Genomic DNA, 50,364 nt, shown 5'->3' with positions numbered 1-50,364 from the left:
GTGGCTTATACCGCGCTCTATCTGCTGGCGTTTTGTCTGTGCCCGTTTATTCGCGTTGAGCAGCCCGGTTTTGCTACCAGCGAAGCGGCTGAACCGCTGAACGTCAGCGCAGTAAAATCATAAAAAAACCCCGGAGACCGGGGTAAGTAAAATAGTCAATCCGGGCCTCGCGCCCGGATTTTTGCCTTACGCGATGGTGACTTTGCCGTCCAGATAGACATCCTGCACCGCATTGATCAGCTTCACGCCTTCGCTCATCGATTTCTTAAAGGCTTTACGACCGAGGATCAACCCCATGCCGCCGGCGCGTTTATTGATCACCGCCGTGCGCACCGCATCGGCGAGATCGGTTTCGCCGCCCGCCGCGCCGCCGGAGTTAATCAACCCGGCGCGGCCCATATAGCAGTTCGCCAGCTGATAGCGCACCAGATCGATCGGGTTATCGCTGGTCAACTTGCTGTAGACGCGATCGTCGGTATAACCGAAGTTCACCGCCTTATAGCCGCCATTATTCTCGGCCATTTTCTGCTTCACGATATCAGCGCCAATGGTGGCGGCCAGATGGTTTGCCTGGCCGGTCAGGTCAGCGGAAACGTGGTAATCGACGCCATCTTTTTTGAATGCCGGGTTGCGCAGATAGGCCCACAGCACGGTGACCAGGCCGAGCTCGTGCGCGCGTTCAAAGGCGGCGGAGATCTCTTCAATCTGCCGACGCGACTGTTCGGAGCCAAAATAGATCGTCGCGCCAACCGCAACCGCGCCCATGTTGAACGCCTGTTCGACGCTGGCGTACAGGGTTTGGTCATACTCGGTCGGGTAGCTCAGCGTTTCGTTATGGTTGAGCTTGACGAGGAATGGAATGCGGTGCGCGTAGCGGCGCGATACCGAGGCCAGTACGCCATAGGTAGAAGCCACGCAGTTACAGCCGGCTTCGATGGCGAGTTCCACGATATTCTTCGGATCGAAGTAGAGCGGGTTGGCGGCGAACGACGCGCCCGCCGAGTGCTCTACGCCCTGGTCGACCGGCAGAATGGAAAGGTACCCCGTTCCCGCCAGGCGCCCGGTATTGTAGAGGGTCTGCATATTACGCAGCACCGCAGGCGGGCGGTTGTTATCCACCATCACCCGGTCGACGTAATCCGCTCCCGGTAAATAGAGTTGGTCGGCTGGAATAGTCATACAACGGTGCTGTAAAAGGCTGTCGGCATCTTTGCCAAGCAACTGCGTAATATCAGTCATAGCTATCTCCCGTAAGTGCTGGCCGCAGCCAGCATGTTTTATCCCAACCCAAAAATTATGGGCAGGTTAAGCCTGGTACCGAGTTAGCATATTTTCCAGCCGGGAGCGCGTTTTTTCAGTAGATTCTGCTGTCTCGTTTCACTGCCATTTACCACCAGGCGTGGAAATGATGCACCGGGCCGATACCGTGCCCCACTTCCAGCGAATCGGCCTGCGCCAGCGCCGCCGACAGCCAGCCCTTCGCTTCGGCGACCGTTTGTCCCCAATCGGCATAGCGCGGACGCAGCGCCGCCAGCGCGGCAGATAACGTACAGCCGGTACCGTGGGTGTTTTTGGTCAGCACGCGCGGCGCGGTAAAGCGCTGTTCCCCTTCACGGGTGAACAACCAGTCCGGGCTTTCGGCGTCGTCCAGATGTCCGCCTTTCATTAATACCGCCCCGCAGCCTAACGCCAATAGCGCCCTGCCTTGCTCCAACATCTCGCGCTCGCTTTGCGCATGCGGCGCATCGAGCAGCGCCGCGGCCTCCGGCAAATTCGGGGTGATCAGTGAAACGTGGGGCAGCAGGCGCTGACGCAGCGTCGCAATGGCTGAATGGGATAACAGCGGATCGCCGCTTTTCGCCAGCATCACGGTATCCAGCACCACGTTGGCAATCTGGTAGCGAGCAAGACGCTCCGCCACCGCTTCAACGATATCGGTTTCCGCCAGCATGCCGATTTTCGTGGTATCGATTCGCACATCGCTAAACACCGAATCCAGCTGCGCCGCCACGAAGTCAGGTTCGATACGATACACCGACTGCACGCCGCGAGTATTCTGCGCCACCAGCGCGGTGATGACCGAGCAGCCGTAAGCGCCGAGCGCGGAAAATGTTTTGAGGTCGGCCTGGATCCCGGCGCCGCCGCTGGGGTCGGTGCCGGCGATGGTTAAGGCGTTAATCCGCTTCATGCCGACACCCCCGCGTATAACGCGTCGAGGAATGCCGGGATAAAACTGCCGGGGCCGCCGTGTCGCGCCGCTTCACCTCCCGCCATTTTCAGCAGGCCGCAGGCGGCAGCCACGTTTTGCAGCCGATCGCCGGGCATCGCGGCGCTTGCCGCCACAACTGCGGATAACGCGCAGCCGGTCCCGACCACCCGCGTCATCAAGACATCACCGCCGCTCACGGTAAGCGTGCGCTCGCCGTCGCTGATGTAATCCACCTCGCCCGTCACCGCGACCACGGTATTAAGCTTACGAGCCAGCGCCTGGGCGGCGGGTAACGCGGCGGCCGCGCTGTCGGTGGTATCGACGCCGCGCCCGCCGCCGCTGCTCCCCGCCACCGCCATGATTTCCGAGGCGTTGCCGCGAATCGCCGCAGGCCGCAGTTCCAGTAGCTCATGGCAAAAATCGGTACGCAACGTCAGCGCGCCGACGGCAACCGGATCCAGCGTCCAGGGTTTTCCAGCCTGCCGGGCGCTCTGCGCCGCCGCGCGCATCGCGTTGGCGCGCTCAACGGTTAAGGTCCCGACGTTAATCAATAGCGCATCGGCGATGGCGGCAAACTGCGCGGCTTCCGTAGGGTCAATCACCATCGCCGGCGAGGCGCCGATAGCCAGCAGCACGTTGGCAGTGAAAGTCTGGACCACATCATTGGTCATACAGTGAACAAGCGGCGAAGAGGTGCGGAAAAGCTGTTGTAGGTGCGCGATATGCGCCGGGTTTAGCGGTTGATGCATGGTTTGCTCCCGCCAGATGAGGAAGCAGCGCAGACCATGCGGTCTCTGACTTCCCTACGCTGGCATTATCCAGATCAGGTGGTACGGGTATTTCTCAGCCTTCACAAAGAAGGGCACCCCGAGTCATTTGGTACAAAAATGGCGACTAACGTTCCGTTAATCTCTAATCAGGATAGTAATGCCAGCGGTAAGGCTTGTAAACGGTAAAAGCGGTATGTCTCCCGGCGATATGTCCCTTAATCGTACAGCCATCTCCCGGCTTTGGCTGACTGGATAAACATATCAATGGTGAACTCTGGAACATCTACTGGTTCAGGCTTTTTAAATGGATTCCATGAAAAATTGACTTCGGGATAGTACGTTTCAAGATGGAAATTCGACATGTCGACGTTGAACTCTTTTGCATAGTCTTCAACTAACTCTTCAACGTCATCTTGATCTAACTGGACATCAAAATGAATGCTCGAGTCTGCCGTGTATGTAGCGTATTTCTTGTTCCTGAGGATATAGGTCCCACTACGAATAGTGAACAACTTGATGACGCGTTTTTCGATATCTTCTACCATAGCTTATCGTTGCCCCGCGCGATGGTATTGTATTCAATGATCGTGTTGTAAATGATCTGCGATACATCAGCCACAATGATCACTTCACCAATGAGGGGAATAGTCCGTCCCACCCACGTTCCAATTTTCCTCACCATCCTCCTTTTTACAGTCCATGGAGTATAACCGCCAATCCATGTAGGCATTTTTAACCCAAATGGGAACATTCTATTGCCAAATACTCGTCTGGCACCTTTCGATAGTCTGGATGTTCCAGGAATTGCCGATCCGGGTTTAGCCCGTGTCGCCTGATCATTTATACCCGCATACAGTGCATATACAGAGGCAACATCTTTGATACCAAATTGATCAGCAGTATTGAAGACAAAGATCATGAAAAATAGTTCTGAGGCGGTAAGGTTTGAACGCCCCGCAAAAAAGTATGTTCCATTTATTTCCTCAACAGTATCCACTTCATAATCCCTTATGATCCTTGCAGAAAGCGCCATCATAATGGCTGATTTGCATACCGTCATTACGCGTCGTTGTATCATCCTTGTACTTTTGCCACAGAGACGCCCCTTTTTCCTGCGCCATGTAAGCGATTACACAAAATTTTAGCTATCCGTGCGGAGGTTGATTTAGATCACAATTCACTTAATAACCATACGACATAGTTACTACGCGTCACGAACTAAGCGAACACAGTAACCGCAGTAGTCGCCGCTGCAGTTAGTTTGTTGCATAACATGTTAAAAATAATTTCGACACTAAGGTCGTTAATGATGAAAGTGAAACACGTTTCTATGCTGCTGCTGGTACTCAGCGCAGCCATCGCGACCGGTTGCAGTTCACCGGCGCAGCGTATGGCCGAGTGCGAAGCACAGGGGATCAGTAAAGATGCCTGTTATATTGCGGAACAAAACAAACAGGCTGCGGTGAACGCCGCAGCGGAGAAACAGGCGCTGGAAAATGCGCAGGCTTTATATCCCGTGCAGAAAGCGCAGTCCAGCAAAAAAGTTAAAGTCTTCAATGGCATGAAGCTGGTCACAAACTCAACCGGGCTGACAGTTGATGGCAAACCCGCGGCCTTAGACGAAAGCAATGCTGACGCGAAAACCTATTCGCAGGGTTTATACGTTTTTATTGTCTACCAATCCGGAAAAATTGCCGTCATGCAGGACGGTAAATTTTTAGGCTACGCCAAATAGCGTCTCTTCCTTGTTAATTTAAAAGCGGCCTAAGGGCTGCTTTTTCCCCCTTCCCCGCAGTAGCAGACACGTCAAACGCCGCGCTAAATAAGCGGCATTAATCCCATTGGATAAATCTCATTTTACCTACGAGAGAGTAGTTTTTTAACTAATGTATTTTTTTGTAATCATTAACTTGCTCAATGTAAACAATTGGTTATAGTTCAAAGAAGCGTTACAAGTTGTAACACCATGTCAGATCGGAATTAACGAGTGAATCGCCATTAAGGTAAGAGGATTCCAATGAAATTGACCCCTATAGTGAAAGGATTAGCCATTGCCGGCTTGCTATCATCGATTAGCTTGTCAGCATGGGCGGAAGTCGCGGCAAAAGAAGCGACCGCCGCCACCAAACAAGCCAACGACGCCCTCTACAACCAACTCCCCTTCTCCGACAACACCGATTTTACCAATGCTCATAAAGGTTTTATTGCCGCACTACCGACCGAAGTGATTAAAGGCGAACAGGGTAATGTCGTGTGGGACCCGCAGCAGTACTCTTTCATTAAAGAAGGTGAAAAAGCCCCGGATACCGTCAACCCGAGCCTGTGGCGCCAGTCGCAGCTGATTAACATCAGCGGTCTGTTTGAGGTGACCGACGGCGTCTACCAGATCCGAAATCTGGACCTTTCCAACATGACCATCATCGAAGGTAAAGAAGGCATTACCGTCGTTGACCCGCTGGTATCAGCGGAAACCGCAAAAGTGGGCATGGATCTGTATTACAAAAACCGCGGTAAGAAACCCGTTGTCGCCGTTATCTACACCCACAGCCACGTTGACCACTACGGCGGCGTGCGCGGCGTGGTTGATGAAGCGGATGTGAAATCCGGCAAAGTAAAAATTTACGCACCGTCCGGCTTTATGGAAGCGGCCGTGGCAGAAAACATCATGGCTGGTAATGTCATGAGCCGCCGCGCCAGCTACATGTACGGCAACCTGCTGAAACCATCGGCCACCGGACAGGTGGGCGCCGGCCTTGGCACCACCACCTCGGCGGGTACCGTGACCCTGATTGCCCCAACCAATATCATTGAAAAAGACGGGCAGAAAGAAGTCATTGACGGTCTGACCTATGACTTCATGCTGGCGCCAGGTTCGGAAGCGCCGTCGGAAATGCTGTGGTTCATCGAAGAGAAAAAACTGATTGAATCCGCGGAAGACGTGACACACACCCTGCACAATACCTATTCACTGCGCGGCGCGAAAATCCGCGAACCGCTACCGTGGTCGAAGTACATCAACGAAGCGATTGTACGCTGGGGCGACAAGGCCGAGATTATTATGGCTCAGCACCACTGGCCGACCTGGGGCAACGAAAACGTAGTCAACCTGCTGAAGAGCCAGCGTGACCTGTATCGTTACATTAACGACCAGACTCTGCGTATGGCTAACGAAGGGCTGACTCGCGATGAAATCGCCGCTAAATTCAAACTACCGGATAGCCTTGCCAACACTTGGGCTAACCGCGGTTATTACGGCTCTGTTAGCCACGACGTGAAAGCCACCTACGTGCTGTATCTCGGCTGGTTCGACGGCAACCCGGCCACCCTCGACGAACTGCCGCCGGAAGAAGCGGCGAAGAAATTCGTCGATTACATGGGCGGCGCCGATGCCATCATGAAGAAAGCGAAAGAGGATTACGACCAGGGTAACTACCGCTGGGTAGCCCAGGTCGTCAGCAAAATCGTCTTCGCCGATCCGAAAAACCAGGATGCACGTAATCTGGAAGCTGATGCCCTTGAACAGTTAGGCTACCAGGCGGAATCCGGCCCGTGGCGTAACTTCTACCTCACCGGCGCGCAGGAACTGCGTAACGGCGTGGTGAAAGGGCCAACCCCGAACACCGCCAGCCCGGATACCGTGCGCGCGATGACCCCGGAAATGTTCTTCGACTATCTGGCGGTACATATCAATGGCGAGAAAGCGGGTAACGCGAAATCGGTCTTTAATATCGATCTCGGCAGCGACGGCGGCAAGTATAAGCTGGAGCTGGAAAACGGCGTACTGAACCATACCGCCAACGCGGAAGCGAAAGATGCCGATACCACTGTTGCCCTCAACCGCGCCACCCTGAATAAGATCATCCTCAAAGAGGAGACGCTGAAGCAGGCCGTCGATAACGGCGACGCGAAAATCACCGGTAACGCCGATAAGCTCAATGAAATGCTGGGCTATATGGACAAGTTCGAATTCTGGTTCGACATCGTTACGCCATAATACCCTGCTCCCGCGGCGCTCGGTCGCGGGAGTTTTCCCTCTTTGCTAGTAAGCTTCCGGCAATGGTCGGTCGATGGAAACCAGTTTGCCGCGCTTCATCGTGATATAGCCCCCGGCTTTCAGATCCGCCAGCACCCGAAAAACATGCGTGCGCGACAGATTAGTGCGCTTAATAATAAACAGCGCCAGGCCTTCGTTTTCCCCCTGATGGGTACTCTGGCGATAGAGATAGCGAAACAGCATCGGTCTGATAGTCTGGTAGCTGGTCATCTGCCGGCGTTCGTTATGAAGATCGATAGTAAAAATCGACATATAGGTAAGAATGGTCGCCAGCTCCTGCACGCGTTCAGGACCGCCGTGTAAAAAGATTTGGTCAAAGATCTCATAAGTGACTTTAACCAGCTTCACCGCCGCGCTGCCGATATATTCAAACTTCGCCAGCGGGCAATATCTTTCCATAAGCCCAATCGGCATATACTCAATGGAATTACCAATATGAAGGCCGTTCTCCGGCATTAATATTGATAGCGAACCTTCAGCGCAAAAATAAATATATCCAGGCTGAATTGCTAATTTTTTATTTGCCGCAACCGTCAGGGTCTCCCCTTGTGCCATTATTTGCGGAAAAAAGGCATCAATGTTGAGTTGTTGATAATAGCTATGGATATCCTGAAAATTCACGCTATGCCCCTTGCTGCGCCGTCTGCCGTGGTATCGAGTATAGCAGCGAAGTGATGGCGGATTCGAGATGATTATTTTCTCACTAATGACCAGTCCCATATGGGACTATCAACGCAAAGTATTCGCTTTAAAATGGCCAGTAATTAGTCCGCATTTGAATTATCCGCTGATATTAAACATTGATAGCGGAACAAATAATCTAAGAGGCCATGCAATGAAATTAAATCAGATCGCTAAACATCTGGCTCTGGCCGGTGTTTTAACTTCGCTGTCGCTTTCCGCCTTCGCAGCTGCTCAGCAGCAGGACGCCACTCCGGCAACTCAGCAGGCAAATAACGCGCTGTACAATAAACTGCCGTTTGCCGATAAAACTGATTTCGATAACGCGCATAAAGGCTTTATCGCCGCGCTACCGCAGACCATGATTAAAGGCGAGCAAGGCAACGTTATCTGGGACCCGGCAAAATATGACTTCGTCAAAGAAGGTGAAAAAGCCCCGGATACCGTTAACCCAAGCCTGTGGCGCCAGTCGCAGCTGATTAATATCGGCGGCCTGTTCAAAGTCACCGACGGGGTTTATCAGATCCGTAATCTCGATCTCTCCAACATGACCATCATCGAAGGTGAAAAAGGGATCACCGTTATCGACCCGCTGCTGAGCGCCGAGCCGGCGAAAGAAGCGATGGATCTCTACTACGCCAACCGTGGTAAAAAGCCGGTCGTCGCCGTCCTGTTCACCCACAGCCATGTTGACCACTACGGCGGCATTCGTGGCGTGGTTGATGAAGCCGACGTGAAGGCCGGCAAAGTAAAAATCTACGCCCCGGCAGGATTCATGGAAGAAGCGGTTTCCGAGAACATTATGGCCGGTACCGCGATGAGCCGTCGCGCCAGCTATATGTACGGCAACCTGCTGAAGCCTGACGCCAAAGGCCAGGTCGGCGCTGGTCTTGGCACCACCACCTCGGCGGGTACCGTGACGCTGCTCCAGCCGACCAACTACATCACTAAAACCGGCCAGCAGGAAGTGATTGATGGCCTGACCTACGACTTCATGATGGCGCCGGGTTCCGAAGCGCCGTCGGAAATGCTGTGGTATGTCAAAGAGAAGAAAATGATTGAAGCGGCAGAGGATGTTACCCATACCCTGCACAACACTTACTCGCTGCGCGGCGCGAAGATCCGCGATCCGCTGGCGTGGTCAAAATATATTAACGCCGCGATCGACCGCTGGGGCAACGATGCTGAAGTCATTATCGCCCAGCACCACTGGCCGACCTGGGGTAACGACAACATTATCAAGCTGATGAAAGGCCAGCGCGACATGTACCGTTACATCAACGACCAGACCCTGCGTATGGCCAACGAAGGGCTGACCCGCGATGAAATCGCCGCTAACTTCAAGCTGCCGGAATCGCTGGAGAAACAGTGGTCGAGCCGCGGTTATTACGGCTCCGTCAGCCACGACGTGAAAGCGACCTACGTTTACTACCTCGGCTGGTTCGATGGCAACCCGGCAACCCTCGACGAGCTGCCGCCGCAACAGGCTGCGAAGAAGTTCGTTGAATACATGGGCGGCGCCGATGCCATCATGCAGAAAGCCAAAGCCGACTATCAGCAGGGGAACTACCGCTGGGTCGCACAGGTGACCAGTAAAATCGTCTTCGCCGACCCGCAGAATGCCGATGCGCGTAACCTCGAAGCGGATGCCCTGGAGCAGTTAGGTTACCAGGCGGAAGCCGGTACCTGGCGCAACTTCTACCTGACCGGCGCGCAGGAACTGCGTAACGGCGTACAGAAACTCCCGACGCCTAACACCGCCAGCCCGGATACCGTGCGCGCGATGACCCCAGAAATGTTCTTCGACTACCTGGGCGTACATATCAACGGCCATAAAGCCGGCGCGGCAAAAGCGGTCTTCAACATCGATCTCGGTAAAGACGGCGGTAAGTACAAGCTGGAACTGGAAAATGGCGTACTTAACCACACCGCGAATGCGGTAGCGGACGATGCCGACGCCAGCATTACCCTGAATCGCGATACCCTGAACAAGATCATTTTGAAACAGGAAACGCTGAAGCAGGCTGAAGACAAGGGCGACGTCAAGATTAGCGGCAATAGCGCTAAGCTCGATGAAATGCTGAGCTACATGGACAAATTTGAATTCTGGTTCAACATTGTCACCCCGTAAGCGATAATCGCTGAATCTCCCTCGCGCCCTGGTAGGCCGCGGGGGATTTTTTTATCCATTCGCCTCGCATGTTCTGATTTGCGTTCCCCTCGCCGCAGGCCCAAAATGAGTTCAGGACTGTTTTATTGCGCGGAGGTATATATGACCGTTTATCACCATGCGCTGGTACTGATTAATAGCAGCCTTGATGGTGTTCCGTTGCTACAACACGCCGTCAGGATGGCGCAGGAAAACGGGATGCGGATTACCATCGCCCACATCAGCACCGACTACCGGGCGCTTAATTACGTATCCGACAGCCTGCAGAATGATGAAGTATCGCAAGAGGTCATTCAGGCCAAAGCCCTGCTCAACGAGCTGGCGACGACCGTCGCCCTGCCGGTACAGACGCTATCGCTGGTGACAACCCGCCGTTTTGCTGATGTCGAAGAGTGCGTACGACAACGCCATATCGATTTAATTATCGCCGGACACCATAACCGGCTGCTGGGGATGCTGTCCTCGCACTCGCTGGAGTACATCAACCATTTGACAGTGGACGTACTCATAAAACACCTACCCTAGCGCAATGCGGACTGTAACAGAGAAAAACACTCTTCGATTGATGGCGGTAGCGCCTGCGGCCCACGCATCAGAGCCACCGTCCGCGTCAGCGCCGGCTGCTGCAGTTGCGCCACCTTTAACGCCGGATCGTGCAGATAAGTCGTATAGAGCGCCGGGAGAATAGCCACCGCCAGCCGCGAACGCACCAGTCCATAAAGGGTTTCGATATAGTCTACCTGGTAACGCGTCGTTAAGGTCAAACGCTGGCTTTCCACCAGCGCCGACACCAGCCGCTGGATATTCCCCTTTGAAAAAACGGCAATATCACGACCCACCAACTGTTTCCACGGTAAATTTGGCTGCGCAGCCAGCGGATCGTCGCGGTGCAGCACCGCCACGAAAGGATCCTCGCGCAGCGGATAAACCACTAGCTCAACTGGTAGCGAACTGTCGATCGCGCCGATACCAAAATCAATCTCACCGCTTTGCAGCGCCCGCATTAACGCATCGTTGGTCTGGTCATGAAATTCGATGCGCAGACGCGGAAAGGCCTGCGCCAGAGTCTGCGGTAGCAGCGGAAACAGCAGCGAACTCACCGACGGTACCAGCCCGATACGCACCGTGCCATCGCCGCCTGCTTCCACGATCTGTTGCATATCAAAAAAGGATGCCTGGGCCACGCTCAGTATCCGCTGGGCATGGGGTAAAATCGCCGCCCCCAGTTCCGTCAGAGTGACCGCCGAGGCGGTACGATTGACCAGCTTGCCGCCGATCACGGTTTCAATCTGCCGCAGCGCGCTGCTGAGCGCCGGTTGGCTAATCGCCAGCCGATTGGCGGTATCGGTAAAATGGCGCAACTGAGCCAGGGTCACAAAATACTGCAGTTGCTTCAGCGAGAGCGCGGGCAGACGTTGCCAGGGTTCGTTCATTGTCAGGTTCGCTACCGGTGGTCATACAGAATAACCCGAGCTTATCGGGCGATAAATTTATTCATCTGGGCAAACGTTTGCTGTGCCCCTAGAGTATCCGCATTATCCTTGTGGTGGAGTTGTTATGTCCAGCAATGCTGAAGCACGTCGTCGCGCCGTACAGGCCGCGCGCGGCGAATCCCCGTTTGATCTGTTGCTTATCGATACGCAGATCGTCGATATGGCCACTGGCGAAATCCGCGACGCTGACGTCGGTATCGTTGGTGAAATGATTGCCAGCGTACATCCGCGCGGCAGCCGCGCCGACGCCCATGAAGTGCGCTCGCTGCAAGGCGGCTATCTGTCGCCCGGCTTGATGGACACCCATGTACATCTTGAAAGTTCGCATCTGCCGCCCGAGCGTTATGCCGAAATCGTCCTGACGCAGGGTACCACCGCGGTGTTCTGGGATCCGCATGAGCTGGCCAACGTGCTCGGCGTCGATGGCGTGCGCTACGCGGTTGATGCCAGTCGCCACCTGCCGTTACAGGTGATGGTGGCCGCGCCATCCAGCGTCCCCTCTACGCCAGGTCTCGAAATGTCCGGCGCTGATTTCGCCGGCGCTGAAATGGAAACCATGCTCGGCTGGCCGGAAGTTCGCGGCGTGGCGGAAGTGATGGATATGCATGGCGTGCTGAACGGTAGCGAACGGATGCAGGAGATTGTCCAGGCCGGGCTTAACAGCGGCAAACTGATTGAGGGCCATGCCCGTGGGCTCAGCGGCGCCGATTTACAGGCATATCTCGCCGCCGGCGTCACCTCCGATCATGAACTGACTTCAGCGGCCGATGCGCTGGAAAAACTGCGCGCCGGGTTGACTATCGAAATTCGCGGCTCGCACCCCTATCTATTGCCCGAGATCGTTACGGCGTTAAAAACGCTGCCGCATCTCTCCTCGCAAATCACCGTCTGCACCGATGACGTACCGCCGGATATGCTGCTGGAGAAAGGCGGCATTATCGCCCTGCTCAACCTGTTGATTGAACACGGTTTGCCAACGGTCGATGTGCTACGTTTCGCCACCCTTAATGCCGCTATTCGCCTGCAGCGCAACGATCTTGGGCTAATTGCCGCGGGACGACGCGCGGATCTGGTGGTGTTTGATTCGCTGGAGAAACTCGAGGCTCAGGAGGTCTATGTCGGCGGCAAACTTATCGCTCATAACGGTCACCTGCTAACACCGCTTGCCGCCGCGCCCGGCGTGACGCCGCCGCGTGATACTTTGCAGTTAGCGCCCCTCGCCGCTGAAGACTTTATTCTGCGAATTAAGGGCATTCGCCATGGCGTCGCCCGCCTGCGCCACATCAGCGGCGCGCGCTTCACGAAATGGGGAGAAGTGGAAGTACAGATCCGCGACGGAGAAGTACAACTGCCCGCGGGCTTTAGCCTGATTTGGGTTAAGCACCGCCACGGCCGCCATCAGGCAACGCCGCAAATCGCCCTGCTTGAAGGCTGGGGGGAGCTGCGCGGCGCCATTGCCACCAGCTACTCGCATGACTCACATAACCTGGTCGTGCTCGGGCGCGATGCTCATGATATGGCCTTAGCGGCAAATCAGCTGATCGCTTCCGGCGGCGGAATGGCGCTGGCGCAACAGGGCGAGATCCTGGCCCATGTGGCGATGCCGATTGCCGGTATGCTCTCCGATCTTCCCGCCGCCGAGCTGGCGCGGCAGTTCCGCGAGCTGCGAGATTTAAGCAGTAAAGTCGCCGACTGGGAGCCGCCATACCGGGTATTTAAGGCGATTGAAGGCACCTGCCTCGCCTGTAATGCCGGGCCGCATCTAACCGATTTGGGTCTCACCGACGGCGGCAGTCGCCAGATAGTTGACCCGTTGATAGCCTGCCGGGAGACTCCGGCGCCAACTCATCACAACAATAATCCTCAGGGAGCCTGAGCATGGCCGATAACACACTTCATACTTCTGCCCGTAGCCACTGGCTGGAGCGCCGTTTTGCGCTGCGCGCACGGGGCGGTTCGCTACGCACCGAATGCCTGGCCGGGATCACCGGCTTTCTCGCCGCCGCCTATTTACTGGTGGTCATTCCAGGACTGCTGGCGATTGGCGGAATGGATAAAGGCGCCGCCACCACGGGCACCATCCTGGTCTTTGTCGCCGGTTCGTTATTAATGGCGTTTTATGCCAACCTGCCGTTTATCGTTGGTCCGGGCATTGGCGGCTCGGTACTGGTGGGGGTGACGCTGGCGGGCAGCGAAGGTATTGGCTGGCAGATTGGCCTCGGGATTGCCTGCTGGTCGGGGATCCTCTTCTTCCTGTTGACCCAATTCGGCCTGCGCGAAGTGGTCACCCGCTCGGTACCGCAGTCAATTAAGCTGGGGCTCACGGCTTCGATCGGGTTATTCGTTGCCGTTCTTGGCTTTCGCAATGCCGGGCTGGTGTTGGCGAATGCCAAAACCAACGCCCTGATGCTCGGTGATTTTCTTGCCCCCGGCGCGCTGGTGGCGCTGTGCGGCCTGTTTCTGGCGATAGCGCTACAGGCGCGTAAAGTACCAGGCGCGATACTGTGGGCCATTCTGTTCGCCACCCTGGTGGGTATTCCGTTCGGCGTGACAAAGCTACCTGACAGCTTTATTGACGTTCCGCACTCGCTGGCTCCGGTGTTCGGGCAAATCGATCTGTTGGGGGCATTAAATATCGCCTTCCTGCCGTTCCTGTTCGTCTTTTTCGCGTCCGAGTTTTTCTCGACCATGGGTACGACACTGGCGGTCGGCGGCGAGGCGGGCTTGCTGGATGAAGAAGGCAACATGCCGCAGATTAATCGCCCGTTTATGGTCGATTCGATTGCCGCCGCGCTGGGCCCGTGGGTCGGTATTCCGGCGGCCACGGCGCTGATTGAATCATCCGCGGCGGCCGAAGCCGGCGGCAAGACCGGCCTTACTGCGCTGGCGGCGGCGGTGATGTTCCTGTTGATGCTGCTGTTTACGCCGGTGGCGCTCATGATCCCTAAAGAGGCCACCGCGCCGGCGTTAATTCTGATTGGCCTGAATATGTTCAGCGGCCTGCGCAAAGTCGATCTGGGAAACTTCACCGACGGTCTGCCGGTGTTAATGATGGTGATGATTACGCTCATCGCCAACAGCTTCGGCACCGGTATCGCCGGCGGGCTGCTGTTTTACATTGTCATCAAAGCGATCGCCGGCAAGTGGCGTGAAATTCCGATTGGCCTGTGGGTGCTGGCGATCCCGCTAATCTATTACTTCGCGACCTTAGTTAAGCACTAAGCGCTTCACAATGTGATTTCACCTCTTGATATAACAAACGCACCGCGGCAGAGAGCTGCTTGCGGTGCGGACAAATCATATTCAGCGGCGTTAAATCGCCCTGATAGTCCGGCAGCAGCCGCACCAGACGCCCTTCTCGCAGATCGTCGCTGACATCGAGAAACGATTTATAAGCGATTCCCTCACCGGCTACCGCCAGCCGACGGATCACCTCCGCATCATCACTCATAATCGCGCCGTTCATCTCCACGGTATGCACTTCATTACCTGAAATCAGCGGCCAGCGGTCAAAAGGTCGGCCACGTAATACGTACAACAGCGCGCTGTGCCGGGATAATTCCTCGAGGCTACTGATTTGACCGTGGCGGGCAATCCACTGCGGTGAAGCAACCAACACCCGACGGTTTTCCGGCGCGACGGGCAGCGAGATAAACGAAGCGTCTTCGTGGTAGCCGTAGCGAAAAGCGACATCCACCGGATCTTTAAACACGTCGGTCAGATGATCGGAAAAGTGCAGCCGCAGGCGCAGCGCCGGATGACGTTCGCGAAAAGCGCAAAATACCTTGAGCAGCAGGTTACGCCCTAGATCGGATGGCACGGCAATTTGCAGCGTGCCGCGTACTTCATCCCCTGGCGTCTGAATTTTCTGTAGCCCGGCCTGAAGGGTATCGAGCATCTGGGTGGCATAGGGGAGCCAGGTTTCGCCCTCCGGGGTCAGGCGCAGGCTACGGGTCGAACGAGCAAAAAGGCGAATATTAAGCGTCGTTTCCAGGCGTTTGATCGCTGCGCTTACCTGCGCAGGCTGCTGCCCCGCTTCTCGTGCCGCCTCGCTAAAACTGCCTAACGCCGCCGCGCGGACAAATAAGGTCAGATCTTCCAGCCTGAACATGCCAATTCTCCAAAGCTTCAGAATGCTCCCAAAATAGCGATTTACCGCGCAACAACGCAAGCGGCACAAGACTTCAGCCGTGTTTTGCTTACACTTTTTAAAAAACCAGTGCTTGCCATTTCAGCAGCGCTTCAGGAATGATACGAGGCTGCTATTTTGAGTCCAGGTAATATTGAGGAAAATATGCGTAAAACAAAAATGATGCTTCTGGGCGTACTTCTTGCCAGCGCCAGCGCAAGCTGGGCGGCGCCGGCCTCCGGGATTGAACAGTATGCGATGAAAGAATTCACCGCTGATTTTACCCAATTTCATATTGGCGATACCGTGCCGGCGATGTACCTCACTCCTGAGTACAACATCAAGCAGTGGCAACAGCGTAACCTGCCTGCGCCGGATGCCGGCAGCCACTGGACCTACATGGGCGGCAACTACGTCCTGATCACCGACACCGAAGGCAAGATCCTGAAGGTGTATGACGGCGAGATTTTCTATCATCGCTAAGTCATCGACGCAGCCGCAACTGCGCATTCGCCCCGGTCACGACAGCGACTATCCTCGCCTGCGCCAGCTATTCCTTGACGCGCGTATGGCCTCGTGGACATGGCTTAACAGCGATCAATGGCGGCTGGAAGATTTTGATGCGGTGGTACAAGACGAGCAGCTATGGGTCGCCGAATGCGGCGATACGCTGGCAGGATTCGCCTCGGTGTGGGTTATCGACAACTTCCTGCATAACCTGTTCGTGGATCCGCAGTGGCAGGGAAAAGGCGTCGGTAGTCTGCTGCTGGAACAGGTTCAGCGCTCATTTAAGCACAGCGGTACGCTGAAATGTCTGTCGCGAAATGAAAACGCCCTGCGCTTCTACCAGCATCACGGCTGGAAATTCGAAGCCCAGGGCGCGTCTCCTGACGGAGATTATTGGCTGATGCGTTACACCCAGCCTTAAACGGCGCGGAAGGCTATTTCGCTCGGGATAACTTCGCCCTGCCAGTACATCTGCGCCGCCACGCGTCCCGCCAGCTGGCGGTAGATATCGGTAAACTCGCTTTCCGGACGAGCAATGACCGTCGGCGTGCCTTTATCCAGATCTTCACGCAGCGTGATATGTAATGGTAACTGGCCTAGCAACTGAGTGTGGTACTTCGCCGCCAGCTTCTCGGCGCCGCCAGTGCCGAAGATAGGTTCGTGGTGCCCGCAGTTGCTGCAAATATGCATGCTCATGTTTTCCACGATGCCTACGACCGGCACTTCTACTTTCTCAAACATCACGATGCCTTTTTTGGCGTCGATCAGCGCGATGTCCTGCGGCGTCGTCACCACCACCGCGCCGGTTACCGGAATGTTCTGCGCCAGGGTCAGCTGGATGTCTCCGGTTCCCGGCGGCATGTCCAGTACCAGGTAATCCAGATCCGGCCACAGCGTCTCCTGCAGCATCTGCATCAGCGCCTTACTGGCCATCGGGCCGCGCCACACCATGGCGTTGTCGTCGGTCACCAGATACCCAATGGAGTTAGTCGCCAGGCCATACTTCATGATCGGCGCCATATGGGTGCCGTCCGGGGATGTCGGGCGGCTGTCTTCCGCGCCAAGCATGGTCGGAATCGACGGGCCATAGATGTCGGCATCGAGGATACCCACTTTGGCCCCTTCCGCCGCCAGCGCCAGCGCGAGGTTCACGGCGGTAGAGGATTTGCCCACCCCGCCTTTACCAGAACTCACGGCGATGATGTTTTTCACGCCATTAATGCCCGGCTGGTTTTTCACCCGTTTCAGGGTGGCGATACTGTGAGAGAGCTTCCAGTCGATGGCTTTCGCGCCGGTGATACGCAGCAGCTCGGCGCTGCATTGCTCCTTCAACGCCTCAAACGCGCGGGTCCAGACGAACGGCATTTGGATCTCGATATGCACGGTATCGTCAAGCCAGGCGACATGGTGCAGCGCCTTTAGCGTGGTGAGGTTATGTTTCAGGGTTGGGTGCTGGAAATTAGCCAGAGTCCCGGCGACCATCGCACGTAGACGTTCGGGGGATTTGGCCTGGGATTGCGAACTCATCCCGACTCCTTTGTTATTGTGAGTTGATTCTTGTCCGTTAAGTTTACCTGAAAGGGAATAATTCCCCCACAATAAGCTTTGGGCTTACCAAATTATTGCCTTTCAGGTAACATCAAAAGCCCTTTTTACAACAGAAGATGTAATGCCCACTATGACTCAAGTCGCGAAAAAAATTCTGGTAACGTGCGCGCTGCCGTACGCCAACGGCTCTATCCACCTCGGCCACATGCTGGAGCACATCCAGGCTGATGTCTGGGTCCGTTACCAGCGAATGCGCGGCCACGAAGTCAACTTCATCTGCGCCGACGACGCCCACGGCACCCCGATTATGCTGAAAGCGCAGCAGCTTGGCATCACCCCGGAGCAGATGATTGGCGAGATGAGTCAGGAGCATCAGACCGATTTTGCCGGTTTCGATATCAGCTACGACAACTACCACTCGACGCACAGCGACGAGAACCGCGAGCTGTCGGAGCTTATCTATACCCGTCTGAAAGAAAACGGCTTTATTAAAAACCGCACCATCTCTCAGCTCTACGACCCGGAAAAGGGCATGTTCCTGCCGGACCGTTTCGTCAAAGGTACCTGTCCGAAGTGTAAATCCCCGGACCAGTACGGCGATAACTGCGAAGTCTGCGGCGCGACCTACAGCCCGACGGAGCTTATCGACCCGAAATCCGTGGTGTCCGGCGCGACGCCGGTAATGCGTGAATCTGAGCACTTCTTCTTCGACCTGCCGTCCTTTAGCGAAATGCTGCAGGCGTGGACCCGCAGCGGCGCGCTGCAGGAGCAGGTGGCGAACAAAATGCAGGAGTGGTTCGAATCCGGTCTGCAACAGTGGGATATTTCCCGTGATGCGCCGTACTTTGGTTTTGAAATTCCGAATGCGCCGGGCAAATACTTCTACGTCTGGCTGGATGCGCCGATCGGTTACATGGGTTCCTTTAAGAATCTGTGCGATAAACGCGGCGACACGACCAGCTTCGATGAATACTGGAAGAAAGATTCCAGCGCCGAGCTGTATCACTTCATCGGTAAAGACATTGTTTACTTCCACAGCCTGTTCTGGCCGGCCATGCTGGAAGGCAGCAACTTCCGTAAGCCGACCAATCTGTTCGTTCACGGCTATGTCACGGTAAACGGCGCCAAGATGTCCAAATCTCGCGGCACCTTTATCAAAGCCAGCACCTGGCTGAACCATTTTGATGCCGACAGTCTGCGCTATTACTACACCGCTAAGCTCTCTTCGCGCATCGATGATATCGACCTGAACCTGGAAGACTTTATCCAGCGCGTTAACGCCGATATCGTTAACAAAGTGGTCAACCTGGCCTCACGTAACGCCGGCTTTATCAATAAACGCTTTGACGGCATGCTCTCCGCTGAGCTGGCTGACCCGGCGCTGTATAAAACCTTCACCGATGCGGCTGCCGCTATCGGCGAAGCGTGGGAAAGCCGCGAGTTCGGTAAAGCAATCCGCGAAATTATGGCGCTGGCCGATGTCGCTAACCGCTATGTCGACGAGCAGGCGCCGTGGGTGGTGGCAAAACAGGAAGGCCGCGACGCCGACCTGCAGGCAATCTGCACCATGGGGCTGAACATGTTCCGCGTGCTGATGACCTGGCTGAAGCCGGTTCTGCCTGGTCTGAGCGCGCGCGCTGAAGCGTTCCTCAACACCGAGCTGAGCTGGGACGCCATCCAGCAGCCGCTGCTGGCGCACAAGGTTAACGCCTTCAAAGCGCTGTACAACCGCATTGAAATGAAACAGGTCGAAGCGCTGGTGGAAGCCTCTAAAGAAGAAGTTAAAGCCGCCGCCGCGCCGGTCACCGGTCCACTGGCCGATGATCCGATCCAGGAAACTATCTCCTTTGACGATTTCGCTAAAGTGGATATGCGTATCGCGCTGATTGAAAACGCCGAGTTCGTCGACGGTTCCGATAAGCTGCTGCGCCTGACGCTGGATCTCGGCGGCGAGAAGCGTAACGTCTTCTCCGGCATCCGCTCCGCCTACCCGGATCCGCAGGCGCTGATTGGCCGCCTGACGGTGATGGTCGCTAACCTGGCGCCGCGTAAAATGCGCTTCGGCATCTCCGAAGGGATGGTGATGGCCGCCGGCCCCGGCGGGAAAGATATCTTCCTGTTAAGCCCTGACAGCGGCGCACAGCCGGGTCAGCAGGTTAAATAAACCTCGCAAAAGCGCTGCTCCGGCAGCGCTTTTTTTATTCCCTTCACGCCTTCTGTTGCGACAATGCGTAATCGCCATAATAATCATTACTGTCTGTTCCTCTCTGGACGCGCAATACCACTCAACATAGGGAATCGTGATGAAATTAAACCGCAAGATGGCTGGCGTGCTGGCCGTATCCGTTCTGCTGGCGGCGCTCGCCGGCTGCGATAATAAAAAAGAAGAGAGTAAAACCTTTGCGCTGAATACTAACGGCGTCGAACTCAGCTTTACCTACCACTATGATGGCGACAAAGTACTGCGTCAGGATGCCGACAACACTATTCCCTATAAATCGATCGGCGCCGAAAATAAAGAACAGGCGCGGGCCATTATTGAGCCGATTAGCAGCGTGTATCGTAATCTACAGGGCGTTGAGCAGACCATCGACTATAAAGATTCCTACGCGCTTGAGCATCTGACCGTGGATTTCAGCAAAGCGAAAATCAGCGAGCTGTGCAAACTGCCGGGCTCGATGTTCACCGACTGCTCACAGCAGTTTGTTTCGCTATCCGTGTCAACTAAGCTGCTGGAATCGCAGGGTTTTAAAGAAGTGAAGAAGTAAAGAGAGACAGGGCCCGGGCGCAGGCCCGGGTCACGTCTGGCGCTTAGCCTTTGGCGTGCTCGCGCTCGGTAAGACCGCGCAGGAAATAGCGCAAAAACTGATCGCCGCATTCGCGGTAGTTTTTGTGGTTCGGCGCGCGCATCATGGCGGTAATTTCCGGCATCGACACGCGGAATTTTTGCTGAGTCAGGATCGCCAGAATGTCGTCGGTCTTCAGCGAAAAGGCGATACGCAATTTTTTCAGTACGATATTGTTATTCACCCGGCGCTCAACCGCCAGCGGCGGCGCCGACTCGTCTTTGCCGCGCTTGTCGTAAATCAGACCGTTGAGGAAATTCGACAGTACGACATCCGGGCAGCGCGCAAACCCTTCTTCGTCTTCTTTTTTCAGCCAGGGTACCAGTTGTTCCGCACTCACCGGCGCATCCGCCAGCGCAAAGATGCGTACCAGACCGTTATTATTCGTTTTCAGGGTGTAGCGCAGGCTACGTAAAATATCGTTACTGATCATAATGCCTTCATGATGAAAAATGCTGGCGCTAAGTCTACCATGATTCCGCGTTTTTACAGACCAATCGCCTCTTTCAGGCTTTTCAGATAGCGGCGGCTGACCGGCACCGTTTGTCCGGCGCGCATTAACAATTCCGCCTGCCCATTCTCCTCAAGGCGGATCTCCTTCAAATGCGCCATGTTAACGAGATATTGACGGTGGCAGCGCAACAGCGGCGTACGGCTTTCCAGCGTACGCAAAGTCAGTTCGGTAAACCCTTCTTTGCCTTCACTATCGGTGACGTAAATCCCGCTCATTCGGCTACTCACAAAAGCCACATCTTCCATCTGCAGCAGCCAGATGCGGCTGTGGCCGGTACAGGGAATATACTTCAGCGCCTGCTGAGCATCATCCAATAGTGATACATCCTGCAGGCTGCGCTCGTGGCGCAGGCGACTCAGGGTTTTCTCCAGCCGGGCGTTTTCGATAGGCTTGAGCAGATAATCGAAGGCGTGCTCTTCAAAGGCCTTCACCGCATACTCATCGAAGGCCGTTAAAAAGACGATATAGGGGCGATGTTCTGGATCGAGCATGCCAACCATCTCCAACCCACTGATACGCGGCATTTGAATATCCAGAAACAGCACGTCCGGGCGCAGCTTATGCACTGCGCCAATCGCCTCGACGGCGTTGCCGCATTCGCCGACGATATCAATATCGCTTTGCGCCTCCAGCAGGATGCGCAGATTTTCCCGCGCCAGCGGCTCATCATCGACGATTAAAACTTTTAGCATGCATTCTCCTCCACAGGCAGTCGCAGCGTGATGCGGGTATATTGTTCCGCTTCGCAAGTGACGCTAATTCCGCAGTCGGCGCCGAAGCGCGTGCGCAGTCGTCTGTCCACCAGACTCATCCCAAGCCCGCTGGCATTAGGGTTATCCCGGTAAAGCCCGGCATTGTCTTCCACGTCCAGCTGTAGCCAACGCTCATGCTGACTGGCGCGAATGGTAATTTCGCCTACGCCAAGATGCTGAGAAGTGCCGTGCTTGATTGCGTTTTCAACTATCGGCTGTAACGTAAATGCCGGTAGTTGCAGGTGCTCAAGCGACGCAGGCACCTGCATGCGTATCTGCAAATTATCCTGGAATCGCGCCTTCTCAATTTGCAGATAGGCATTCACATGTTCAATTTCGTCCGCCAGGGTGACGATCTCCGTTGGTCGCTTCAGATTTTTGCGAAAGAAGGTCGATAGATACTGCACCAGCTGTCCGGCCTGATCGCTATCGCGACGGATCACCGCCTTAAGGGTGTTAAGGGCGTTAAACAGAAAGTGCGGGTTGACCTGGGCGTGTAGCAGCTTAATTTCCGACTGGGTCAGCAACGCTTTCTGCCGTTCATACTGGCCAGCGAGGATCTGCGCCGACAGCAGTTGCGCTATCCCCTCCCCCAACGTGCGGTTAATCGAGCTAAACAGGCGGTTTTTCGCTTCATACAGCTTGATGGTGCCAATGACCCGTTGATTCTCACCGCGCAGCGGAATGACCAGCGTCGAGCCCAGTTTACAGCCAGGATGAATTGAGCAGCGGTATGGCACCTCGTTGCCGTCGGCATAAACCACTTCGCCGGTATCAATCGCCTTTTGTGTATAGGAAGAGGAGATAGGTTTACCTGGTAGATGATGATCGTCGCCGATACCGGTAAACGCCAGCAGCCTGTCACGGTCGGTAATCGCCACAGCGCCAATATCAAGTTCCTGAATCAGCACCTGAGCGACCTTCATACTGTTCTCTTCGTTGAATCCCTGGCGCAGGATCCCCTCGGTGGAGGCTGCCACCTTTAGCGCGGTGGCGGAAAAAGCCGAAGTGTATTTCTCAAACATCGCCCGTTTATCCAGCAGGATACGCATAAACAGCGCGGCGCCGACGGTATTGGTAACCATCATTGGCGCGGCAATACTCTGCACCAGGTGCAGCGCATCCTGGAATGGCCGCGCAATCAGCAGGATTATCAGCATCTGTACCAGTTCAGCGAAAAAGGTTATCGCCCCGGCGGTGAGCGGGCTGAAAACTTTGTCCGGACGTCCGCGTTTAATCAGAATGCTGTGCACCAGGCCACCGAGCAGCCCTTCAACTATGGTCGACACCATACAGCTTAGCGCCGTCATTCCGCCCAGCGAATAGCGATGCAGGCCTCCGGTCAACCCCACCAGACCGCCGACCACCGGGCCGCCGAGCAGGCCGCCCATCACTGCGCCAATAGCGCGTGTATTAGCAATAGAGTCTTCGATATGTAGACCGAAATAGGTCCCCATAATGCAAAAAATCGAGAAGGTGACATAGCACAGCAACTTATGCGGTAGACGCACGGTGACCTGCATCAGGGGGATGAACAGCCGCGTTTTACTCATCAGCCAGGCGATGACCAGAAACACGCACATCTGCTGGAGCAGCAGCAATACCAGATCGAACTCGTACATACCCGCCAACCACACAACCTTTGAAAGCGCGTAACATACACTGACCGCTTATAACTTTCTTTGAAGCGATACAAGAAAATGATAAATCATGGTGACGATCACACTTCTCACCGTCTCGCCGTCGCCGTAAAGTGCAAAAAATGAACAATTGATAAACCCCTTCTACAGTTAAATGAGGAGAAACACGGCGGGAGGAGAAAATGGCGCTGTATACGATAGGCGAAGTGGCTCAGCTTTGTGATATCAACCCCGTGACGCTGCGAGCCTGGCAGCGACGTTATGAACTTATCAAGCCGCAACGCACCGATGGCGGCCATCGTTTATTCAATGACAGTGAAATCGATCGCATCCGCGAAATTAAGCGCTGGATTGATGCCGGCGTTCAGGTCGGTAAGGTAAAAAATCTGCTGCCCGATCGCGAAGCGGATGTCGAAGACGGCTGGCGCGAACAGCAGGAAATTTTGCTCGGTTTTCTGCAGGAAGGTCATTACCAACGGGTGCGGCTATGGCTCAAAGAGCGCAGCCACAGCTATAGCGCACAGATGCTGGTACATCATCTGCTTAATCCGCTTCGTCACCGCCTGTTAAGCCCTCAGCCGACTTTACTGGCGCTGCGTAGCCTGCTCGATGGTATCTTAATCAACCACATCGCCCAATGTCTCGCCCACGCCTGGAAGCGCCCCGGTCATCACGCGGTGGTGGTGGGTTGGAATACCGATGACACCACTCAATTGTGGCTGGAAGGGTGGATCGCCTGCGAGCAGGGCTGGCGGGTGGATATTGTCGCGCATTCGCTTAATCAGATCCGCCCGCAGCTATTTCCCGACAGTACCCTGCTGGTGTGGTGCCCCGCGCCGCCGGGTAGCCCGCAGGCAGCGCAGCTCCGCGAATGGGAACAGCGGGAAAATCTGATCTGGCTAAATAGCAATTAATGTTTCATTAACACCTGCGCTTCACCGTATAATCCCACCGTTAACAAAAGGAGCCTATCATGAAGCCTGCGAAAATCGCGGTCATTACCCTCTTCTTATGCATGGCCATTGGCGGGATCGGCGGCGTCATGCTGGCGGGTTACTCGTTTATTGTTCGCGGTGGTGTCGGCTGATCCACTGGTTCAGCCGCTCAAAAAAGCGGTCGATAATGATCGCGGCGAGCGCCACCAGCAGCGCCCCCTGCAGCACATAAGCGGTATTAAAACCGCTGAGGCCGATAATTATCGGCGTGCCGAGCGTGTTGGCGCCCACCGTTGAGGCAATGGTTGCCGTACCAATATTGACGATGGTCGAGGTGCGGATCCCGGCCAGCATTACCGGCGCCGCCAGCGGCAGCTCCACCTTACACAACCGCTGCCAACCGCTCATCCCCATCCCCTCGGCAATATTCAATACCCCAGGTGATATCGAACTTAATCCAGCCAGCGTTCCCTGCAGCACGGGCAATATTCCGTATAGCGCCAGCGCAATAAGCGCTGGCTGCCAGCCGAACCCCATCACCGGAACCGCGATCGCCAGTACCGCTACCGGCGGAAATGTCTGTCCCATGGCGGCGATGGTTTCCACCAGTGGGCGAAACTCTCGTCCGGCGGGTCGGGTGACGAGAACCCCCGCCCCCACGCCGATAACAGTCGCGGCAATACTGGAGAGCGCCACCAGCCAAAAGTGGGCCAGCGTCAGCGCCAGAAAACTCTCCTGCTGATACACCGGGCGCGGCAGCTCCGGAAACAGCCAGCTAAACAGCGGCGCGCTGTGGGGCAATGCCAGCAGCAGCGCGATAAACAACGCCACCAGCCACAGCAGCGGATCGCGAAGCGCCTTCACGTCGTGCCCCTATCGTGTAGCAGGTCTGCAAAGTGCAACGTACCACACGCTTCGCCCTGTTCATCGACCACCGGCAAAACGTCGCGGCGGTGGGCCACAAATTGCGACAGCGCCTCGCGCAACGTCATAGAGACGTTCAGCGCATCGCCCGTCAGCCGTTCATCCCGGCGCAGGTAATCCCCAACGCCGCGTAGCGAGAGCAACCGAACGCCCAGTTCGCTACGGCCAAAAAAGGTTTCAACAAAAGCGTTTTTCGGCTGCAGCAGCATTTGTAACGGCTCCCCCTGCTGCACCACTTCGCCGCCGTCCATCAGCACCAGATGATCCGCCAGGCGTAGCGCTTCGTCGATATCATGGGTGACGAGCACGATCGTGCGCCCAAACAGACGATGAATGCGCAGCATCTCCTGCTGCAACGCTTCGCGGGTGACCGGATCCAGCGCGCCAAATGGCTCATCCATTAACAGCACCTCCGGGTTGGCCGCCAGCGCCCGCGCCACGCCAACGCGCTGCTGCTGGCCGCCGGAAAGCTGATGCGGGTAGCGATCGCGCAGCAGAGGTTCCAGGCCAAGTAACGCCATGAGTTCATCAATCCGCTCGTTAATTTTTCCGCGCGGCCACTTTTGCAGCTGCGGCACGGTGGCGATATTCTGCGCCACCGTCCAGTGTGGAAACAGGCCGATAGACTGAATGGCGTACCCCATACGGCGACGTAGCGTCAGCAGCGGCTGTCGGCGGATATCCTCGCCGGCGAAGCGTATCACTCCGCTATCCTGTTCCACGAGTTGATTAATCATCTTCAGAGTGGTCGATTTTCCGGAGCCGGACGTCCCTATCAACACCGAAAACGCCCCCTCGCGCAGATGCAGGTTGAGATCCTTTACCGCCGGCTGCCCGGCAAAGGCTTTATTCACCCCGTCGAACTCAATCATGCGCCTCTCCTTTTAGCAACGCGCCCCATAGCGCAAACACGGCGTCCACTACCACCGCCAGCGCAATCGTCGGAATGACCCCCAGCAGCACCAAATCCAGCGCGCTGCTGAGGAGCCCCTGAAACACCAAAGCGCCGAAGCCGCCCGCGCCTATCAGCGCCGCCACCACCGCCATACCGACGGTCTGCACGCTGACCACCCGCAAGCTGCGCAGCAGAATTGGTAGCGCCAACGGCATTTGGACCTGGCGGAAACGCTGTCCGCCGCTCATTCCCATCGCGGTCGCGCTTTCCAGCGCCTCGCGCGGTACCTGTTGCAGCCCGGTCACCACCCCACGCACCAGCGGCAATAGCGCGTACAGCACCAGCGCGATCAGCGCCGGCGCCAGACCGGTTCCGGAAATGCCAATATCCCCCAGCCACGGAAAATGGCGCGTCAACCCGGCCAACGGCGCAATCAATAAACCGAATAACGCCACCGAGGGAATAGTTTGAATCACATTAAGGAAGGTGAATACCGGCGCCTGCCAGCTGGGGCGTCGCCAGAGGACAAAGCCTATCGATAGACCCAATAACAATCCGGGCAGCAACGTCCCGAACAATAGCCATAGATGCTGACGCAGCGCGTCATTAAAGACATCCTCACGGTTAGCATATTCTTTCAGCAAAGAGAGTTGGTCGAGCGCCCCATGCCACAGCAGCAGGCACGGTAGCAGCCAAAGCTGCGCATTCAGCAACCAACGCCACAGCGCTCGCGGCGTCAAACGGCGAATAATATCGCTGGCAATCAGCAGGCATAGCGCGAGAGCAAGCCATAATCCGCTACCGGGAGAAGTACGCGCCAGCGGGGAGCCCTGTTGCACCAGCTGTAGCGCGATTTCTCCGGCGCCCCACATTAGTAAAGGCAGGAGTAAATCGGCAATAAGCAGACTACCGAGCAACGCCAGACGACCGGGGAGCCAACACATTAGCAATAACAGCAGCCCCCCCGCCAGCTGCGCCGCCGCCAGCCACGGCATCTGCGTCCAAAGCCAACGCGCTTCCCCGGAGAGCAGACGGTTAGGGGCATAAGTGACAAACGGCAGCGCCGCCACGGCCAACAGCAGTAGCGTGAGCAGCAGCGCCACGCGGTTATAACAACGAATAGTCACCAGTCCTTACTTCAGCAGCCCTTTTTGTTGCAGGTAATCGGCGGCCACGCTCTTCGCGTCACGCCCTTCAACGGCAATGCTGGCGTTTAATTTCTGCAACGTTTTTTCATCGAGGCTGGCGAACACCGGCTCCAGCCACTGCGCCATCTGCGGATACGCCTTCAGCACCGCGTCGCGCACAACCGGCGCCGGCGCGTAAATGGGCTGTACGCCTTTTGGATCGCTCAGGGTTTGTAACCCCAGCGCCGCCACCGGCCCATCGGTACCATAGGCCATCGCCGCGTTAACGCCGGAGGTTTGCTGTGCCGCCGCTTTGATCGTCACTGCGGTATCGCCGCCCGCCAGCGACAACAGCTGATTCTGATTAAGCTTAAATCCGTAAGCTTTTTCAAATGCCGGCAGGGCATCGGCGCGCTCAATAAACTCCGCGGAAGCCGCCAGTTTAAAATCGCCGCCCTTCTGTAGATAGGCGCTAAGATCGGCCAAAGAAGTAAGATGATTTTGCTCTGCCACCTCCTGTCGCACCGCGATAGTCCAGGTATTATTGGCGGGAGCCGGGGTCAGCCAGATCAGCTTGTTTTTTTCCGCGTCCAGCTTCTTAACTTTTTCATAGCCCTGTTTGGCGTTTTTCCACGCCGGGTCATTTTCATCTTTAAAGAAGAAAGCACCGTTGCCGGTATATTCCGGATAGATATCCAGTTCACCAGCGGTAATCGCTCCGCGAACCACCGGCGTGGTGCCAAGCTGGACTTTATTGACCGTTTTCACCCCATGGCTTTCCAGCACCTGCAAAATGATATTGCCGAGCAGCGCCCCTTCTGTATCAATTTTCGAGCCCACCTTCACCGGTTCCGCCGCCTGCAGCGGCAGGCTAAGCAGGGCTGCAAGCGCCATTACACCTGACCATTTCATTGCCATCATCATCCCGCTTCCCTCATTTTTATACGCTTCGCTTACAGAAGCTTAAGAGAAAAGCGTAGTCCATTTGGCCATTTAACGAAAAAGAAAAGGCCGATTAATCGGCCTTTCAGGTGTAACACCCGGTTTATCCCTTTTTACAGGGCTCGCGACTACAGCAGCTCAAATTCGCTCTGCTTAACGCGGGCGGAATCGACGCCGATAAAGACGTTAAATTTGCCCGGTTCGGCAACGTATTTCATCTGCTGGTTCCAGAACTTCAGCGCTTCAACATCAATCGGGAAGCTAACGGTTTGCGTCTCGCCCGGCTTGAGATTCACCTTCTTAAAGCCGCGCAGCATTTTCACCGGCCGACTCATCGACGCGGTCACGTCCTGCAAATAAAGCTGGATCACCGTCGCCCCTTCGCGCTTGCCGGTGTTGGTCACCTGCACGCTGGCGGTCACGCTGCCGTCGCGCGGCATCGTTGGCGCCGACATTTTGACATCAGAAACGCTAAAGGTGGTGTAGCTCAGGCCATAGCCAAATGGATACAGCGGGCCGTTCGCTTGATCGAAATAACGCGAGGTGTATTTATTGGGCTTTTCCGGATTATACGGACGGCCGGTATTCAGATGGCTGTAGTAGGTCGGGATCTGCCCCACCGAACGCGGGAAGGACATCGGCAGCTTACCGGAAGGGTTATAATCGCCAAACAGCACATCGGCGATTGCATGCCCGCCTTCAGTACCGGCAAACCAGGTCTCCAGCAGCGCATCAGCCTGCTGATCCTCTTTCACCAGCGCCAGCGGACGGCCGTTCATCAGCACCAGCACCAGCGGCTTACCGGTCGCTTTCAGCGCGCTAATCAGGTCGCGTTGGCTTTGCGGCAGGGTGATATCGGTCCGGCTGGAAGCCTCATGCGCCATGCCCTGCGCTTCGCCCACTACCGCAACGACCACGTCGGACTGTTTCGCCGCCGCCACGGCTTCATCGATCATCTCCTGCGGCGAGCGCGGGTCGACTTGCACTGCTTTCTCATACAGGTTAAGGAAATCGACAATGCCTTTATCGTCGGTAACGTTAGCGCCTTTGGCATAAATCACTTTGCCTTTATCGCCCAGCGCTTCTTTGATGCCGGTCAGCACGGTGACCGACTGATCGGCCACGCCCGCCGCCGACCAACTGCCCATCATGTCGCGCTTGCTATCCGCCAGCGCGCCTACTACGGCGATCGTGCCGGATTTTTTCAGCGGCAGGGTATCGAGACGATTTTTCAGCAGCACCAGGCTTTCTCGCGCCACTTCGCGCGCCTCTTTACGATGCAGACGGCTTTCGGCGTTGGTGTCCTGCGGGTCGGACGCTTTCGGCCCCAGGTGGCTGTACGGATCGTTGAACAGCCCCATGTCATACTTGACGTTGAGCACGTGACGGGTAGCGTCATCCAACTCAGCCATCGTCACCTTGCCGGATTTCACCAGCCCCGGCAGATATTTGCTGTAGTACTCATCGCTCATGCTCATGTTGATACCGGACTTCAGCGCGACGCGCACCGCGTCTTCCGGGTCGGAGGCGACGCCGTGTTTAATCAGCTCTTTGATGGCGCCATGGTCGGAAACGGTGATGCCTTTGAAGCCCCACTGGTCGCGCAGGACGTCTTTCAGCAGCCAGGAATCGGCAGTGGCCGGAGTACCGTTGAGCGAGTTTAGCGCCACCATCACCGCGCCGCTGCCGGCATCGAGACCGGCTTTATACGGCGGCATGTAGTCGTTGAACAGGCGCTGCGGGCTCATATCGACGGTGTTGTACTCTTTGCCGCCTTCAACCGCGCCGTAGGCGGCGAAGTGTTTAACGCTGGTCATCACCGAATAGCGGTCTGCCGGGCTCTTACCCTGCATCGACTCCACCATCGCTTGACCCATCACGGTGGTCAGGTAAGTATCCTCGCCAAAACCTTCGGAGGCGCGGCCCCAGCGCGGGTCGCGAGAGACGTCGACCATCGGCGCCCAGGTCATATTAAGACCATCGTCAGCCGCTTCGTAGGCCGAGATACGCCCGACGGTATTCACCGCGTCGAGATTAAAAGAGGAGGCCAGACCGAGGCTTATCGGGAAGACGGTACGCTGGCCGTGCAGCACATCGTAGGCGAAAAACAGCGGGATCTTCAGGCGGCTTAGCTGCATCACCTGATCCTGCATCACGCGGATATCAGGCCGGGTTACGGTATTAAAAATCGCCCCTACCTGACCGTCTTTGATCATTTCCCGGATCGCCTCTTTCGGGTTATCCGGGCCGACGCTGATTAAGCGCAGCTGACCGATTTTTTCATCGACCGTCATTTTTTTCAGCAGTTCGCTAACAAACGCATCTCGCGCCTCAGGCGTCAGCGGATGGTTACCAAACAGCTCATCGGCCAGCGCGGGTTGCAGCGCCAGGCTCACGGCGACGCCAACAGTACACAACCATTTCATTATTATGTATCCCTCTTTGATTCGGTGCTAATAGCCCAGCGAAAACGCAGCAAAAACCGCAGTTTGCCATATATATAAACAACGCGCCCGTAGAATGCTAAGGTTCTTATCTGATTTATAGAAACATTCATGCACCAAATTGTCATACAAAGCGGTATGCTAACAGCGATATAGCTTTCCTGTGCCCACAAGGAGTGAATCATGTCATCTGCAACAACAATAAATAACCCTCCCTTTTTGGCGGAACTGGCGCGGCTGGTTGGCTCCTCGCATCTGTTAACCGATCCGGCGAAAACCCAGCGTTACAGAAAAGGTTTCCGCTCCGGCCACGGCGATGCGCTGGCGGTGGTGTTCCCCGGTACCCTGCTTGAACTATGGCGAGTTCTCAGCGCCTGCGTTCAAGCTGACAAAATTATCCTGATGCAGGCGGCGAATACCGGCCTCACCGAAGGCTCCACCCCGAGCGGCAATGATTACGATCGTGAAATTGTCATTATCAGCACGCTGCGTCTGGACAAGCTGCACCTGCTGGATAAGGGCGAGCAGGTGCTGGCCTACCCTGGCACCACCCTCTATTCACTGGAAAAAGCGCTAAAACCGCTGGGCCGCGAACCGCACTCGGTGATCGGCTCTTCTTGCATCGGCGCATCGGTTATCGGCGGTATCTGTAACAATTCCGGCGGTTCACTGGTGCAGCGCGGACCTGCCTATACCGAAATGTCGCTGTTTGCGCAGATTGACGCCGACGGCAAGCTGAAATTAGTCAACCATCTGGGAATCGATTTAGGCGCGACGCCGGAACAAATCCTGAGCCGCCTCGACGATGATCGTATCAACGATGCAGACGTGCAGCATGATGGCCGTCACGCCCACGATCACGATTACGTCACCCGCGTGCGTGATGTCAACGCCGATACCCCGGCTCGCTATAACGCCGACCCGGACCGCCTGTTCGAATCCTCCGGCTGCGCCGGTAAACTGGCGGTCTTCGCCGTTCGTCTCGATACTTTTCCGGCGGAAAAACGCCAGCAGGTGTTCTATATCGGCACCAATCAGCCGGAAGCGCTCACCGAAATCCGCCGTCACATCCTCGCTGAATTCAATAATCTGCCGGTGGCCGGCGAATATATGCACCGCGATATTTACGATATCGCCGAAAAATATGGCAAAGACACTTTCCTGATGATCGATAAGCTCGGCACCGACAAAATGCCGTTCTTCTTCACTATGAAGGGGCGCACCGACGCGATGCTGGAAAAAGTCTCCCTGTTCAAGCCGCACTTCACCGACCGCTTTATGCAGAAGCTCGGTCATGCCTTCCCGGCGCACCTGCCGGAGCGTATGAAAGCCTGGCGCGATAAGTACGAACATCATCTGCTGCTGAAGATGGCCGGCGACGGCATCGAAGAAGCGCAGAAGTGGCTTACGGAGTATTTCCAGCAGGCTGAAGGCGATTTCTTTGCCTGTACCGCGGAAGAAGGCAGCAAGGCATTCCTGCACCGCTTCGCCGCCGCCGGCGCGGCGATCCGCTATCAGGCGGTACATGCCGACGAAGTGGAAGATATTCTGGCGCTGGACATCGCCCTGCGCCGCAATGACACCGAATGGTTCGAACATCTGCCTGCGGAAATCGATAGCCAGCTAGTCTACAAGCTCTACTATGGCCACTTTATGTGTCACGTCTTCCACCAGGATTACATCGTGAAGAAAGGGGTCGATGCACACGAACTGAAGGAAAAAATGCTGGATCTGTTGAAAGCGCGCGGCGCGCAGTACCCGGCGGAGCACAACGTCGGCCATCTGTATGAAGCGGCGGAGAGTTTAAAGCGCTTCTATCGCCAGAACGATCCCACCAACAGCATGAATCCGGGTATCGGCAAAACCAGCAAACAAAAATACTGGGGCGAGGCGCAGAAGCCAACGAAAGCACAATAATCGTCACCAGGACTATTCAGCCGCCGGGCTTCTGTATTACGCTGCAGGCCGGAGAAAAAGACTCTCCGGCCAATTAGCTTGAGGAGCCCCCATGTCCGCCAAGGATAAGTTACAAGACGCCGACTTAGAGATCCGCGAAGCGCTGCCTGATGACGCGCATGCGATTGCCGCGCTGTACGTCTGGCACGTGCTTAACGGCCGCGCCTCATTTGAAGAGATCCCGCCTACCGTCGACGAAATGCGTAAGCGAATCAAAACTGTACGCGATAACGGGCTTCCCTGGCTGGTCGCGCTGTGGCGCGGCACCATCGTCGGCTACTGCTACGCCACCTTTTACCGCCCTCGCCCGGCATACCGCTATACGCTGGAAGAGTCGATTTACGTTGAGTCCGGCATGGGCGGGCGCGGCATCGGCAGCGCGCTACTGACGCGGCTCATTGCGCAATGTGAACAGGGGCCGTGGCGGCAGATGCTGGCGATTATCGGCGACGGACATAACAACGCCGGCTCGATTGCCATTCATAAGAAATTTGGCTTTACCGTTGCCGGACAGCTGCGCAGCGTCGGCTATAAGATGGGAGACTGGCGCGATACCCTAATCATGCAGCGCCAGCTTGGCGACGGCGACTGGACGTTACCAGAGTGATATCAAAATTCCCGGATTACGGCGTAATCCGGGGAAGGACAAATTAATCGTTCTGTGCGGTCTGCGTGCCGCCTTTCAGCATCGCTTCCGCCATCTGCGCTTCACGCTGCTTTTTATAACTCAATGCGGATGCCGGAACCGGCATCACCTTGCCGGTTTCAATCCAGGTCCGTAAACGGCTGGCGTCGGCAAAGTGGGTATATTTGCCAAACGCGTCCATTACAACCAGCGCCACCGGGCGTTGGTTAATCACCGTGCGCATAATCAGGCAGTGGCCGGCGGCGTTGGTAAAGCCGGTTTTGGTCAACTGAATATTCCAGTTATCGCGATACACCAGGTGGTTGGTATTGCGGAACGGCAAGGTATAAGCCGGATGCGCAAAAGTGGCGGTATCTTCTTTGGTGGTGCTTAGCTGGCCGATCAGCGGGTATTGTTCGCTGGCGATCAGCAGCTTAGTCAGATCGCGCGCCGTGGAGACGTTATGCACCGACAGGCCGGTCGGCTCAACATAGCGTGTATGGGTCATCCCCAGCGCCTGCGCTTTGGCGTTCATCGCGCGGATAAAAGCGTTATAACCGCCAGGATAGTGGTGCGCCAGGCTGGCGGCGGCGCGGTTCTCCGAGGACATCAGCGCCAGCAGCAGCATATTGCGGCGGCTAATTTGGCTGTTAAGACGCACGCGGGAATATATGCCTTTCATCTCCGGCGTCTGGCTGATATCAACGGTCAGCATTTCGTCCAGCGGTAAATGCGCATCCAGCACTACCATGGCGGTCATCACTTTGGTAATAGACGCCATCGGGCGCACCAAATCGGGCTGGCTGGCGTAAATGATTTTCTTGGTCGCCAGATCGACGATCATCGCGCTACCGGAAGCGATATCCGGCTGTGAAGCGGCGGTTACCGCACTGGTTTTTGCTATCGCCTGGGGCGCAAAAGGCACAGCCAGCAGCAAAGTCAGGCTGAGCAAAGAAATTCGAAAATTCGGCATCATGGGCATTCTGAAAAGTATTTTTGCACGCTATAGAACGTACGCCGCGGCGTAAAGTGAGCTACGCCGCTGGCAAACGCCATCATACCGCGTCATAACGCCCTGAGGCCAATAAGAATCGTGAGTAAATGCTGCATTGCCGACATAATTATTCATTTCTGCCGGCAATGCATTTGATTAGAAGAGTCGGTACCCGTAACCCCACAGCACGACGGTAATCGCCAGCAGCACTTCCAGCACCAGCACCCCGATAGCCAGAGTCGAGCTGGCGAAGCTGAGCCCCTCTTCCTTATTAATGCTCAGGAAGGTCGGAATCCCCAGATACAACAGATAACCGGTGTAAAACAGCGCGATGGTGCCTATCAGCGCACACAGCCATACCAGCGGATAGAGCGCCACGATCCCGCTTAAAAATAGCGGCGTCGCAACGTAGCCGGCAAAGACCATACAGCGTTTCAGCGACGGCTGCTGCGGATAGCTTCTGGCCATCCACCAGATCACCCGCCCCATCACCGCCACCCCGGCCAGCATCACGGCGTAAAACAGTACCGCTAATACCAACCCGGTCATCAGCGAGAGCTTAATCACCGTACCGTCGCCGAAGTTCCAGCCGAGCTGCGTCGTACCGATAAAGGCGCAGATAACCGGAACCGCCGCCATCACCAGCACATGGTGCGTGTAGTGATGCGAAACGGTCTCATTTTCACTCTTGATCACGCTCATCTCTTGATTAGGATGAGAGAAGAGTCCCCAGACATGGTTCATAGCGTCCCCCTTGTCACGGCTTCGTACAGCACTGATCCAAGTATAATTCACTCTGTAGATTATTTTGTGTACAGCGATAAAAATCCGCTTCAGCGCGTTTTAATGATCAAGGTGTATGATTAAGGGACTGGTAAGAGTAGGAGTTTATGTTTATATGGATATCAATCACCTGATTTCCCAATACGGCTACGCGGCGCTGGTTATCGGCAGCATCGCAGAAGGTGAAACCATCACCATCCTTGGCGGCGTGGCGGCGCATCAGGGTCTATTGAAGTTTTCGTTGGTGGTCATCGCCGTGGCCTTAGGCGGCATGATAGGCGATCAGCTGTTGTATTTCCTCGGACGCCAGTTCGGCGGTAAGCTACTGCGCCGCTTTTCGCGGCAGAAGGCGCGGATCCGTAAAGCGCAGCGCCTGATTCAACGCCATCCCTATCTGTTCGTTATCGGCACCCGCTTTATGTACGGCTTTCGGGTTATCGGCCCGGTTTTGATCGGCGCCAGCCGCTTGCCGCCGAAAATTTTTCTGCCGCTGAATATTTTCGGCGCCATCGTTTGGGCGCTGATTTTTACCACCCTGGGTTATCTCGGCGGCGAGGCGATCGGCCCGTGGCTGCATCATCTCGATCAGCACATCAAACACTGGATCTGGCTGATTCTCGTAGTGGCGCTGGTGGTCGGAGCCCATCTGTGGCTGAAACGCCGGGAAGCGAAAAGAAAAGCGGAAGATACAGAGGATGATAATCAATAGCGGCGCCGCGCGCCGCTATTGACGCCGTTATTTCGTCGTCTGGTGATAACCGCCGCCCAGCGCGGAAGTCAGCTGAATGCTGGCGTCCAGCCACTGGCCGTGCAGGCGCAGCGCGGTAATTCGCTCCTGTAGCGCAGGCAGCTTCGCCATACTCACGCGGGAGCCGGGTAAAATACCGGCGTTCATTCGCGCCTGGGCGAGATTGACCACCCGCTGCGCGTCTTTCTCCACCTGCTGCTGCTGCTGGTTTTTCTCCATCAGCGTCTCTACCTGGCTTGCGGTTTTCGCTACCTGGTTCACCGCATCGACTACGGCCTTGTTGTATTTAGCGATCGACAGGCCGTTCTGCGCGCTGGCGATATCAAGATTGGCATTCAGCCTGCCGCTATCAAAGATAGGCAGCGTCAGCCCGGCGGTGACGCCCATCTGCTGCGCCGAATGACGGAACAGATCGCTTAAATGCAGCGCATCCTGTTGCAGGAACGCCATCAGGTTGATATCCGGATAAAACGCCGCTTTCGCCGCATCAATTTCGCTTAGCGAGGATTCAATATACCAGTGGGCTTCCTGCAGATCCGGACGGCGGGCCAGCAGTTCATAGCCCAGTTCGCTCGGCATCTGCGCGCTGACCGCGGGCAGCGGCGCCGCACGCAGATTGAGCGACTGGCTCTGGCTATTGGTTAACGCCATCAGCCGCGCTTCAATCTCTTTCATATTACCCGCCACATCGGCCAGCTGCTGATCGGTTTTGCTGACGTTAATGTCGTTCTCCGCCCCTTCGGCGGAGTTAGTGATACCACGCTGATAGAGCGCGGTATCCACGCTAACAATATTATTCTGTTCGCTTTTGACCTGCTGCAGCACCGTTTTCACCGCCGCTTCGGTCTGCCACTGCCAGTACAGTCGCGCCACGCTGCTGGCCAGCAGCTCGCGGGTCTGCGCCTGCTCGGCGACCTGGGCTTTCACTTCGCCGATACGCGCTTTCACCAACGCACGGTTTTTCCCCCACAGATCCAGATCCCAACCGGCGGTCAGGCCAAAGGTACCGTTGGTGTACCAGGGTCCGGTGTTGCCGTCGGTATCGGTGGCGAACGGTCCCATCAGGCCTTCCGCGGACATTTTCTGCCGTTCGATATCGGCGGAAAAATCCATCTCCGGGCCGAGATTCGCCTGCGACATTCGTGCCTGCGCTTCGGCCAGTTTGATGCGCTGCGCGGCAATTTGCATATCCGGAGCATTGGCTAACGCGCGCTGAATCAGATTATCCAACTGGGCATCGTGGTAATCTTTCCACCAGTCGGTATGCGGCCAGCCATTTTTTACGGCGGCGGGCAGATCCATCGAAACATGTGATGCCGGAGTTTGCTGCTTTAAAGGGCCGCCAATGTCATGCGATGGCGCGCAGCCAGCCAGCGCGATGGCCAGTGGCAGTGCCGCCAGCACGCTTTTGCTCAATGTAAGGTTCATTCTTCAGGTCGGGTTACTTATAAAGGTTGGTCATCATAAATTAATTGAATGACGTTCGTTAAGTAAAGCGTGTGCATTGACAATGAGCCAGCTAAAAATAAACAAAGTTATTATTGGAGTTGCAATGAGTCAGAACATTTATGACGATCCCGGTTTCTTTGCCGGTTACGCTACCCTTGACCGTTCGGTGAAGGGGCTTGACGGCGCGCCGGAGTGGCCGGCAATTCAGCGCCTGCTGCCACAGTTAGACGGCCTGCGCGTGGTCGATCTCGGCTGCGGATACGGCTGGTTTTGTCGCTGGGCGCAGCAACAAGGGGCAAAACAGATAATCGGTTTCGATCTCTCCAGCCGAATGCTGGAGCGGGCGCGGGAGATGACCACCGGCGAGACTATCGAATATCGCTGCGCCGACCTGCAAACCCTGACGCTGCCCGCGAATAGCTGCGATCTGGTCTACAGTTCGCTGGCGCTGCACTATTTACCGGATGTCGCGCCGCTGTTCGCCACGCTCTATCAGGCGCTGGTTCCCGGCGGTAAGCTTGTCTTCTCCGCCGAACATCCCATCTATACCGCGCCGCTGCAGCAAGGCTGGCAGGTGGATGAACAGGGGCGGAAACGCTGGCCGGTGAGCCACTATCAGCAGGAAGGCGAACGCATCAGCAACTGGTTTGCCGACGGGGTGATTAAACAGCATCGCAAACTCTCAAGCTGGATTAATGCGCTCATCGCGGCCGGTTTTGTGCTTGAGCAGCTTGACGAATGGGGCCCGAGCGCCGAGCAAATCGCCGCCCAACCGGCGCTGGAGGAAGAGAAAGAGCGCCCGATGATCTTTTTACTGCGCGCCCGTAAACCGGCTTAAACGGCATGCGGCTCGGATCAACCGGGCCGCCGAATAGCTTATTCCTGCAGGCTACCGCCGTTGCTGGCAATCACCGCCTGATACCAGGCAAAACTTTTCTTCTTACGCCGTTCGAGCGTCCCCTGCCCGCGATCGTCACGATCGACATAGATAAAACCGTAGCGCTTGGACATCTCGGCCTTCGACGCGCTAACCAGATCGATTGGCCCCCAACTGGTAAAGCCCATCAGTTCAACGCCGTCAGCAATGGCTTCCCGCGCCTGCACCAGGTGATCGTTCAGATAGCCGATGCGATAGTCATCGTTGATGCTGCCGTCGGCTTCAATTTTATCCTTCGCCCCCAGACCATTTTCAACGATAAACAACGGCTTCTGATAGCGGTCCCACAGTACATTCAACAGCGTACGCAGCCCCAGCGGGTCTATCTGCCAGCCCCACTCCGAGCTTGCCAGATGCGGATTCGGCACCATGCTGAGAATGTTACCGCGCGCCTGCTGGTTCAGCGCTTCATCGGCGGTGACGCAGCCGGTCATATAGTAGCTAAAGGAGATAAAATCGACGGTCTCTTTCAGCGCTTCCCGGTCGCCGTCGGTGATGGTCAGCGTAATATCGTTTTCGCGGAAATAGCGCTGCATGTAGCCCGGATAGGCGCCACGGCACTGGACGTCGCCAAAGAACTGCCAGCTGCGGTTTTGCTGCAGCGTTTCAAAGACATCTTCCGGTTTGCAGCTCAGCGGATACATCAGCCCGCCGAGCAGCATATTGCCAATCTTCCCTTGCGGTACCAGTTCATGACAGGCTTTGACCGCCAGCGCGCTGGCCACCAGCTGGTGATGGATAGCCTGATAAACTTCGCCTTTGCTGCTACCGGCCGGCAGCCCGACGCCGGTCATTGGCGCATGTAGCGACATATTAATTTCGTTAAAGGTGAGCCACAGTTTGACCTGATTTTTATAGCGGCTGAATACCGTTCTGGCGTAGCGTTCGAAAAAGCCAATCACCTTGCGACTGCCCCAGCCGCCATAGTTTTTTACCAGCGCCCACGGCATCTCATAGTGCGATAGCGTCACCAGCGGAGTGATATTATGCGCGGCCATCTCGGCAAACAGCTTGTCGTAAAAGGCCAGCCCGGCTTCGTTCGGCTCGGCGTCATCACCGTTCGGGAAGATACGCGTCCAGGCGATCGATACCCGCAGACAGTTGAAGCCCATCTCAGCGAACAGCGCGATATCCTGCGGGTAACGATGGTAAAAATCGATCGCCACATCTTTAATACCGCTGTCGCCCGCAACGCGCTCCACGACATCGCCGAATACCCCCTGCGGCTGCACGTCAGAGGTGGATAAACCTTTGCCATCTTCCAGATACGCCCCTTCGACCTGATTTGCCGCGGTGGCGCCGCCCCATAAAAAGCCCTGTGGGAATGTTTTCATCGCTCTCTCCTGTAATTAATGGCTGACGGACAACAGCGGCTGGCCGGCATCCACGACGCTCGTGGATACAATCTCAACGCTACGGTAATCATCGCTGTTGCTGATAATAATTGGGGTCGCCAGGTCGTAACCGGCGTCCAGAATAGCCTGACGGTCGAACTCCAGCAGCAAATCGCCGGCCTGAACTTTATCCCCTTCTTTGACATGGGCGGTAAACGGTACGCCGTCGAGTTTGACGGTATCAATGCCGACATGGATCAGTAGCTCAATGCCGCTGTCGCTCAGCAGGCCGATGGCGTGTTTAGTCTGAAACAGCGAGGCGACCTCGCCAGAAAACGGGGCAATGACCTTGCCCACCGCCGGAATAATGGCCACGCCTTTACCCAGCAGACCGCTGGCGAAGGTGCTATCCGGCACCTGATCGAGGGCCAGCACGCTGCCGGACATCGGCGCCAGAATATCGTTTTCCGCCGCAGGCGCGACGACGACGGCGCCTTCCGCCTGGCTGCGCGGTAAGCCGGCGAAGAAGGTCAATACGCAGGCGAGAATGAAAGCCACCCCGGTGCCGATTAATCCGCCCCACACGCTAAAATCAATACCGCCGGGCGGGATCATCTGCGCTGGAAAGAAAATGTTCGGCACCCCAAAGGAATAAGCGTAGCTATTACTGAAGGCGGTGATCGCGCCACCAATCGCGCCGGCGATACACCCGAAGATAAACGGGCGACGTAACGGCAGCGTCAGGCCATAAATGGCAGGCTCAGTGATGCCAAACAGCCCGGCGGAAAACGCGGAACCGGCCAGCATCCGCTGACGCGAATCGCGCGTGGCCAGCAGTATCCCCAGCACGGCGCCCACCTGGGCTATCACCGCCGGCAGAATGATCGGCAGCATAGAATCATGCCCCAACACGGTCATGTTATTGATCATCAGCGGTATCAGCCCCCAGTGCAGGCCGAAGATAACGCATACCTGCCATAGCGCGCCCAGCACCGCGCCTGCCAGCCATGGGGCAAAAACGTAGATAACCTGATAGCCATTGGCAATCATGTGGCTCAGCCAGGTCGCCAGCGGGCCTATCACCAGAAAGGTCAGCGGCACAACCACCGCAAGACAGATTGCCGGAGTAAAAAAGTTCTTCATCGCGGACGGCAGCACCGCATTACTCTTACGTTCCAGCCAGCAGCAGACCCAGGAGGCGAGGATAATCGGGATCACCGAGGAGCTATAATTGATATAGGTCACCGGTATACCGAGGAAGTGTTCCATTGGTGCCCCCGTCTGACTGGCTTCAAAGGCCTGAATCATCAGCGGGTGGGTTAATGCGCCGCCGATCACCATTGAGATGAACGGGTTGCCGCCAAACTTTTTGCCAGCGGTGTAGCCAAGAAACAGCGGGAAGAAAAAGAACAGCGCATCACTGGCGGCAAACCAGATTTTATAGGTCCCCTGTTGCGGCGTGAGCCATCCGCAGGTTAGCGCCAGCGCCAGCAGTCCTTTCAGCAGACCCGTCGCCGCCATTACGCCAATAAAAGGGGTAAAGATGCCGGAAATGATATCGATGAGCTGACTTAATATCGAGCTTTTCGCCGCTTTCTCCTGTGTTACCGGTTCGCTGTCGTCGCTTAACCCCGCCTTCTGGCGCACTGCCAGCCAGACATCGTGAACATGGTTACCGATGACCACCTGAAACTGGCCGCCGCTTTCTACCACCATGATCACGCCGGGGTTCGCCTTCAGCCCTTCGGCATCGGCCTTAGCATTATCTTTCAATTTAAAACGCAGACGTGTCGCGCAGTGAACCAGACTCACAATATTCTCTTTGCCGCCGACGCGGTGAAGAATATCCTGCGCGAGTGCTTTATATTCCATGCTCTTTTCCTTACTGCCGCTGCCCACAGACAACCGGCGACTGAGTATTAAAAATAAAAAAACCCGAGAACCACGCCGGTTGGCGTCGCGCTCAGGTTTTGCCTGCATCATGCAGTAACAATCCAGTTTTGTGGGGGAATTAACGCCCCTCTTTTCTTACCCGCTCGATATGAATGGCAAGAAACATAATCTCTTCGGTGGTCAGCGCCCGTTGATAATTCTTTTGCAGGTGCTTCGCCACCGTTTCCGCGCACTTCCACGCTTTGGCGTAGTTATCTTTCACCGCACTGTGCAGCGTAACGTCGTCATCCTGCACTACCGTTCGCGTTAACATGCGCTGGGCGAAAAACTTCAGATGGGTCACAAAGCGCTGGTAGCTGAGCGACTCTTCATCGTAGTTAAGCTGCAGCTGGTACTTCACCAGTTGCAGGATCTCCTGCATCACCCGCGTCACGTGCATCACTTCCGGCATTTCGCTGTTGAGCTGCGCCGTCACCAGATGCAAAGCGATAAACCCGGCTTCATCCTCGGCAAGCTCGACGCCCAGCCGGCGGGCGATGATGGCCCTCGCCTCCTGCCCCAGTTCGAACTCCTTCGGATACAGCCGTTTAATCTCCCACAGCAGCACGTTGCGAATCGCGACGCCGTTTTTCTGCCGCTCGATGGCAAAGTGACAGTGGTCAGTTAAGGTGATGTACAAACTTTCCTGTAACTTTCCCAACCGCCCGCGGGCCAGCTCGATGATACGATCGCAGGTGGTCATCACTTCTAACGGTATCTGACTGAGTAATTCGCCTAAGCGGCCAACCAGTTCATCGCTTTGTAAGGCGAAGACTTTTTCAATTTTACTTTCGTCCAACGAGTCGCCCACGCGCTTTTGAAAGGCCAGCCCTCGCCCCATCACCACCTGTTCGCGCTGCTGCTCGTTGACCACTACCACCACGTTATTATTAAGTACTTTGGCGATTAGCATATGAACCCCAGAAACAAAAAAACCTGACCCCCGACAAATGCCAGGTAATCAGGTTTCGCCTGCCGAAGCAGTAGCAATCCAACGTTTGCACTGTATCAACTTCTTGCGGCGACTCAAGCGCGAGGGAATAAAAACGTGATACAGCTCGCGTCGCATCGTGCAGGAATGAGTGCTAATTAATAAAGTGCGTACGGATTAACACATCTTATCTAATAACGAGCAATGGCGTTCGCTATATCTGCTGAGGTTTGCAAGGTGCGAATTTCATTAAAGACGCCAAGCGCTTCAGTATATTCCTTGCGTAAATAGCCCAGCCACTGCTTAATGCGCGCCACGTGATATAAACCGGTATCCCCCTGCTTTTCCAGCTGGGTATATTTTTTAAGTAACTCAACCACCTGCGGCCACGGCATGCGCGGTTCGTTGTATTTAATTACCCGGCTGAGATTCGGCACGTTGAGCGCGCCGCGGCCGATCATCACCGAATCGCAGCCGGTAGCCGCCATGCATTCCTGCGCACTTTGCCAGTCCCAGATTTCGCCGTTAGCAACCACCGGAATAGTCAGCCGCTGGCGGATTTCGCCGATGGCCTGCCAGTTGATGCGTTCAGCTTTGTAACCATCCTCTTTGGTGCGGCCATGCACCACCAGCTCGCTGGCGCCCGCCTGCTGCACCGCGTCGGCGATTTCAAAGCGCCGTTCGCCGCTGTCCCAGCCGAGGCGAACTTTCACCGTCACCGGCAGATGATCGGGAACCGCTTCGCGCATGGCCTTCGCACCGCGATAGATAAGTTCGGGATCTTTCAATAACGTCGCACCGCCGCCGCTGCCGTTCACCAGCTTCGATGGACAACCGCAGTTTAAATCCACGCCCCATGAGCCAAGCTCCACCGCGCGGGCGGCGTTTTCCGCCAGCCATTGCGGGTATTGCCCCAACAATTGTACGCGCACGCGGGTGCCGGACGGAGTACGGCTTTGATGGTGCAGTTCCGGGCACAGTCTGTAGAACGATTTTACCGGCAGCAGTTGGTCCACCACGCGCAGAAATTCGGTGATGCACAGATCGTAATCGTTAACCTCGGTCAGCAGCTCGCGCACCAGCGAATCGAGCACGCCTTCCATTGGCGCCAGTAATACACGCATATCGTTACCCGGAAAAAAAAGAGGCGCTATGGTAGCGCCTCTGTGCGTCGGTTGAAAGACCTCAATACCAGACCTTAGCGTGGTTCGAGGCAGTTATCCTCTTTCCAGCCGTAAAGCCACTCGATACCGCGGTAAAATTCATCCTGCGCTTTGCCCTTCCAGAGAAGATTACGTACCTGACGTTCGACCCCCGCCGCGTGATAAATCCGCCCCATTTCACGGGTTGACCAGACAATTCGCGCGGTACGCGGAATACGCACCGACTCGTACAGCGCGAAGGCGCGAGCGGCGTCGCCGTCGCACTGCTGCAGCGCTTTACCTATCGTTACCGCATCTTCCAGCGCCATGCAGGCGCCCTGCGCCATATATTGCGCTACCGGATGGGCGGCATCCCCGACCAGGGTAATACGATCGTTGCCCCACTTTGCAACCGGCTCGCGGTCGGCGGTGGACCAGCGGCGCCAGGAAGTCGGCTTGTCGAGCATCTGCCGCGGGCGCGGATGAATCCCTTTAAAGTAAGAGAGCACCTCTTCTTTACTACCGTCGCGCACGCCCCACTCTTCGCTTTCGCGGCTATGGAAGGTGACCACAAGGTTGTACTGTTTGCCGCCGCGCAGCGGATAATGCACCAAATGACAATGCGGCCCGGCCCACAGTACCGGCGCGTTAATACGCAGGTCTTCCGGCATGTCGGCGGCCTCTATCACCGCGCGGTACACCACGTGGCCGGTGACCCGCGGCGCATCGCCGAGCAGACTCTGGCGCACCACTGACTTCACGCCGTCGCAGCCCAGCAGAATATCGGCGGTCCAGCTGTTGCCTTTGTCATCAAAGACCGTCACGTCATCGGCGGTCTGGCGGATATCCACCACCTGAGTTGAAGTCCGGTATTCCACGCCGGGATGGGTCAGCGCGGCTTCCCAGACGGTGGCGTGAATGTCCACCCGATGGATCACCGTATACGGGCCGCCGAAATGGTCACGGAAGGCCTGCCCGGTCTCGATACGCACCACCTCTTCCCCATTCACCGCATCCATCATCGTGATATGGTCGGTAAACACCGCACGCTGGCGCGCAACTTCGCCGACGCCGAGGCTATCCAGCGCTGAAAACGCATTCGGCCCCAGTTGAATACCGGCGCCGATTTCGCCGATTTCATGCGCCTTTTCCAGCAGCATCACTTTGATCCCCTGGCGCGCCAGAGAGAGCGCCGTCGCCGCGCCGCCAATGCCGCCGCCAACGATAATTGCTCGCGTCACTTTCGCCATTTTCCCTCCTCCCTAGGCCGGAATTTTGTCTTGTTGATTTTCCGGCGCGGCGGCAATAAAGGCCGGTAGCCGGGTACAGGCGTCGTAAACCGCCTGGCAGCGCGGATAATGGCTCAAATCACACCCCATCCGCTGCGCGTTGGCCCATTGCGGCACCAGACAACAGTCGGCGAGCGTTGGTCTATCGCCGACGCAGAAAGCGCCGGATTTCGATTGTCGCAGCAGTTGCTCCAGCGCGCTCAGCCCCTGCTGGATCCAGTGGGCGTACCAGCGTTTTTTGTCCGCTTCGCTGACCTTCAACTCATCGCTAAGGTAGCGCAAGACCCGCATGTTATTAATCGGATGAATATCGCAGGCGATGGCGTAGACCATCTCCAGCACCCGCATCCGCGCGGGATCCTCCTGCGGCAGCAGCGGCATTTGTGGGTAGTGGCGGTCAAGCCAGTCAACAATCGCCAGCGACTGACCCAGCGATTCACCGTCATCGGTGATAAGCGTCGGCACCAGCCCAACCGGATTGAGCCGCCGGTACTCCAGCGCATTCTGCGCCCCGATGCGGATATTCACCCCAACGCTCTGATAATCGATGCCCTTGAGGGCCAGCGCGATGCGCACCCGATATGAGGCAGAGCTATTAAAAAAACTGTACAGCTTCATTGTTCACCTCACACCACGCGAACGGCGATAGGCGTCAGTCCGTCTACGTTGCCGGTAATCACATCCCCCTTTACCACCGCGCCGACGCCCTCCGGCGTGCCGGTGAAAATCAGATCGCCGGGCTGTAGTTCAAAAAAGCCCGAGAGATAGCTGATAGTTTCATTTACCGACCAGATGAGGTGGCGTATATCGCTACGCTGATGATCTTCACCATTCACCTGCAGCCAGATTCCCGCCTGATTCACCTCGCGCGCCTCGGCGGCTTTATGCAGCGGCGCGACAGGAGCGGAAAGATCGAACGCTTTACCTATCTCCCACGGGCGCCCCATCTGGCGCATCTCCATCTGGCGGTCGCGGCGGGTCATATCGAGTCCGGTGGCATAGCCCCAGATATATTCCTGCGCCTGCTCCAGCGGGATGTCGCGTCCCGCCTTGCCGATGGCGACCACCAGCTCAATCTCGTAGTGATAGTTGTCGGTCTGCGCCGGATACGGCAGATCCAGCGTTTCGCCAGCCGCCACCGGCACAACCGCATCCGCCGGTTTACAAAAGAAGAACGGCGGTTCGCGATCCGGATCGAAGCCCATTTCACGAGCGTGGGCGGCATAGTTACGGCCAACGCAGTAAACGCGGCGTACCGGGAACTGCTCATCACTGCCAACAACCGGGATGCTAATCGGCGCCTGGGGTGCAAAAACATATTGAGTCATCATTGTTTTCCTTCTTATTAATAACGCGCTTCGCGGAACAGGCCTAAGGCCTCCTGTACCGGACGGTCCGAGAAGCTAAATAACACGCACTCTTCGCTGGCGTTGAACGATACGCCGTGCCAGGTTGGCGCCACGAAGATGTCTTTCGCCTGGAATGCAAAGGTTTGTTCGCCAATCGTCACCTGGCCGCTACCTTCCACTACGTGGTAGATGGTGCTGTCGGTGGTTTTCGCCACCCGCGACCGGAACCCTTTCGGCAACAGTTGCAGGAAAGCGCCCATCGAGGGCATCGGATAGCCGCCGGTCACCGGGTTGACGTAGCGCATCTTGTAGCCGTCCCATTCGTCGGCCTCGCCAAGATGGGTCAGGTCATGCAGCGCCTCGCGGCTACGGTCGTAGCGGTAGTTAAAAATCGGCGAGGAATTTCCCACCTGATGGCGCAGCGGCAGCATGTTGGCAGCGTAGCGCGGCAGGTAATCGCCCTCTTTACGCGTCACTGGCTGTTGTTCCTGCGGATAATCTTCAGCAAAGCCGCAGCCAAGATAGTTGACCAGCGGTAAATCGAGACCATCGAGCCAGACCACCGGTTCATCGCCAGGATTGCCGTGATCGTGCCAGCGCCACTGCGGAGTCAGAATAAAATCGCCGGGGCGCATTGGCGTGCGCTCGCCGTCGACGGCGGTAAACGCGCCGTGGCCTTCCACGATAAAGCGCAGCGCCGACTGGTTGTGACGGTGGCTCGGCGCCACCTCGCCCGGCATGATGAGCTGCAGGCCGGCATACAGCGACGCGGTAATGGACGACTGGCCGCGCAGCTGCGGGTTCTCCAGCACCAGTACCCGACGCACCGCCTCTTTAGCGCCGATTAACTGCCCGCTTTCCAGCAGCAGCGGGCGAATTTCCTGATAGTTCCAGTACGCCGGGGCGCAGTTGGCATTCGGCGTTTGCGGCACCAGGTGGTGCAGCGATTCCCACAGCGGCGTCAGATTCTGCCCGGCAATATGCTGGTAGAACTGCTGGCGTTCGCGGTTCGATTGCGGAGTAGATGGCGTCATTATTGTTCTCCTCATTTATTCGCGATACCGGCAGAGGGCAGCGCGTCGGGTACAGATCCAGGACGGCGAACCGCCAGCATCAGCATGATGAGCATCACCGCGCCGATCGCCGCCGGTACCGCTATAACGTAAAACAGCGTGTCGAAAGAGAGATTCATCGCCATCATCATGCCGCCGGAGAGCGAACCAACGATGGCGCCGCAGCGGCCGATGGCGTTGGACCAGCTGACCCCGGTCGCGCGGCTCTGGGTTGGGTAAAGCGTGGCGGTCAGCGCATTCAGGCCCACCTGCGAACCACTCACGCCAATTCCGGTGCCGAAAATCGCCAGCGCCATCAGCCACAATCCGTTTTCGCTTAAACCGATCATCACGATGCACAACGCCCCCAGGCAGTAACTCAGCGCCAGCACAAGGAAGGGATTGAAACGGTCCATCAGGATGCCGAGCAACAGTGCGCCAAGCGTGCCGCCCACCTGAAACGCGGCGGTCACCCACGAAGCGTGCTGCAAATCGATACCACGATGGTTAAGCAGCGTCGGCATCCAGCTGGAGAGTAAATAGATAATCAGCAGGCTCATAAAGAACACCACCCAGAGCATCAAGGTGATCGTCAACTGGCGGCCGACAAACAGCTGGCTAATGCTGCCTTTCGGCCCGGCTGCCGGTTCATCCAGCCAGAAATGGGTCTCGGGATAGCGCTCGCCGGTGATAGCGCTGACGGTTTTGGCGATAGTCGCCTGCGGCAGTCCGCGACGAACCTGCCAGCGCGGCGACTCCGGCAGCGCCCACAGCAGCGCGACGGCCAGCAGCAGCGGCAGGATCCCGCCTAAGGCCAGAATGCCGTGCCAGCCGATATGCGCCACCAGTTGGGCGCTCACCACGCCGCCCAGCGCCGAACCCAGCGTGAAGCCGCAGAACATCAGGGTAACTAACGCGCCGCGGCGGCGGGCGGGCAGATATTCCGAGGTCATGGTGATGGTGTTGGGCATCGCCCCGCCCAATCCCAGACCGGTGAGGAAACGCAGGATAACCAGCATCTCAAGATTCGTCGAGAATGCGGAGAGCAGGCTAAATAAGCCAAACAGCGCGACGCAGAACTCAATCACCCGTTTACGACCGAAACGGTCGGAAAGCGGGCCGCAGAGCAGCGCCCCGGCGGTCAATCCCAATAGTCCGGCGCCAAACAGCGGCGCGAGGTCGCTGGCGCTCAATTGCCAGTGAACGCGGATATCGGGGGCGATAAAACCAATGGCGGCGGTGTCGAAACCATCAAGCATGACCACCAGAAAACAGCAGATAATCACACGCCACTGCAGGGCGCCAACCGGCGCTGCGTTAAGTAACGTCTGTAGTTCACGTCGTTGAGCCATAATGATGCCTCAGTGCAGGTCAGGGTAGATGTTGTATTTATTTCTTTTATGTTGCGATTTTGTAACCATGGCGATGAAATGTACAATGGCTTTTCGGGCATAGACATAACCTGGAGGTTATCGGCTGATGGCGAACTGGACGCAAAAGTTGAAGCTGCAGCATTTAAAAATGCTGGTGGCGCTGGGTGAGCAAGGCAATCTCACGCAGGTCGCGAAAATGATGAATATTACCCAGCCCGCACTCTCTAAGTGGCTGACGCAATTTGAAGAAGAAGTCGGCATGCCGCTCTTTGAGCGCCACAGTAAGGGCCTGCGCCCTTCGGAAGGCGGTAAACTGCTGCTTCAGCATGCCCAGCGGCTAATCAACGACATGTCGCGCTCGCAGTACGAGATCGAGCGCTTTAAACAAGGCGGGCTGGTCGGCAGCCTGATGATCGGCTGCTCGCCGGTGGCGACAGACTGCGTGGCGCAGGCGATCCTCGCCCTGCTTAAAGAGATGCCGACCCTGCATCTGAATATCGAAGAAAAAGTGATGACCCCGCTGCTGCACGACCTGCTCTCCGGCGTGGTCGATGTGGTCGTCGGACGTGTTGGCGGGCGCGCGCTGGAACTGCCGCTTAACTACCGAGTGCTCTATACCGAACCGGTGTGCTTCGTCGCCCGTCCGGACCATCCGCTGGCCAGCATGCCGCGTTTGAGCTGGGCGGATCTTGCCGCCTGGCGCTGGATAGTCTGGCCTACCGGCACGCCCATTCGTCAGAGTATTGATAACGCGCTGGTCGATAACGGCGTCATGCTGCCGGAGAATACTATCGAGTCGGCCTCGATGAATGTCACCAGCAATTTGCTGCAAAGCAGCGATATGATCTCTATTCTTTCTTTGCGGCTGGCGCAGCATTACGCCGAACATCGGCAACTGGCGATTCTGAATTTGCCGCGTATTGAACAAAAAGGTAGCGTTGGGGTGTTCTGGCGCAAAAGCGAAGTGCCATCGCTGGCGCTCACTCGTTTTCTGCACTACCTCGCAGAATAAGGCCGCTGTTCCCATTTTCTATGCTGACGATGCGTAGAATTCATGATGTGATCGGTAGCACATTTCAGGGTTTAATTGTATGATGAATGGCAGTTCATCAAGGGTTATTACCATGAGTAAGTCGCTGAATATTATCTGGCAGTATGTGCGAGCTTTCGTCCTGATTTACGCCTGCTTGTATGCAGGCATTTTTATCGCCGGGCTGCTGCCCATCACCATCCCCGGCAGCATTATCGGCATGCTGATTTTGTTCGTGCTGCTGGCGCTGCAAATTATGCCGCCGCAGTGGGTCAATCCCGGCTGCAACATTCTGATTCGCTACATGGCGCTGCTGTTCGTGCCTATCGGCGTTGGCGTAATGCAGTACTGGGATTTGCTGCGCGCGCAGCTGGGGCCGGTGGCGGTATCCTGCGCCGTCAGTACCTTATTAGTCTTTTTGGTGGTGAGCTGGAGCTCGCATCTGGTCCACGGTGAACGCAAAATCATCGGGCAAAAAGGAAGTAAAAAATGATCCATGAAATGTGGTGGTCGCTACCGTTAACGCTGATTGTCTTTTTCCTTGCCCGCAAGCTGGCGGCGCGGTTTAAATTTCCGCTGCTCAACCCGCTGCTGGTCGCCATGGTGGTCATTATTCCATTCCTGTTGGTGACCGGTATTTCTTATGAACGCTATTTTGCCGGCAGCAAAATCCTTAACGATCTGCTGCAGCCGGCGGTGGTCGCGCTGGCCTTTCCGCTGTATGAGCAACTGCACCAGATCCGCGCGCGTTGGAAATCCATCATCACCATCTGCTTTATCGGTAGCTGCGTGGCGATGATCACCGGTACTACCGTCGCTCTGCTGATGGGCGCCACCCCGCAAATCGCCGCTTCCATCAT

Annotated in this window: 49 protein-coding genes and 1 riboswitch (1 of these 50 running past the window's edge); of the genes, 20 read left to right on the top strand and 29 right to left on the bottom strand. The window is 56.3% G+C overall.

Annotation, left to right across the window (positions count from 1 at the left end; all coding sequences use genetic code 11):
- On the top strand, positions 1–123 hold a 123-nt coding region (locus tag ACSEMK_RS08765; protein WP_435336368.1), incomplete at its 5' end, for a hypothetical protein.
- 63 nt (positions 124–186) lie between these two features.
- Here ACSEMK_RS08765 and fbaB read toward each other — a convergent pair.
- From fbaB to ACSEMK_RS08740, 5 genes are all read right to left on the bottom strand, one after another.
- On the bottom strand, positions 187–1,239 hold the full coding sequence (gene fbaB, locus ACSEMK_RS08760; protein WP_015365768.1) for a class I fructose-bisphosphate aldolase: 1,053 nt from the start codon (positions 1,237–1,239) through the stop codon (positions 187–189).
- A gap of 148 nt (positions 1,240–1,387) precedes the next feature.
- Positions 1,388–2,188, bottom strand: coding sequence for a bifunctional hydroxymethylpyrimidine kinase/phosphomethylpyrimidine kinase (gene thiD, locus ACSEMK_RS08755; RefSeq protein WP_087860194.1), 801 nt, complete (start codon positions 2,186–2,188; stop codon positions 1,388–1,390).
- Positions 2,185–2,958 (bottom strand): hydroxyethylthiazole kinase, encoded by a 774-nt coding sequence (gene thiM / locus ACSEMK_RS08750; protein ID WP_430914782.1) that lies wholly within the window; start codon positions 2,956–2,958, stop codon positions 2,185–2,187. The genes thiD and thiM overlap by 4 nt, the downstream gene beginning before the upstream one ends.
- A 34-nt stretch (positions 2,959–2,992) precedes the next feature.
- Positions 2,993–3,089: riboswitch (TPP riboswitch) on the bottom strand.
- A 105-nt stretch (positions 3,090–3,194) separates the two neighbouring features.
- Entirely contained in the window at positions 3,195–3,524 is a 330-nt protein-coding gene (locus ACSEMK_RS08745) for a DUF1493 family protein (protein WP_032714951.1), read from the bottom strand.
- Positions 3,518–3,976: an STM2901 family protein gene (locus ACSEMK_RS08740; RefSeq protein ID WP_087860204.1), complete on the bottom strand. Its 459-nt coding sequence runs from the start codon at positions 3,974–3,976 to the stop codon at positions 3,518–3,520. The genes ACSEMK_RS08745 and ACSEMK_RS08740 overlap by 7 nt, the downstream gene beginning before the upstream one ends.
- 312 nt (positions 3,977–4,288) lie before the next feature.
- On the opposite strand from ACSEMK_RS08740, the gene ACSEMK_RS08735 reads away from it, so the two are divergent.
- A complete protein-coding gene (locus ACSEMK_RS08735) occupies positions 4,289–4,714 on the top strand; it encodes a hypothetical protein (RefSeq protein WP_087860192.1) in 426 nt (141 codons plus the stop codon).
- Positions 4,715–4,996: 282 nt separating this feature from the next.
- Positions 4,997–6,973: an alkyl/aryl-sulfatase gene (locus ACSEMK_RS08730; RefSeq protein WP_113374384.1), complete on the top strand. Its 1,977-nt coding sequence runs from the start codon at positions 4,997–4,999 to the stop codon at positions 6,971–6,973.
- 45 nt (positions 6,974–7,018) lie between these two features.
- On the opposite strand, the gene ACSEMK_RS08725 is transcribed toward ACSEMK_RS08730, so the two are convergent.
- A complete protein-coding gene (locus ACSEMK_RS08725; RefSeq protein ID WP_113374383.1) occupies positions 7,019–7,654 on the bottom strand; it encodes a helix-turn-helix domain-containing protein in 636 nt (211 codons plus the stop codon).
- A gap of 214 nt (positions 7,655–7,868) precedes the next feature.
- On the opposite strand from ACSEMK_RS08725, the gene ACSEMK_RS08720 reads away from it, so the two are divergent.
- Positions 7,869–9,845, top strand: a complete 1,977-nt coding sequence (locus ACSEMK_RS08720; RefSeq protein WP_430914781.1) for an alkyl/aryl-sulfatase — start codon at positions 7,869–7,871, stop codon at positions 9,843–9,845.
- 141 nt (positions 9,846–9,986) lie between these two features.
- The gene (locus ACSEMK_RS08715) at positions 9,987–10,409 is read left to right on the top strand and encodes a universal stress protein (RefSeq protein ID WP_430914780.1); all 423 of its coding nucleotides are present in this window, start codon (positions 9,987–9,989) and stop codon (positions 10,407–10,409) included.
- On the opposite strand, the gene ACSEMK_RS08710 is transcribed toward ACSEMK_RS08715, so the two are convergent.
- On the bottom strand, positions 10,406–11,317 hold the full coding sequence (locus ACSEMK_RS08710) for a LysR family transcriptional regulator (protein ID WP_430914779.1): 912 nt from the start codon (positions 11,315–11,317) through the stop codon (positions 10,406–10,408). The two genes, ACSEMK_RS08715 and ACSEMK_RS08710, sit on opposite strands and share 4 nt — an antisense overlap.
- A 124-nt stretch (positions 11,318–11,441) precedes the next feature.
- On the opposite strand from ACSEMK_RS08710, the gene ACSEMK_RS08705 reads away from it, so the two are divergent.
- Together ACSEMK_RS08705 and ACSEMK_RS08700 are read left to right on the top strand one after the other, a co-directional pair.
- Complete coding sequence (locus tag ACSEMK_RS08705; RefSeq protein WP_213794403.1) at positions 11,442–13,253, top strand: adenine deaminase; 1,812 nt, start codon at positions 11,442–11,444, stop codon at positions 13,251–13,253.
- A 2-nt stretch (positions 13,254–13,255) separates the two neighbouring features.
- Complete coding sequence (locus ACSEMK_RS08700) at positions 13,256–14,599, top strand: NCS2 family permease (RefSeq protein WP_113374378.1); 1,344 nt, start codon at positions 13,256–13,258, stop codon at positions 14,597–14,599.
- On the opposite strand, the gene ACSEMK_RS08695 is transcribed toward ACSEMK_RS08700, so the two are convergent.
- The gene (locus tag ACSEMK_RS08695; protein WP_087860186.1) at positions 14,589–15,488 is read right to left on the bottom strand and encodes a LysR family transcriptional regulator; all 900 of its coding nucleotides are present in this window, start codon (positions 15,486–15,488) and stop codon (positions 14,589–14,591) included. The genes ACSEMK_RS08700 and ACSEMK_RS08695 overlap by 11 nt on opposite strands.
- 183 nt (positions 15,489–15,671) lie before the next feature.
- Between ACSEMK_RS08695 and ACSEMK_RS08690 the strand changes: the two genes are divergently transcribed.
- Entirely contained in the window at positions 15,672–15,989 is a 318-nt protein-coding gene (locus ACSEMK_RS08690; protein ID WP_087860184.1) for an RcnB family protein, read from the top strand.
- Positions 15,982–16,434 carry a GNAT family N-acetyltransferase gene (locus ACSEMK_RS08685; protein WP_259678468.1) on the top strand — a complete coding sequence of 151 codons (453 nt, stop codon included), beginning with the start codon at positions 15,982–15,984 and terminating at the stop codon, positions 16,432–16,434. Before ACSEMK_RS08690 ends, ACSEMK_RS08685 begins: the two co-directional genes overlap by 8 nt.
- Here the strand turns inward: ACSEMK_RS08685 and apbC are convergent.
- Positions 16,431–17,540: an iron-sulfur cluster carrier protein ApbC gene (gene apbC, locus ACSEMK_RS08680; RefSeq protein WP_015365751.1), complete on the bottom strand. Its 1,110-nt coding sequence runs from the start codon at positions 17,538–17,540 to the stop codon at positions 16,431–16,433. The genes ACSEMK_RS08685 and apbC overlap by 4 nt on opposite strands.
- Positions 17,541–17,691: 151 nt before the next feature.
- Between apbC and metG the strand changes: the two genes are divergently transcribed.
- Complete coding sequence (gene metG, locus ACSEMK_RS08675) at positions 17,692–19,725, top strand: methionine--tRNA ligase (RefSeq protein WP_045377042.1); 2,034 nt, start codon at positions 17,692–17,694, stop codon at positions 19,723–19,725.
- 139 nt (positions 19,726–19,864) lie between these two features.
- Positions 19,865–20,329 carry a YehR family lipoprotein gene (locus ACSEMK_RS08670; protein ID WP_411325862.1) on the top strand — a complete coding sequence of 155 codons (465 nt, stop codon included), beginning with the start codon at positions 19,865–19,867 and terminating at the stop codon, positions 20,327–20,329.
- A 43-nt stretch (positions 20,330–20,372) separates the two neighbouring features.
- On the opposite strand, the gene ACSEMK_RS08665 is transcribed toward ACSEMK_RS08670, so the two are convergent.
- From ACSEMK_RS08665 to ACSEMK_RS08655, 3 genes are read right to left on the bottom strand one after another with little or no spacing between them, the layout of a single operon-like run.
- Positions 20,373–20,840, bottom strand: coding sequence for a DUF1456 family protein (locus ACSEMK_RS08665; protein WP_430914778.1), 468 nt, complete (start codon positions 20,838–20,840; stop codon positions 20,373–20,375).
- A gap of 53 nt (positions 20,841–20,893) precedes the next feature.
- Positions 20,894–21,613 (bottom strand): two-component system response regulator BtsR, encoded by a 720-nt coding sequence (gene btsR / locus ACSEMK_RS08660; RefSeq protein WP_087860183.1) that lies wholly within the window; start codon positions 21,611–21,613, stop codon positions 20,894–20,896.
- Complete coding sequence (locus ACSEMK_RS08655; RefSeq protein ID WP_087860182.1) at positions 21,607–23,295, bottom strand: sensor histidine kinase; 1,689 nt, start codon at positions 23,293–23,295, stop codon at positions 21,607–21,609. The genes btsR and ACSEMK_RS08655 overlap by 7 nt, the downstream gene beginning before the upstream one ends.
- A gap of 200 nt (positions 23,296–23,495) precedes the next feature.
- On the opposite strand from ACSEMK_RS08655, the gene ACSEMK_RS08650 reads away from it, so the two are divergent.
- Together ACSEMK_RS08650 and ACSEMK_RS08645 are read left to right on the top strand one after the other, a co-directional pair.
- Positions 23,496–24,227: a MerR family transcriptional regulator gene (locus ACSEMK_RS08650; RefSeq protein WP_113374376.1), complete on the top strand. Its 732-nt coding sequence runs from the start codon at positions 23,496–23,498 to the stop codon at positions 24,225–24,227.
- Positions 24,228–24,286: 59 nt separating this feature from the next.
- Positions 24,287–24,400: a protein YohO gene (locus ACSEMK_RS08645; protein ID WP_015365743.1), complete on the top strand. Its 114-nt coding sequence runs from the start codon at positions 24,287–24,289 to the stop codon at positions 24,398–24,400.
- Here the strand turns inward: ACSEMK_RS08645 and ACSEMK_RS08640 are convergent.
- From ACSEMK_RS08640 to bglX, 5 genes are all read right to left on the bottom strand, one after another.
- Complete coding sequence (locus ACSEMK_RS08640; RefSeq protein ID WP_087860180.1) at positions 24,375–25,112, bottom strand: ABC transporter permease; 738 nt, start codon at positions 25,110–25,112, stop codon at positions 24,375–24,377. The two genes, ACSEMK_RS08645 and ACSEMK_RS08640, sit on opposite strands and share 26 nt — an antisense overlap.
- Positions 25,109–26,044, bottom strand: coding sequence for an ABC transporter ATP-binding protein (locus ACSEMK_RS08635; RefSeq protein WP_113374375.1), 936 nt, complete (start codon positions 26,042–26,044; stop codon positions 25,109–25,111). Before ACSEMK_RS08635 ends, ACSEMK_RS08640 begins: the two co-directional genes overlap by 4 nt.
- On the bottom strand, positions 26,037–27,194 hold the full coding sequence (locus ACSEMK_RS08630) for an ABC transporter permease (protein WP_113374374.1): 1,158 nt from the start codon (positions 27,192–27,194) through the stop codon (positions 26,037–26,039). Before ACSEMK_RS08630 ends, ACSEMK_RS08635 begins: the two co-directional genes overlap by 8 nt.
- A gap of 6 nt (positions 27,195–27,200) precedes the next feature.
- Positions 27,201–28,118 carry a glycine betaine ABC transporter substrate-binding protein OsmF gene (gene osmF, locus ACSEMK_RS08625; protein WP_045391246.1) on the bottom strand — a complete coding sequence of 306 codons (918 nt, stop codon included), beginning with the start codon at positions 28,116–28,118 and terminating at the stop codon, positions 27,201–27,203.
- A 146-nt stretch (positions 28,119–28,264) separates the two neighbouring features.
- Positions 28,265–30,562 (bottom strand): beta-glucosidase BglX, encoded by a 2,298-nt coding sequence (bglX, locus tag ACSEMK_RS08620; protein WP_430914776.1) that lies wholly within the window; start codon positions 30,560–30,562, stop codon positions 28,265–28,267.
- A gap of 201 nt (positions 30,563–30,763) precedes the next feature.
- Between bglX and dld the strand changes: the two genes are divergently transcribed.
- Together dld and ACSEMK_RS08610 are read left to right on the top strand one after the other, a co-directional pair.
- Positions 30,764–32,497, top strand: a complete 1,734-nt coding sequence (gene dld, locus ACSEMK_RS08615) for a D-lactate dehydrogenase (protein ID WP_430914775.1) — start codon at positions 30,764–30,766, stop codon at positions 32,495–32,497.
- 91 nt (positions 32,498–32,588) lie between these two features.
- Positions 32,589–33,143, top strand: a complete 555-nt coding sequence (locus ACSEMK_RS08610) for a GNAT family N-acetyltransferase (RefSeq protein WP_015365736.1) — start codon at positions 32,589–32,591, stop codon at positions 33,141–33,143.
- A 43-nt stretch (positions 33,144–33,186) separates the two neighbouring features.
- Here the strand turns inward: ACSEMK_RS08610 and pbpG are convergent, their stop codons facing one another.
- Together pbpG and ACSEMK_RS08600 are read right to left on the bottom strand one after the other, a co-directional pair.
- A complete protein-coding gene (pbpG, locus tag ACSEMK_RS08605) occupies positions 33,187–34,137 on the bottom strand; it encodes a D-alanyl-D-alanine endopeptidase (protein WP_161799877.1) in 951 nt (316 codons plus the stop codon).
- A 174-nt stretch (positions 34,138–34,311) separates the two neighbouring features.
- A complete protein-coding gene (locus ACSEMK_RS08600) occupies positions 34,312–34,899 on the bottom strand; it encodes a Yip1 family protein (RefSeq protein WP_087860174.1) in 588 nt (195 codons plus the stop codon).
- Positions 34,900–35,053: 154 nt separating this feature from the next.
- Between ACSEMK_RS08600 and ACSEMK_RS08595 the strand changes: the two genes are divergently transcribed.
- Positions 35,054–35,647, top strand: coding sequence for a DedA family protein (locus ACSEMK_RS08595; protein ID WP_087860173.1), 594 nt, complete (start codon positions 35,054–35,056; stop codon positions 35,645–35,647).
- A 27-nt stretch (positions 35,648–35,674) separates the two neighbouring features.
- On the opposite strand, the gene mdtQ is transcribed toward ACSEMK_RS08595, so the two are convergent.
- Entirely contained in the window at positions 35,675–37,114 is a 1,440-nt protein-coding gene (mdtQ, locus tag ACSEMK_RS08590; RefSeq protein ID WP_087860172.1) for a multidrug resistance outer membrane protein MdtQ, read from the bottom strand.
- A 124-nt stretch (positions 37,115–37,238) separates the two neighbouring features.
- Between mdtQ and ACSEMK_RS08585 the strand changes: the two genes are divergently transcribed.
- The gene (locus ACSEMK_RS08585) at positions 37,239–37,973 is read left to right on the top strand and encodes a class I SAM-dependent methyltransferase (RefSeq protein ID WP_430914774.1); all 735 of its coding nucleotides are present in this window, start codon (positions 37,239–37,241) and stop codon (positions 37,971–37,973) included.
- 38 nt (positions 37,974–38,011) lie between these two features.
- Here the strand turns inward: ACSEMK_RS08585 and ACSEMK_RS08580 are convergent, their stop codons facing one another.
- The 9 genes from ACSEMK_RS08580 to mhbT form a co-directional block, all read right to left on the bottom strand.
- Complete coding sequence (locus tag ACSEMK_RS08580; protein ID WP_430914773.1) at positions 38,012–39,406, bottom strand: glycoside hydrolase family 1 protein; 1,395 nt, start codon at positions 39,404–39,406, stop codon at positions 38,012–38,014.
- A 15-nt stretch (positions 39,407–39,421) separates the two neighbouring features.
- Positions 39,422–41,389, bottom strand: coding sequence for a PTS beta-glucoside transporter subunit IIABC (gene bglF / locus ACSEMK_RS08575; RefSeq protein ID WP_430914772.1), 1,968 nt, complete (start codon positions 41,387–41,389; stop codon positions 39,422–39,424).
- A 28-nt stretch (positions 41,390–41,417) separates the two neighbouring features.
- Entirely contained in the window at positions 41,418–42,251 is an 834-nt protein-coding gene (gene bglG, locus ACSEMK_RS08570; RefSeq protein ID WP_032712035.1) for a transcriptional antiterminator BglG, read from the bottom strand.
- 209 nt (positions 42,252–42,460) lie between these two features.
- Entirely contained in the window at positions 42,461–43,393 is a 933-nt protein-coding gene (gene dusC / locus ACSEMK_RS08565; protein WP_087860168.1) for a tRNA dihydrouridine(16) synthase DusC, read from the bottom strand.
- 74 nt (positions 43,394–43,467) lie between these two features.
- Positions 43,468–44,661 carry a 3-hydroxybenzoate 6-monooxygenase gene (locus ACSEMK_RS08560; RefSeq protein WP_327061897.1) on the bottom strand — a complete coding sequence of 398 codons (1,194 nt, stop codon included), beginning with the start codon at positions 44,659–44,661 and terminating at the stop codon, positions 43,468–43,470.
- Between the two features lie 12 nt (positions 44,662–44,673).
- The gene (gene maiA / locus ACSEMK_RS08555; protein ID WP_015706104.1) at positions 44,674–45,318 is read right to left on the bottom strand and encodes a maleylacetoacetate isomerase; all 645 of its coding nucleotides are present in this window, start codon (positions 45,316–45,318) and stop codon (positions 44,674–44,676) included.
- A gap of 8 nt (positions 45,319–45,326) precedes the next feature.
- Entirely contained in the window at positions 45,327–46,028 is a 702-nt protein-coding gene (locus tag ACSEMK_RS08550; protein ID WP_015365722.1) for a fumarylacetoacetate hydrolase family protein, read from the bottom strand.
- Between the two features lie 17 nt (positions 46,029–46,045).
- Positions 46,046–47,083 (bottom strand): gentisate 1,2-dioxygenase, encoded by a 1,038-nt coding sequence (gene gtdA / locus ACSEMK_RS08545; protein WP_087860166.1) that lies wholly within the window; start codon positions 47,081–47,083, stop codon positions 46,046–46,048.
- Between the two features lie 11 nt (positions 47,084–47,094).
- Positions 47,095–48,453, bottom strand: a complete 1,359-nt coding sequence (gene mhbT, locus ACSEMK_RS08540) for a 3-hydroxybenzoate transporter MhbT (RefSeq protein ID WP_435336359.1) — start codon at positions 48,451–48,453, stop codon at positions 47,095–47,097.
- Between the two features lie 127 nt (positions 48,454–48,580).
- Here mhbT and ACSEMK_RS08535 point away from each other — a divergent pair, with 127 nt between their 5' ends.
- From ACSEMK_RS08535 to ACSEMK_RS08525, 3 genes are all read left to right on the top strand, one after another.
- Complete coding sequence (locus ACSEMK_RS08535; protein ID WP_430914770.1) at positions 48,581–49,486, top strand: LysR substrate-binding domain-containing protein; 906 nt, start codon at positions 48,581–48,583, stop codon at positions 49,484–49,486.
- A gap of 112 nt (positions 49,487–49,598) precedes the next feature.
- Positions 49,599–49,997 (top strand): CidA/LrgA family protein, encoded by a 399-nt coding sequence (locus ACSEMK_RS08530; RefSeq protein WP_020078292.1) that lies wholly within the window; start codon positions 49,599–49,601, stop codon positions 49,995–49,997.
- Positions 49,994–50,364: the 5' portion of a CidB/LrgB family autolysis modulator gene (locus ACSEMK_RS08525; protein WP_015365717.1), read on the top strand. 325 nt of this gene lie beyond the right edge of the window; the window shows 371 of its 696 coding nt (coding positions 1–371); the start codon lies at positions 49,994–49,996; the stop codon falls past the right edge of the window. Before ACSEMK_RS08530 ends, ACSEMK_RS08525 begins: the two co-directional genes overlap by 4 nt.

It is taken from the genome of Klebsiella sp. K-3 (assembly GCF_051207495.1).
Classification (GTDB): Bacteria; Pseudomonadota; Gammaproteobacteria; order Enterobacterales; family Enterobacteriaceae; genus Klebsiella; species Klebsiella aerogenes.
This window is presented reverse-complemented; position numbering and strand designations above follow the sequence as displayed.

Coding starts and splice junctions, on each gene's coding strand:
- fbaB (WP_015365768.1), bottom strand. CDS start 1,239: ATGACTGATATTACGCAGTTGCTTGGCAAAGATGCCGACAGCCTTTTA.
- thiD (WP_087860194.1), bottom strand. CDS start 2,188: ATGAAGCGGATTAACGCCTTAACCATCGCCGGCACCGACCCCAGCGGC.
- thiM (WP_430914782.1), bottom strand. CDS start 2,958: ATGCATCAACCGCTAAACCCGGCGCATATCGCGCACCTACAACAGCTT.
- ACSEMK_RS08745 (WP_032714951.1), bottom strand. CDS start 3,524: ATGGTAGAAGATATCGAAAAACGCGTCATCAAGTTGTTCACTATTCGT.
- ACSEMK_RS08735 (WP_087860192.1), top strand. CDS start 4,289: ATGAAAGTGAAACACGTTTCTATGCTGCTGCTGGTACTCAGCGCAGCC.
- ACSEMK_RS08730 (WP_113374384.1), top strand. CDS start 4,997: ATGAAATTGACCCCTATAGTGAAAGGATTAGCCATTGCCGGCTTGCTA.
- ACSEMK_RS08720 (WP_430914781.1), top strand. CDS start 7,869: ATGAAATTAAATCAGATCGCTAAACATCTGGCTCTGGCCGGTGTTTTA.
- ACSEMK_RS08715 (WP_430914780.1), top strand. CDS start 9,987: ATGACCGTTTATCACCATGCGCTGGTACTGATTAATAGCAGCCTTGAT.
- ACSEMK_RS08710 (WP_430914779.1), bottom strand. CDS start 11,317: ATGAACGAACCCTGGCAACGTCTGCCCGCGCTCTCGCTGAAGCAACTG.
- ACSEMK_RS08705 (WP_213794403.1), top strand. CDS start 11,442: ATGTCCAGCAATGCTGAAGCACGTCGTCGCGCCGTACAGGCCGCGCGC.
- ACSEMK_RS08700 (WP_113374378.1), top strand. CDS start 13,256: ATGGCCGATAACACACTTCATACTTCTGCCCGTAGCCACTGGCTGGAG.
- ACSEMK_RS08695 (WP_087860186.1), bottom strand. CDS start 15,488: ATGTTCAGGCTGGAAGATCTGACCTTATTTGTCCGCGCGGCGGCGTTA.
- ACSEMK_RS08690 (WP_087860184.1), top strand. CDS start 15,672: ATGCGTAAAACAAAAATGATGCTTCTGGGCGTACTTCTTGCCAGCGCC.
- apbC (WP_015365751.1), bottom strand. CDS start 17,540: ATGAGTTCGCAATCCCAGGCCAAATCCCCCGAACGTCTACGTGCGATG.
- metG (WP_045377042.1), top strand. CDS start 17,692: ATGACTCAAGTCGCGAAAAAAATTCTGGTAACGTGCGCGCTGCCGTAC.
- ACSEMK_RS08670 (WP_411325862.1), top strand. CDS start 19,865: ATGAAATTAAACCGCAAGATGGCTGGCGTGCTGGCCGTATCCGTTCTG.
- ACSEMK_RS08665 (WP_430914778.1), bottom strand. CDS start 20,840: ATGATCAGTAACGATATTTTACGTAGCCTGCGCTACACCCTGAAAACG.
- btsR (WP_087860183.1), bottom strand. CDS start 21,613: ATGCTAAAAGTTTTAATCGTCGATGATGAGCCGCTGGCGCGGGAAAAT.
- ACSEMK_RS08655 (WP_087860182.1), bottom strand. CDS start 23,295: ATGTACGAGTTCGATCTGGTATTGCTGCTGCTCCAGCAGATGTGCGTG.
- ACSEMK_RS08650 (WP_113374376.1), top strand. CDS start 23,496: ATGGCGCTGTATACGATAGGCGAAGTGGCTCAGCTTTGTGATATCAAC.
- ACSEMK_RS08645 (WP_015365743.1), top strand. CDS start 24,287: ATGAAGCCTGCGAAAATCGCGGTCATTACCCTCTTCTTATGCATGGCC.
- ACSEMK_RS08635 (WP_113374375.1), bottom strand. CDS start 26,044: ATGATTGAGTTCGACGGGGTGAATAAAGCCTTTGCCGGGCAGCCGGCG.
- osmF (WP_045391246.1), bottom strand. CDS start 28,118: ATGATGATGGCAATGAAATGGTCAGGTGTAATGGCGCTTGCAGCCCTG.
- bglX (WP_430914776.1), bottom strand. CDS start 30,562: ATGAAATGGTTGTGTACTGTTGGCGTCGCCGTGAGCCTGGCGCTGCAA.
- dld (WP_430914775.1), top strand. CDS start 30,764: ATGTCATCTGCAACAACAATAAATAACCCTCCCTTTTTGGCGGAACTG.
- ACSEMK_RS08610 (WP_015365736.1), top strand. CDS start 32,589: ATGTCCGCCAAGGATAAGTTACAAGACGCCGACTTAGAGATCCGCGAA.
- pbpG (WP_161799877.1), bottom strand. CDS start 34,137: ATGATGCCGAATTTTCGAATTTCTTTGCTCAGCCTGACTTTGCTGCTG.
- ACSEMK_RS08600 (WP_087860174.1), bottom strand. CDS start 34,899: ATGAACCATGTCTGGGGACTCTTCTCTCATCCTAATCAAGAGATGAGC.
- ACSEMK_RS08595 (WP_087860173.1), top strand. CDS start 35,054: ATGGATATCAATCACCTGATTTCCCAATACGGCTACGCGGCGCTGGTT.
- mdtQ (WP_087860172.1), bottom strand. CDS start 37,114: ATGAACCTTACATTGAGCAAAAGCGTGCTGGCGGCACTGCCACTGGCC.
- ACSEMK_RS08585 (WP_430914774.1), top strand. CDS start 37,239: ATGAGTCAGAACATTTATGACGATCCCGGTTTCTTTGCCGGTTACGCT.
- ACSEMK_RS08580 (WP_430914773.1), bottom strand. CDS start 39,406: ATGAAAACATTCCCACAGGGCTTTTTATGGGGCGGCGCCACCGCGGCA.
- bglF (WP_430914772.1), bottom strand. CDS start 41,389: ATGATGCAGGCAAAACCTGAGCGCGACGCCAACCGGCGTGGTTCTCGG.
- bglG (WP_032712035.1), bottom strand. CDS start 42,251: ATGCTAATCGCCAAAGTACTTAATAATAACGTGGTGGTAGTGGTCAAC.
- dusC (WP_087860168.1), bottom strand. CDS start 43,393: ATGCGTGTATTACTGGCGCCAATGGAAGGCGTGCTCGATTCGCTGGTG.
- ACSEMK_RS08560 (WP_327061897.1), bottom strand. CDS start 44,661: ATGGCGAAAGTGACGCGAGCAATTATCGTTGGCGGCGGCATTGGCGGC.
- maiA (WP_015706104.1), bottom strand. CDS start 45,318: ATGAAGCTGTACAGTTTTTTTAATAGCTCTGCCTCATATCGGGTGCGC.
- ACSEMK_RS08550 (WP_015365722.1), bottom strand. CDS start 46,028: ATGACTCAATATGTTTTTGCACCCCAGGCGCCGATTAGCATCCCGGTT.
- gtdA (WP_087860166.1), bottom strand. CDS start 47,083: ATGACGCCATCTACTCCGCAATCGAACCGCGAACGCCAGCAGTTCTAC.
- mhbT (WP_435336359.1), bottom strand. CDS start 48,453: ATGGCTCAACGACGTGAACTACAGACGTTACTTAACGCAGCGCCGGTT.
- ACSEMK_RS08535 (WP_430914770.1), top strand. CDS start 48,581: ATGGCGAACTGGACGCAAAAGTTGAAGCTGCAGCATTTAAAAATGCTG.
- ACSEMK_RS08530 (WP_020078292.1), top strand. CDS start 49,599: ATGAGTAAGTCGCTGAATATTATCTGGCAGTATGTGCGAGCTTTCGTC.